Raw genomic sequence first — 55906 nt, forward strand, 5'->3', positions numbered from 1 at the left:
TAGGGCGCGAACGGAAACATTTTCCGGTAGCGTCCTACAATCTCACCTTGCGGGTTTATGACCACCGACTCATTGAAAAGGTGGTCCCCTTCCCGGACAAACATTGATCCTGGAATGATCCAGATATTGTGCTGGCGCGCTTTCTCCTGGAACGCCCAATGCACAGCGTCCAAATTCTCCGGATGGTTCGTCGGGAGTGGTCCGAACGGAGCCAGCTCGCTGAAGAGCAGCATCTGAACCCAGGGGAATCGCACCATTGCGAGGTCGATTTTTTGGGTCATTGCGGACACATTTTCATGTGTCGCGGCAACATGCATCTGGACGCCGGCAATGGCGAACGGGGTCATTTAACGAAGCTCCAATTTTAGTTGAATACGAGCATTTACCAGTGCTGGCGTCATGGCAACGTATTCTCCTCACCATAGCCCATGTCGTTGAGAGGCCTGAGCCGCCGTTATTCCGCGGCGGCACGCCCAGCGGAAAGTTCCGCCAGAGATTTTTCGAGCACGTCCATGCCTTCGTCGATCAGCGTGTCCTCGGCGGTCAGCGGGACGAGGATGCGGATCGTATTGGCATAGACACCACAGGACAAAAGCAGCAGGCCATTCTCAAGCGAGCGGGCGCAAAGCGCTTTCGCGGCATCGGCGTCCGGCTCGTTGCTGCCCCGCGACTTCACCAGCTCGAAGGCGATCATCGCACCTAGCCCCCGAACATCGCCAATCGCGAGAACATCGTTCCGCTCGGCGATGCGCTTGATCCGCGCGGTCATCCGCTTGCCGATCTCGGTACTGCGCTGAAGCAGCTTGCCCTTCTCGATGGCTTCGAGAACGCCGAGGGCGGCCGCGCAGCCGATAGGGCTGCCGCCATAGGTGCCACCAAGACCGCCGGGCTCCGGTGCGTCCATGATGTGGGCTTTGCCGATTACGCCCGCGAGCGGGAACCCGCCGGCGAGGCTTTTCGCGGTGGTGATCAGGTCAGGCTCGACCCCGGAATGCTCAACAGCGAACAGCTTCCCGGTACGGCCGAACCCTGTCTGGATCTCATCGATGATCAGGACAATACCGTGGGTGTCGCAAATTGCGCGTAGCCGCTCGAGAAGTTCCTTCGGCGCGATGTAGAAGCCGCCTTCGCCCTGGATCGGTTCGATGATGATCGCAGCGACGCGTCCCGGGTCGACATCTGCCTTGAAGAGCCGTTCCATGGCCTCGAACGTATCGTCGATGGTGACCCCGTGCATCGGCATCGGGAACGGCAGGTGATAGATTTCGCCCGGGAACGGGCCAAAGCCCTTCTTGTAGGGAATGACCTTGCCGGTCAGGCCCATTGTCATATGCGTGCGGCCGTGGAAACCGCCGCTGAAAGCAATGACGCCCGGACGCCCGGTATGGGCACGGGCGATCTTGACCGCGTTCTCGACCGCTTCGGCGCCAGTCGTCACGAAAAGGGTCTTCTTGGGTGTCTTGCCGGGGGCGAGCTCGTTGAGACGCTCCGCCAGTTCGACATATGCCGCGTAAGGGACAACCTGGTAGGCCGTATGGGTAAAGCGGTCCAGCTGTTCATTGACCCGGTCCATCACGATCGGATTGCGATGCCCGGTGTTCAGGACGGCGATGCCGCCGGCGAAATCGATGAAGCGACGACCTTCAACGTCCCAGAGTTCGGCGTTGTCGGCACGATCGGCATAGACCGCCGTGGCGACGCCCACGCCGCGTGGCGTGGCTGCCTGACGACGATCGTCAAGAGACTTGTTGGTGGTCATGGTCCTTCTCCAATGAACAAAGTCGATAGAGGACACTGCCCGACAACCGGTTTCGACCCGGCTGCCGGACGGCGCCATTAATCAGGCGGCGTTGCTTGCCGTCCCGGAGACTGCGGCGTGGCGTGACATTGCCTGCTCGATCGTCGGGGTCACGCTATCCGCGCGCGGCTCGTGCACGGAAAACCCGGATATAGAGGCGATTGACGGTTCGGCATCATCCGTTTCCGGGATCACGGCACTCGGTGCAATGCGGCGCGAAACGCTCCAGGCATGCCCGAACGGATCCAGGAACTTGCCGTAACGCTCGCCCCACGGTGCGTCCGCCAACGGCACGAGAATGCCGGCGCCCAGAGCTACGGCGCGTTCCCAGACCTCGTCGGTGTTGGGAAGATAGAGATGCATACCGACCGCCGTGCCACCGAAGCCAGCCGGCGAGAGAATGCCGAAAGCTGGCATTTCGTCCATCACGCGAACGATGGAATTCCCGATTTTCAGCTCGGCCTGCAGAACGGTCTGCGAATCCTCAGCATAGAGCCGTGACAGTACCGAAGCACCGAAGAGCTCCTCGTAATAGGAAAGGGCGGCTTCCGCATCCCTCACGACCAGTTGCGGTGTGACGGTCCGGTAGCCTTTCGGAGTGGGGGCGACTTTCCGAGTCATGTGATTACGTCCTGCTTGTTTGAAGGGGGTGGGTGCTGTTCCGGGCGGCGCGATGGTCGCTGCTTTCAGCGCTCGCAGCGAAGGTCCACGGAAATAATCCGTGGCGTCGAGCCGGATCACCATTTATCATGATGTACACCATGATGAATGATGTGCTCAGATTCGATGGAAGTCAACACTATGATGCAAGATGTGGCGCTGGGCGTGACAACGACGATCACGCAGGCAGATATCCCGTTCCTTCGTGCCGCGGGGCGTTTGGGTGAATATGCCGTTGTCTACCGTGCATACCGTCAGCAACAGGGCGGGGGGTTTGGCGACCAGGAAAAGCACCCGTATGCGTGGGGTGTGCTGGCTTACGTCGATACCGAACTTGCGCGCGTATACAGCGCCCGTGGCTTGCCGAGGGAATGGACGGATCTCACACGGCTCGAGAAATGGATGCGTGAGCAAGGATTCTGGTATTGGTGGATGAGGAATGACCTTGAGCCGCTCTCTGCTGACACAACGGAGGAAGAAGCCGAGTTCACCGAAGAGCGGCCGGCAGTCCTGCCGGACGTGCGCGATCCGGCCAGCTATGACGGGGCGCTCGTAGCATCGACCGAAGCGGCCGAGACGATCTCTTCCCCTGCAAGTGAGATTTCTGTACCCGCGGGGCAATACGCTCAGATTCGCGAGTCCTCGGACTGATCCGACACGAAGCATACGTTCCGGTGTTTTCAGGTGAAGTTTTGCTAGGGGGATACTGCCTGGCAGATGACTGTCGTCGTGATGTAGGTAGCTGACATGAAAGTATGGGCGCATCAGACATATCGGGGCCAATGCGTCTCCAATCCTTGAGTTTTGCGAACATGTTCTCAATTTTGTGTGCGCTGACGATAGAGCGTGGTGTCGTACGGGATCGGGAATTTGCGGTTTGTCTTAGGTGGTATGGAGGCGACGATGTCGCGGTCGGCCAACCCCGCGCGGAACCAGTCGGCATCATAGCCCATGTCACCGAGCAAGGTTTTGGCGCTAAGGGTCGATAATCATCTGGCCGCACTTGCCGCCCTCGTCGGAAAAGGCCGCGAAGATCTTGTTGAACACGCCAAGGCGGCTCCCGCGGATGATCCGGTTGTAGATCGCCTTGTGCGGGCCATACATGGCCGGCGCTCTTGGTCCAGCCATTTAACCCAGGCATATTGGCGCGTCGACAAGTGAGGGCTCATACGGAGTCGGCTGATGAAGAGATAGTCGTCAGGACTGGTCTATCCATGCGGCCAATGCGTTCCGGGTTGTCCTGTCATCTCGAACTGGACCGGACGTGAGACCCTCTATTGAACGACTGTCGTGCGCTAGAGAATACGGCCGTCGGAAAAAATATCATGCGCCCCGCATCGACTGTCCGCTTCCCACCCGGCAGGGCCTGACGGCCTATTCGGCCGCCAGCACCTGGAGAGGTCACTCCGGGTTTGACACCGCAGACCAGCTTCTCACGATTTCGGACGGCGGGCGCTGAAGAAGCCGGACGGGAATCAGCCGCGCTTAACGAGATTTTACACTGCATTCCCGACGGATTTCCCGTCGCGGGCCGTTCTTGTTCCAAGACACCGTTTCCGGGATCGGAATTTCCCATGACCACGCACGCCATCTTGCCTCCCCACCTTCTCGGCCCCCGCCTTCTGCTGCTACGCATTGCCGCCGGCCTGATCGGCATGCTGATCGCCTTCGCCGCCGGCGAGGCCCTGTCCGCCTCCTGGAAAAATCCGGACAGGCATGATCGCGGCAATTACCCCGACAGCTATTGCCGGACCTATTACAAGAACAAGAATGTGCACCATCGCGGGTCGGGGCATTACGAGATCGTGCGCGGCAAATGCCACTGGGTCACGTCCCGGAAGCAAACGCGCACCGTCTATAAGGTCGTGCCCGTATACCCGGCAACACCCCCGAAAGTGATCCGGGTGCCGGCCTATGTGCCCGTGCCTGTCCCCACTCCGACACCAGTCACGACAGCCCATTGCCGCGAGTATCAGGACACGATCAGCATCGGCGGTTCTGCGGTTCCGGCCTATGGCACGGCCTGCCTTCAGCCTGACGGCGCATGGCAGCAGCAGGCAGGCAAGACACCCGCGTCGGGCGATTATTGCCGGGAGTTCCGGCGCAGCGTCGCGGTCGGCAATGGCAACCGGCAACAGGTCGGCACAGCCTGCCTGCGGCCCGGCGATGTCTGGGAGATCGTCGCGGTTCACTGATCTGGTCGGGAAGCACCGCCGGAAAGGCACCCGTTCCGGCCGTGCCCTTCCCCAAGCGCGGGAAAAGGGTCTAGGCTTTCTCCCGACAGGCTGCCCCTCGGGGTGGCCTGACACAGGGAGGAACGCTGGTGATCAGTAAAGAAGCAGCCGAACAGGCTGCCTACGAGATCATGTTCAAGGCCGGGATCGATATTCCGGAGGATTATCTCGCAGGCATCAAGGGGATGGCCGCGGCCGAGGACGGGGATCTTTCCTCCTTCGTGCTGGAAGCCATGCTGGAAAATTACCAGGCCGCGTCGGAAGACCGCCGGCCGATGTGCGCCGATACCGGCGTGCCGCGCTATTACGTGAAGGCGGGGAACGAGGCGAAGATCGAGGGCGGTTTTATCGCGCTTGAACAGGCGCTGCGCTCCGCCACCGCCCGGGCCACGCACGACATTCCGCTCCGCCCGAACCGGGTGCATCCGCTCTGGCGGACGGACCACAACAACAATATCGGCATCAACGCGCCCGAAATCGAATACAGCTTCGAGCCGGACGCGGACTGGGTCGACATCACCACCGTGCACAAGGGCGGGCTGTTCGGCACCGATTACCGGATGCTGTTTCCGGGCGACGGGATCGACGGCATCAAGCGCTTCTTCCTCGACGGCATGATCGCTTTCGGCAAACGGGGCCTGGCCTGTCAGCCCGCGATTGTCGGCATCGGGCTTGGCGGCTCGAAGGATACCTGCATGGTGCTCGGCAAACAGGCCGCCTGCCTGCGCATTGTCGGCGACCGCAACCCGGACCCCGAAATCGCCGCGCTGGAGCTGGAGCTGATGGAGCTCGGCAATTCCATCGGCATGGGCGCCATGGGTTTCGTCGGCAAGAGCATGGTGGTCGATTGCCATATCGAGGCCGGCTTCACGCATACAGGCGGCATGCCGATGAGCCTGCACGCCTTCTGCCTCTCCTCGCGCCGCGCCACAATGCGGCTTCATGCCGACGGACGGGCGGAATTCCGCACCGATCCAAACTGGTTCACCCCCTATATGCGACGGGAGACGGTCTCATGGGAAAAGCCCCAGAGCGCAAGACAGTCCGCCTGAAGACACCCGTCACGGACGAGGCACTGGCCGCGCTGGAACTCGGCGACGTGGTCTATCTCGACGGGCTGATCTATACGGCCCGCGAGGGCGTCTACAAAAAGATCCTGGCAGATGGCGCCGCCCCGCCGGCCCCCTTCGCGGAGCTCGGCAACGTCAATTTCCACTGCTCCCCCGCCGCCGTGCAGCAGGAGGACGGCAGCCTGCACGTCAGCGCCGTCACCGCGACGGCCAGCTTCCGGTTCTCGAAATGGATGAAGGACTGGTTCAAGGCCTCCGGCGCCAAGATGGTGATCGGCAAGGGCGGCATGTCGGAAGAGGATTACAAAACCCTCTTCGTCCCCGCCGGCGCGGTCTACCTGACCACAGTCGGCTACGGCACCGGCGCCCTGCTCGGGCGCGGGATCAGACAGGTGAAGGCGGCGCACTGGCTCGACGAGCTCGGCATCGCCCAGGCCATGTGGGTGCTGGAAGTGGAAAAATTCGGCCCGCTGCTGGTCGAAAGCGACCATGCCGGGAACTCGCTGTTCGAACGGAACAACCGCGAGATCAATGCCGGGATCGACAAGCTCTATGAGGGGCTGAAGAAGCCGTCATTGCAAAGGTTCGGAGAGACGGATGATCGAGAGCAGGAGTTGATTTAGAGGGCTGGCACTACCGATTACCGAGGAACAGTCCCTTCATGGAAAACTAAATCCGTTTCCGGCAAACTCCCAAGAGATACCGGACTCAAATGTGCATATTTTCGATTTAGGTTTTGCTGTTTGCGGCTGCAATCGCGACAAGGTTCCTAGGCTTAATCCGGCTGATTCGCAATGCCTTCAATCCTTCTTCCGCCTCTGCACGACGATTTAGTTCTTCTAATACCTCTAAAGCCCACTTCTTTTCTGACTCGAGGTCATTATCCAGCAAATTGGCATCGTATCGACCTTCTAATGAATACTTAATGTATCGCCAGTTCTCATGCGCCGACCCTAGCCAGGCATCAACAAATTCTCGCGGAGGAACTCCATGCAACAAGGGAATCCTAGAATACGGGTTTGGCCCATTATTGGTCGGTGATACAGCTTCAAAAAATGCCTTGCCGTCCTCCTTAATCAACTTAACGAGGCCGCCTAATATTTTGGGAAGCTCCTTCCGAAAAGCTTTCTCTTGAGCTAAAATTAAATGTTTACGGACTCTATTAAAAGCTTCCCTACCTTCGTCTGAAACCCAATAAATAAACCCACCGTACGATTCATAAAATTCCTCTTGCCAACGCCAGTCAACATCACGAGGCGGCATAGAGGATCTTATCAACAAATCATCAATATAAACTTTACAATCCGCTTCAATCTTTTTTGAATTTGACTTGATAACACCGATCTCAGCCATCCTTAAACGCAAACAACACATATGAAGAATTTCACCGGGCACTGTAATTTCTCTATTTTTGAATTGATTCTCAATTTTATTGATAGCATCTTCCACAACATCATCAGCTAATTCATCAAAGTTATAGATAACTTTCCACGCAGGAACTTCACTAAGCTTCATAAAGTAATGGGAGTTATCAATAGAATTTCGAATTTCTTCTTTCTGATAACTACCTTCTATCAACATCGAAATCAGAACCTCATCGCTGAGGATTCCTCCTTCGAGGTCGATAGATGAGTACTTTTCATCGGCTTCAACTATGGGGGGTTTCCGCAACTCATCACCAGACTTGTTGCGGCTGCTCATCATAAAGCTGACGCTAGATCCTTGACGATTGCAGAGATCGTCTTTCGACAAATTTGCAGAGCGGACTTCTGCAGCGAAAGCTGAAAAACTCTGTACGAGCTCATCCATAGCCGCCGAATGCGCCCGCTGGTTCTGCGTCAACGCACCGAACAAACGGACGACATCCTCAACTATATGCCGCAATACGCGAAGAGATTTCACACCAGAAGATAAAAATACATTTCTTATACTACATTTGTGACAGTCAACGAATTTTCTTTCTACTGCATTATCAATTTGACTAATAAATTTTTCTAACGCCATATCTATATTTGGTTGAGCATGAATAGTTTGACCAAATATTTTTTCTTTCATTTCTCCAAATTTTTCAGTTATTTTTCTATCGTGAGCAATTACAATAACTCTAAATCCAAGCTGCTCAACATAATTATTTATTCCACCCAACAAATTTTTTAGCTCAATATCACTTCTTTCCAAATCGTCAAATACAATCGTTTTATTTGGTTTAAGGTTTCTTTTGAATATCGCATTAAATATACTTGGAGTCCCCCCCGCCAATGCCCATGGACCTTGCATACTTGCAATAACATTACTAGTTTCTTGGATAATTTTTCCTATTTTATCTGTCTTTGGTGCGCTGGCCGCAAAAACTTCTGCATGCAATTGGTCAACTGTTTGCACTCCAAATAAACTGACATAAAGCATTTTTTCTTCTGGAATACATTGCTTAACTTGAAAAGTTTTTCCAACCCCCCATTCTCCGGTCACTAAAACAGCATAACCGGGCGCTTTAAGAGTCAAATAGTAACCCAAATACTCCTCAAGGTGCGTAGCCATTACAAATCTTACTCATACCTGTTCCTAACATGGGTATTTATAATCTTCGAATTAAGGGGACACACGACTTAATTGCTCGGCGAAAGCTTAACGTGTCCAAACCCTCCCCGTCATCCCCATGAAAATGGGGATGACGGTGGCGGGGATGCGCCGGGGTGGCGGCGATGGGTTTGCTATTGGCTTCAGAGTGGAGGCGCCGTTTCCCCCCAGGAATTAAGGGGACACACACCCTAATTGCTCACCGCAAGCGTATCGCGTGCAAACCCATCGCCGTTTCCCCCCAGCCGCCTCCCTGCCGCGCCCCCTGCCGCGCCGCTGTGCCACCGCTGCAAAAGCGGCTTCCCGGTCTCCGTTCGCGAGGCTAATCTTCCAACAATCAAATGCACTGCGTCTCACGGCGCACCGCCCCTTCTTCCGGGAGCTATCGGATGAAATCAGCTTCTCTGCCGGCTCTCGTATTCTGCCTGTTCCTGCTCGCCCCGCCCCCGGCAAAAGCGGAGCCGTGCGCCGCCTGTGCCGGTCTCGACGGGTTCGTGCCGCCGGATACGATTGACGCGGATCTCTACCTGATGGTCGGCAAGGCCAAGCGCAGCGACAAGGTCCGCAGCGTCGAGATCCAGGAGGCGCGCGGTGTGGTCAAGACCGGGCTGAAACCGGCCTTCCCCGGTGAGCTCAGCTGTCCCGGGATCGATACCGAGGGGTGGGCGATCAATTATACCGGCAAGCGCCCGTGGCCGGCCCGGCACAAGGGCGTCGATATCCCGCAGCCGCGCGGCACGCCGATCCGTGCCATCGCCGACGGCACGGTGATCGCGGTGTTCGAGAATGACGGCAATCGCAAGGGCATCGAGATCGCCCTGCGCCACACGCCGGAGCAGACCGGGCTGCCGTTCTGGACCTATTCGCAATACACCCACCTGACCGAAATGCCGGCGCTCGCCATCGGCGATGCCGTGCGTATGGGCGCGGAGATCGGGAAAACCGGCAATTCGGGCAAGATGGGCCGGAACATCCGGCGCGACGCACTGCATTTCGCCGTGCTGTTCAGCGAAGCGCCGTCCTGGAGCAATGACGGAAGGGTGTTCGTGCCCGCCGACGGCTTCTTCATGGACCCGGTCGCCTTCTACCGGACCGAGGGGCCGTATGTTTCGGCAGAGCTCGCCCAACTGCCGTCATCGGACAAATCCGTGCCGGTGGCGTATCTGAAGACGGACGGCACCGTGGTGCCGGCCGATGCCAGGCGGATCTGGCCATATCCCTGTAAATAGCGGGGCAAATAGCGGGAGGCCAGGCCCTACAACCCCTTCAGCAGCTCCGCGATATCGACCGTCCGGGCCTCCGCTGCCGCGCGTTTGACGGCGAGGATCACGGCGAGCGTTCTGGCGGCGTCCGCCGCGTCGATGACCGGCGGCTCGCTCCCGGCGATCACCTGCAGGAAATGGGCGAGCTGGTTGTCGTAGGTCTGGGTGCCGTCGAGGGGCAGGGTCTCGCGGGTGAGGTCGGCCTGCCAGTCGCCGCCGTCCGGCCCGTGGTGCCAGTATTCCATTGTCGGCACTTCCAGCGCGCCGTCGCGGCCGCCGATGAAGAGGTAGTTTTCCGGCTGATGCGGGAAGTAGAGCGCCTGCCCGGAGGTGCGCTCCCAGCTATAGGGGGAGGCGACGGCGTCCGTGATGGTGAAGCTGCCGAGCACGCCGCTGTCGAATTCGAAGGACACGCTGGCGGTGTCCTCGACAGCGAGGTCGCGCACGCCGTTCGAGACAAAGGCGCTGACCCGGCGAATCTCGCCGAGGATGAAGCGCAGGCAGTCGACATCGTGGATCAGGTTGATCAGCAGTGTGCCGCCGCCCGGCTCGCGCCGCCAGGCAACGTCGAAATAGCGGTCGGGCTTGTCCATCCAGGCCATGCCGCTCACCGTCACGATCCGGCCGAGCCTGCCGCTTTGGACGACATGGCGGGCTTCCCTTATGTCCGGGCTGTGCCGGCGGTGATGACCGACGAGGATAGGGACGCCCGCAGCCTCGCTCGCCCGGGCTATCTCGAATGCATCGGGCAGGTCGGCCGCGACCGGTTTTTCCACCAGACTCGGGATACCGCGCTCGATACAGGCGAAGGCGGCGGATTTATGCAGGCCGGTCGGCAAGGCTACGATCGCCCCGTCCGGCCGGACCGCATCCAGCATGGTCTCGAGGTCGCCGAAATGCGGCACGCCGAGGCTCTCCGCAAATTCCCGCGCTTCAGGCGCCGGGTCGGCAATGCCCGCGATCTCCGCGCAGGGATGGCCGGCGAGCAGCTTGCAATGCTCCCGGCCGATCAGCCCCGCACCGGCAACCGCGATCCTGAATGTCTGCATCGGCTTCCCTTATCCGTCGTCATCCCCATGCAAATGGGGACCCAGGGATGGCGGACTGCGCTCCACGCTCCCTGGGTCCCCACTTTCGCGGGAATGACGGCCGAGAAAGCGGGAGGAAGAGCGAATCGCGCGGGATGCGAGGGTGTTAGCCCTGCAGGGCCTTGTCCCAGATCGTCTTGCGCCACGGGGTCACGATAACGGCTTCGAACACGCCGTTCAGGGCGAACGGATCGTTTTTCGCGAAATCTTCCGCCACGGCGCGGTCCTCGGTGTCGAGGATCAACAGGCTGCCGTCCATGGCCTCGTCAGGGCCGCCGAGGGTGGCGCCGCCGGCGATGATCAGGTCCATCTTGGACTTCAGATACTCGACATGGGCCGGGCGGTGTTCGACGCGCTTGTCGAGGGCGCCGGGCTTGTCCCGGGCGATGATGGCGTAAGGCATGTGATGCTCCCTTGTGCGTGTGTGTTGGTTGTTTTGTCAGTGTTAGAGGCGGCGGATTATTCCCCGCCGTTGCCGTTCTTTGCCTGCTCCAGACGGAACGGGTGGGCCGGATAGGTGCCGAGGATCTTGACCGCGCCTTTCGGGCAGAAGAATTGCAATTCCTCCAGCGCCAGCTTCAGCGATGTCTCTTCGGGATGGCCCTCGGCATCGACATAGAACTGCGCCGCCGAGAAGCTGCCATCGACCAGATAGGATTCCAGCTTGGTCAGGTTGATGCCGTTGGTGGCGAAGCCGCCGAGCGCCTTGTAGAGCGCGGCGGGCACACTGCGGACCCGGAAGATGGCGGTGGTGACGCACGGGCCGTTCCCGGCCGGCGGCACGACGCCCTCGCGGGCCATGAGCAGGAAGCGGGTGGTGTTGTGCTCCGCGTCCTCCACGCCTTCGCGCAGGATCTCCAGACCATAGATCTCGGCGGCCAGCTTCGGGCCGATGGCGGCGATGGTCTTGTCGCCCAGCTCGGCGATGGAGCGGGCGGCGCCGGCTGTGTCGGAATGCTGCACCGGGCGGGCGCCGAGTTCGGCCATCAGCAGCCTCGACTGGGCCAGCGCGTGGACGTGGGAGCGGATCTCCTTCACGTCCGAAATCTGCGTGCCGGGCACGCCGAGCAGCATGGCGTTGATGCGCTGATAATGCTCGCCGATGATATAGAGGCCGGATTCCGGCAGCAGGTGATGGATGTCGGCGACGCGGCCGGCGACGGAATTCTCAACCGGCACCATGGCGCACAGCGCCTCACCGCTCTTCACCGCGTCCAGCATGTCCTCAAAGCTCGAACAGGGCAGCGGCTCCAGGTCGGGGCGGACGGCCTGACAGGCCATGTGGGAGTTGGCGCCTAGTTCGCCCTGGAAGGCGATTTTCTGCTTTTGCTCGGACACGGGTCGGGAACTTTCGGGTTCAGGATTGTTCAAGAATTTTGCGGGCTTTTTCCAAGTCCGCCGGAGTATCGACACCGAGCGGAACCGTGTCAACGCGGGCCACGTCGATCCGCATGCCAGCTTCCAGCGGCCGGAGCTGCTCCAGCTTCTCGCGCAGCTCCAGCGCCGACGGCGGCAGCTTCACGAAGCGCTCCAGCGCGGCCCGGCGATAGGCATAGAGCCCGATGAAGTGAAACAGCGGGCCCGGCCCGTGCGGCACCGTGGCGCGGCTGAAATAGAGCGCCCGGCCCCGGCTGCCATCCACCTCCCAGGCGACGACAGGCTTGGTCACGCTCGGATTGGTGATGTCATCCTCGTCCACGATAAGCGCCGCCGGCGCGCCGATATCGACCTCGGCCCGGTCCAGCATGGCCAGCGCGGCCCGCGGCACGGCCGGGTCGAGCACCGGCAGATCGCCCTGGATATTGACGATGGCATCGTGTTTGCCATCGGGGTCGAGCGTGCACAGCGCCTCCCAGATCCGGTCGGAGCCGGAGGGATGGTCCGGGTCGGTCAACACCGCCTCGCCGCCATGATCGCGGACGGCATCGGCGATCTCCTGCTCGGCGCAGGCCACGGCAACCCGGCCAAGATCGGCCTCTTCCGCCCGGCGCACCACATGCACGATCATCGGCAGGCCGCCGATATCGGCGAGCGGCTTGTCCGGCAGCCGCTCCGATTTCATACGGGCGGGGATCAGGACGATGGGATTGGAGGGTGTCGCGTTCGCGGGCATGTCGGTCTCACTCTTCTTCTTTCCGTTCCCGGCCAGGCGCCCCATACTGCCATTTATTGCGGCGAAATGTCGCGCGGCCAGGCCGCCCTGTCTGCACGCAGAGTCATGTCCGGACTTGCGTCTTAGAGGGCGGAACCTTATAGGAAACTGTTAAAGGGCTGTCGCCTGCCTAATTTGGCGAAACAGTCCACATGTGAGATAGCTGGGCCGCGCGGAGCCTTTCCGGGCACCAAAGCGGCGGGAAACAAAGGCGGGACGAGGTTCGGCATGTCATCTTCTCTGGAATTCAACAAGCTGGCCGCGGGCGTTTTGTGTGGCGGATTGCTGCTGATGGGCGTCGGCAAGCTTGCCGGTGTGCTGGTGCACCCCGAAACTCTCGAAACGAACGCCTATACGGTCGAAGTTGCCGAAGGCGCCGCTACTGCCGCCGCACCGACCGGGCCCGCCCCGATCGAGCCAATCCTCGGTCTTCTTGCCAGCGCCGATCCGGCTAAAGGGCTCAAGATCGCCAAGAAGTGCGCGGCCTGCCACAGCTTCGACAAGGGCGGCCCGAACAAGGTTGGCCCGAACCTCTTCAATGTCGTGATAGCCGCCAAGGGTCACGTTGACGGCTTCGCCTATTCCGAGGCGCTCCTGACGTCCGGCGAGACCGACAAATGGTCCTACACATCGCTGAACCATTTCCTGCTGAAGCCGAAAGATTATGCCCCGGGCACGAAGATGAACTTCGCTGGGATCAAGAAAACCGAAGACCGGGCGCATCTCGTCGCTTACTTGCGGTCAATGGCCGATACGCCGGCGGCGCTGCCGACGGTTGAAGAAATTCAGGCCGCACAGGACGCTTTCAACGCAGCTTCCGGCGGCTGATCGCCGATCAGATTTCTGGATCAAGCCGGGCCCCGATATGGCCCGGCTTTTTCATTTTGGGAGATAAAACGTGACCCGGCCCTCCACGACAGAGCTTGCCAGCTTCGCCGCCTCGCTCGCCGATGCCGCACGCGGTGTTATCCGCCGCTATCATAATTTCGGCGTCAACATCGAGGCCAAGGCGGATGAAAGCCCTGTGACCGTGGCCGACCGTGGCGCGGAGCGTGTCATGCGCGCCCTGATCGAGGAACGCTTTCCGGAGCACGGCATTGCCGGCGAGGAATACGGCAAGGTTCGCGAGGATGCCGAATTCGTCTGGTCGCTCGACCCGATCGACGGCACCAAGGCGTTTATCACCGGCAGCCCGCGCTTCGGCACCCTGATCGGCCTGGTCGAAAACGGCGCGCCGGTGCTTGGCGTGATCGACATGCCGGTTCTGGACGAGCGCTGGATCGGCGGCCGGGACTACATGGCCCGGATGAACGGCTCCCCGGTCACAGTCCGCCCTTGCGAGCAGCTCTCCGACGCCATCCTCGCCGCCACCTCGCCAGCCATGTTCGAGGGCACCGAAGAGATCTACGCCAAGCTCTGCGCCGAAACGCGCTATCAGGTCTATGGCGGCGACTGCCACAATTTCGCGACGCTTGCAGGCGGCCATGTCGATCTCTGCGTCGAGGCCGGTCTGCAGGATTACGACTTCCTCGCCGTGGTCCCGGTAATCGAGGCCGCAGGCGGCATCGTCACCGACTGGGAAGGCAGGCGCCCCGCTCCGGGCTCGACCAACCGGATCTGCGCGGCGGGCGACAAGCGGGTCCACGAAGCCGCCCTGAAGATCCTGAACGGCTGAGGCCTGATCACTCTCCCTAATTCGTCATCCCGGCCGGAGAGCCGGGACCCAGGCGATGGCGGATTGCGCTCTATGACAACTAGGTCCCGGCTCTCCGGCCGGGATGACGGTCGTGGGTTTTGGTAGGCTGAAACTGCCGGTGCGCCTTTGCTCCGGCCCCGCGCCCGTGCTAGGACCGAATCCCCGCCCTGTTGAACAGATTTCCGGAGACTTCCATGCCCGCCGTTATGTTCCGGTCCACGAGCGATGCCGCGCCTGCCTGGGAAGAAATGCTGAAGCAGCGGATTCCGGATCTCGATTTCCGTGCCTGGCCGGATATCGGCAATCCGGAGGATATCGAGTTCGTGCTCGCCTGGAAGATGCCTCCGGGCACGCTTGATGGCATGCCGAACGTGAAATGCATCTGTTCGCTCGGTCAGGGTGTGGATCATATCTTCGCCGATCCCAACCTGCCGGAAGGCGCCCAGATCATGCGGCTGGTCGATCCCTGGATGTCCCAGGCGATGAGCGAGTGGGTGCTGCTGCATGTGCTGCGCTACCACCGCCAGGCGCCGGAATATGAAGAGCTGCGCAAGAGCAAGACCTGGAAATCCCTGCCGGCGCCGGATACGGCAAGCCGCAAGGTCGGCATTCTCGGCCTCGGGGCGCTCGGCGCGGATGCGGCTTCCAAGATCGCCGCGCTCGGCTTCGACACCGCCGGCTGGAGCCGGACGGAAAAGCAGATCGAGGGTGTGAAGAGCTATTACGGCGAGGACCAGTTGATGGACTTCCTGGCCCGGACCGAAATCCTCTGCTGCCTGCTGCCGCTGACCAAGGCGACCGAGGGCGTGATCAATGCCAAGACCCTGGCCGCGCTGCCGAAAGGCGCCTTCGTGATCAATTCAGGCCGCGGCGGTCATGTGGTCGAGGAGGATCTGCTGGCGGCACTGGACAGCGGCCATATCGCCCATGCGGCCCTCGACGTGTTCCGCACCGAGCCGCTGCCGCAGGACAGCCCGTTCTGGGAGCATCCGAAGGTCGATCTCTGGCCGCATGTCTCGGCCCAGACCAACCCGGTCAGCGCCGGAGACCAGGTCGCCGACGCGATCCGGAAAGTGTTCAGCGGCCAGGCGCCGGACAATCTGGTCGATCCGAAGGTTCAGTACTGAGTGGGATGTAGGAACAGGTGGCCGGCGTCAGTCGGCCGCGTCTGCCTCGAACCGGCTGCCGCGTGACGCGTCGACGACAAGATCGCCGAACTCGGTCAGGAAGACCGAGCCTTTCACAGTCCGCTGCACAAGCACGCTGCGCCGGTCCGTCTCATCCGGGCGGCGGCGCACGAAACCATATTCACCAAGACGATCGAGCGCCCGGGTAATGGCCGGTTTCGAAACGTTCAGGGCGGATGCGAGCCCGCGCACCGTGTGCGGCGGGTTCTCGATATAGACGGTGAGCAGAACCGCCAGTTGCCGGGCGGTCAGGTCCGGCGTATCGCGCCGGACGCTTTCGACCAGGGCTTTGCGCCAAATGCCAAGGGCTTGTATCGAATCGACAGCCATATCCGGTACCAGCATAACCCTGTTTGTTTCGAATTCGATTTGACAATACAGGGAGTAATCGCACTGCGCAACGAAAGATCGTTCGCGAAACGCGTATTTACTGTCAGCGAGCCCTATTTACCGGCCGTTAACCATAACGTTTGCGCAACATTTTATAAAAAGCCCGTATACCCATGACTTCCCCGCCTTCCGGACGCCCGGGCCGGGACTTGAGATTCCATGCCATTACGTCGACATGGGCCCATCGTGTCTCCGACGAAACGAAGTGCTCCAGGAAAAGCGCCGCCGTGATGGCGCCGCCGTAGCCGCCCGATCCGGTACTGGAAAGATCCGCGTTCGGCGACTTCAGCATCTCCCGGTAAGGCTGGTGCAACGGCATCCGCCAGAGCGCGTCCCGCGTCTCCAGCCCGCCTTCGAGCAGATCGGCGGCGAGGGCGTCATCGTTGCAGAAGAGCGCGGGCAGATCGGTGCCGAGCGCCACCCGGGCGGCGCCGGTCAGGGTCGCGAAGTCGAGAATCATGTCCGGCTTCTCGCTGTCGGCTTCGGTCAGCGCATCGGCCAGCACCAGCCGGCCTTCGGCATCGGTATTGCCAACCTCGACGGTCAGCCCCTTGCGCGACGGCAGGATATCCATCGGCCGGAAGGCGTTGCCGGAGATCGCATTCTCCACCGCCGGGACCAGCACCCGGAGCCGGACCGGCAGGCCCGCATCCATGACCAGTTTGGCGAGGCCCAGCGCATGGGCCGATCCGCCCATATCCTTCTTCATCATCAGCATGCCCGCAGCGGGCTTGATGTCCAGACCGCCGCTGTCGAAGATCACGCCCTTGCCGACAATCGTCACCTTCGGATGGCTTTTCTTGCCCCAGCGGATATCGATCAGGCGCGGCGCCCGGTCGGCGGCGCGGCCCACGGCATGGATCATCGGGAAATTCTCGGCCAGAAGCGCCTCGCCCTCGATGATCTCGATCTTCGCCTTGTAGGCTTTGGCGAGATCGGACGCCGCGTCTGCAAGCTCTTCCGGGCCGAGATCGTTGGCCGGCCGGTTGATCAGGTCGCGGGCAAGGCCGGTGGCCTCGGCGAGGCGGTGCACCTCATCCTGGTCGGCACCGGCAGGCCAGACCAGCTCGGCCTTGAACACGGTCTTTTCCTTGAACTTGTCGAACCGGTAATGCGCCAGTGCCCATCCGGTCGCGGCCCGGGTCGCGGCCTCAGGCGTCAGATCGGCATCGAGAAAATAGCGGCCATTCGGCAAGGCGGCCGGCAGCGGCGCCAGATCCCAGAGACCGCCGCCTGGCTCCTCCTGCTCCTCGACACCGAACAGGACGCGCTCCAGCCCGCCGTCGGCCCCCGGCACGAAACAGGTTGCCCCCGGCGCCGCCAGGAACTCCGATTCGCGGATCCATCTGACAATCCGTGCGTCCGATCCTTTCAGCCAGGCTGGAAGGGTCGCTGCGCTGACAGGTGACAGCGGAACGGATTTCGGGGTCGCTTTACCAACGAAACGGAACGGCATCGGGGAGCTCCAGTGAAAGAGACGGTGCTTTTGTTCTAGCCCGCGCGGCAGGCCTGCTCAAGCGAAGCCGCCATGGCTGGGACGTGACGCGCTGTATTCTGCATGTCAGAGGTTGCGTGCCGGGGCCGAGCCGGTTCAAATGGCGGCAACAACGCTCGGAGGGAGCATCGTCATGGCGCCGTACAGCCTCATCATTGGAAACAAGAATTATTCGTCCTGGTCGATGCGGCCCTGGCTGATGATGAAAGCGTGCGACATCCCGTTCGAGGAAACAGTGATCGCGCTCGATACGCCGACCACGCGCCAGGAGATCCTGCGGCACTCGCCGTCCGGCTTTGTTCCGGTCCTGAAGGACGGGGAGCTGACGGTCTGGGACAGCCTGTCCATCGGCGAGTATCTGGCCGAGAAGCATCCCGACGCGAAATTATGGCCGGCGGATCCGATCGCCCGTTCACGGGCGCGCTCGGTCTCTGCCGAAATGCATTCCGGTTTCGGCGCCGTGCGCAAGAACATGCCGATGAATGTCCGCTCCAGCTTTCCCGGTCACGGGCGCGCTCCCGGCGTGCAGGAAGATATCAACCGGATCACGGCAATCTGGCGCAATCACCGGCGCCGGGTGACCGATCCCGCCGACGGCCCATTCCTGTTCGGCCACTTTACGATCGCGGACGCGATGTTCGCCCCGGTGGTATCGCGCTTCCGCACCTATGGTGTCGAACTGGCGGATGAAGCCGCGGCCTATGCCGAGGCGGTCTGGGACTTTCCAGCCATGAAGGCCTGGGTGGAAGACGCCAGGAACGAGCCGATGGTGATCGACCGGCACGAATTGTAGGCCGCTAGCGGGCCGCCAGTCCGCGCTCCAGCCGGGGGTAATACAGCGCCATGGTCCCGGCCCTGACCAGCAGGAACAGACAATAGGCGGCCCATAGCCCGTGATTGCCGTACAGGTCGGTCAGCGGCCAGGCCACCGCGACGAAGACCGTGAGGGCGATCAGCATTCCGTTCCGCATCTCCGCCCCGCGCGTTGCCCCGATGAACATTCCGTCGAGCTGGAATGACCAGACCGCGACAAGCGGGATCGCCGCCGCCCACGGCAGATAGTCACGGGCGACATCCCGCACCGCCTGGATGCTGGTCATCAGGTCGATGAAAAGACTGCCGCCGGCGAAGAACAGCACGGTCATCAGGACAGCCAGCACGGCGGCGCCTTTTGTGGTGGCAATCACCGCCGCGCGAAGTTGCACCCGTGATCGCCGTCCGATCGCCTCGCCGACCAGCGCCTCGGCGGCATGCGCATAACCGTCCAGACCGTATCCCGCGACGCTTTTGAAGATCAGAAACACCGCATTGGCCGCCAGCACCGTGTCCCCGAGCCTCGCGCTCTCGTTCATGAAGAAGGCGGAGGCCGTCAGCACTGCCAGCGTGCGGATGAAGATATCCCGGTTCACCGCCATCATCGCCTTCAGGCGCCGGACCGCGGCAAGTTCCCGGAGACGCGGCAGACGGACATCGCGCGGCGCCAGCCGCCAGACCAGTACGGCGCCAACCAGAAGCCCGACATACTGGGCAATCACCGTCGCCAGCGCGACACCCTCGATGCCCCAGCCGAGCCCGAGCACGAAGATCAGGTTCAGCGCCACATTCACGCTATTGATGACGACCTGCTGGACCAGCCCGCCGCGCATGGCCTGCATGCCGAACAGCCAGCCCAGGACCGAGAAATTGCACAGAGCCGCCGGAGCGGCCCAGACCCGGATCATGAAATAGGACCGCGCCGCCTCTTCAACCTCGTCGCTGCCGTCCAGGATGGAGAAAGCGAAGTCCGCCATCGGCGCTGTCAGAGCGAGGCAGATCCCGCCAAAGAAAAGAGACAGCAGCAAAGCCCGGCCGAGGCTGGCCAGAACCTCCGTCCCGTCACCGGCGCCTTTCGCCTGGGCGACGAAACCGGTCGTTCCCATGCGCAGGAAGCCGAAACCCCAATAGATGTAATTGAACAGCAGGGAGCCGAGCGCCACGCCGCCGATATAGAAGGCCGCATCCAGATGGCCGACCACGGCGGTATCCACCGCACCGACGAGCGGCACCGTGAGGTTGGACAGCACGACGGGCCAGGCAAGCGTCCAGACCCGGCGATTGATGGTTGGCTGAGCAGACACGTCTCTTGCTGCCTTCGAATTCTCGGGGTGGCGGGGTGTAATCCACCCCGGACCATAAAGACAAGCCTGTCCGGCCGGTCCGAATAAATTCGTACGGCTGCCCGTCATATCTGTAGAGGGCCAGATCTGTAGAGCCGGGTTCAAGCGGTCAGCGCCAGGAACCCCGTGAGAAGGATCAGCGCGCCACAGGCCAGGCGAAACAGGGTAAGCGCCCGCCGGATATCGCCCATGCCGGCATCGCCACCGCCCGCGCCCATCCAGGCATCCTCGACAATCTTGCCGCCATAGACGCGCGGCCCGGCAAGGCGCAGCCCGAGCGCGCCCGCCATCGCCGCCTCCGGCCAGCCTGCATTGGGCGAGCGGTGCAGACGGGCATCCCGCAGGGTGGCCCGAACAGACGAGCGGGCATCCGCGCCGGGCACCACGAAAGCGGCAGCCCATATCAGCACAGCCGATAAGCGCGCCGGGATGAGGTTCGCCAGATCGTCCAGCCGGGCGGATGCCCAGCCGAATTCCCGATACCGGTCGTTCTTGTGGCCGATCATGCTGTCGGCCGTGTTCAGCGCCTTGTAGGCAAGCAGGCCCGGCAGGCCGGCAAGCAGGTACCAGAAAGCCGGCGCCACCACGCCGTCGGAAAAATTCTCCGCCGCCGTCTCGATGGCCGCCCGGCTGACGCCGCCCTCGTCCAGTTGTTCGGGATCGCGTCCGACGATCATCGAAACCGCCCGGCGCGCGCCCGGCAAGCCGTCCGTCTCGAAGGCACGTGCCACTGCGGCGACATGATCGTGAAGGCTTTTCTGCGCCAGGAAGACGGACGCAATCGCCGCTTCCAGAAGCCATCCGTAGCTTACGAAAGAAACAAGGCGATGCAGCAGCCAGCCAGCCAGCGCGGCGGCGGCAAGCAGAAGGACGGTCAGAAAGACACCGCCCCGACGGCGGGCCGCATCGCCGGCCCCGGGCCGGTTCCAGCGGGTCTCGCCCCAGCCGATCAGATTGCCGAACAGAACGACCGGGTGCGGCAGCCTGTTCCACAGGGCGGGCGGATCGCCGATCACAGCGTCGAACACCAGCGCCAGGCAAAGGATACCGCCCACGCTCTGCAATGCCGCCTCGATCATAACTACGCGTTCCCGCCGGTTTTCAGGTTCACGCCGACTGACACCATTTCAGGCGCCGTTTCCAGAGAATTCTATCGGTGTAAATGTCGTGGAGCGCGTCCGGGCTGTGCGCTCTGGAGACAAAAAAGTGGCCCGGTCATGACGACCGGGCCATTTCGATTCAAGTGAGTTCTCACAAGGAGAATCGGCTAAGGGACTCACCGCATACTATTATGCGCCTTCCGATTTTAATTTACAATACGTAAACACATATCGTTTAATTAGTTAAATCGTCTCCTCATTTACGTTTGAAAGGTTTGCTGATGGGACGGCGCTATTTCACACGCAGACGGCACGCTATAAAGGCAAGCCGTCTCTGGGTCAGGACCACGACGTGGATCGCCGCGCCGTGCCTCATGTCATGGTTGGCTTTCAAAGCCGTCACGAACGGAACGCTGGATCTTGCAGCGATCGCCGTGATTGCCGTTTTGGCCGCTATTTATCTGGTTTCGGTGCTGCGCGTGCGCGGGCTTTCCGGCGAATGGACGTTTTTCTGAGGCCGCTTTTCAGCTTCCCTTTACCTGAACCGGAAGTCCGGCAACGACCAGGGTCACCCTGTCCGCGATCGCCGCGATGCGCTGATTGAGACGCCCCGCATGATCGCGGAAGGCGCGGGCGAGCCTGTTCTCCGGCACGATGCCGAACCCGACCTCGTTGGCGACCAGCACCAGATCGGCGGATGACGCACTGACGGCCGCACAAAGCCGCTCTATCTCCGCCTCGATATCCGCATCGCCAAGAAGATGGTTCGTCAGCCAAAGCGTCAGACAATCGACGAGCAGAACCCGGCCGGGCTCCGTCTCCCCTTTCAGGATGGCCGCAAGACCACGCGGCTCCTCAATGGTCTGCCAGCCGTCCGCCGCACGGTCCGCACGGTGCTGCGCGATGCGGGCCTTCATCTCGTCATCATGCGCCTCGGCGGTCGCGACATAGATCAATGCGCGCTCCGTTTGCCGGCAGATACTTTCTGCATAACGGCTCTTGCCCGAGCGGGCGCCGCCCAGTACCAAGGTCACCGATCCGCTGCTTTGCGTCATAAGGGCTGTCCTTCATTCGCCTGTCCCGCGCACACGGAGCAGAGTACACTTCGGCAAGGCCCGGTCATACCCGGGCAGGTCGGCAAACAGGAGCAAGACATGCCACAAGACGATCTGACCATGAGCGCCCAGTTGCTTCTGGAATCTGTCGAAGAAGAGAATGCCGATCTGCGTGAGGCATGGGAACAGCTTGAGCGGATTCTCAACACCATGCGTGCCGAAGGCCTGCAGCCGCCGGAAGATCTTCTGAAGCTGGAAGAGCGCATGAAAGCCGATTTCGCGGCGGACAATTCCGGGAACTGACGCGCACCTGACGTGTGTCTGACAGCCCTCGTCCGAACGCCCGCTAGCGCACCATCCCCGCGGCCCTGGCCCGGGGATCGCCGACGGCGGCCATGCTGCCATCTTCATTCACCGCGACCGCCTGCACCGAGGCCAGCATCGGGTCCCGGCCCGGGCTGAGCTTGAGCTGCAGCCCCCGCGCCCCGGCAATGCCGGCGACGGTCTCCTCAAGCTCGGCATCCGCCAGAAGCGTCTCGGTTTCCGCATGCAGCCGGGCACGGCCGACCGCATCCGGCAATGCATCGCCGAGTACCAGGCTGTTGAACAACACCTGCATGATCGACGTCGGAATCCGGGTCGATCCGGAAGCACCGATGGCCATGCGCACCTTGCCGTCCCGGAACATCAGGCTCGGCATCATGCTGGATACCGGACGCTTGCCACCGACAACCTCGTTCGGGTTCCCGGGCCATGGGCTGAACAGCATCATCTGGTTGTTCAGCAGAATGCCCGTCCCCGGCAGCACCACGCCTGAATGGTTGTTGTTGGAATAGGTGATGCAGGCCGCATTCCCGTCCCGGTCGATCACGGCGAGACTTGTGGTCTCGCTCGACTCCCCGGCGGCGACGTTCACGAATGCCGGATCGCCATATCCGGCGGCCCGCTTCCGGAACATCTCCAGCATCGCGCCCGCCAGCAGATCGTAATGCGCGCCGTCCGTGACGCTCTCGCCCTCCAGCGCCGCCAGTCCGCCGAAAACCAACCCGCCCGATGACGGCGGCGGCATGGTCGCGACGTCATGCCCCTTGAACCGTGCGGTCGCAGGCGCCCGCCAGATCGCCGCGTAACTTTCGAGATCGGCGCGGCTGAGAAAGCCGTCATGCGCCTCCATCTCCGCCAGCAACAGATCCGCAAGGGCGCCTTTGTAGAAACAGTCCGGGCCGTCTTTCGCGATCATCCGCAGGGACTGGCCATATTCCGGATTGGCCATCTCTTCCCCTGCCCGGTAGAGACTGCCATCCGGCTTCAGCAAAAGTTTACGCGTCGCTTCCGTCAGGCTCAGCAGTGCTTCCGTGCGGGCCATACGCAGGGCCGCCTTGTGCCCGACCTTGAAGCCGCCTTCCGCCAACCCGATCGCCGGCTCCAGCACGTCGGCCATCGCCAGCTTGCCGAATTTCGTCTGCGCCTCGCCGAGCCCGCGCACCGATCCCGGGACCGCAACCGAGCGATGCCCGCGTTCATTCTCGCGGCCCTTCACCCGGACGACATAAGCGTTGTCGGTATCCACGGATGGATAGAGATCGTAACGCGCGGTCATCGGGGCCACGCCGAGGAAATCGACGGACTCCGTCTTTCCGCTGGCGGCATCATGCAGGATCATGAAGCCGCCGGCGCCGATGCCGGAATCAAGCGGCTCCACCGTGCCCATGACATAAGCTGCCGCAACCGCCGCATCGATGGCGTTACCGCCGGCTTCGAGGATATCCAGTGCCGCGCGGGACGCATCGGCATTGCCGCACGCCGCCGCACCTGCTTTTGGCGTGCCCTGTTGCCATGTCGTGATGCTCGGTTCCCGCTCGGCCATGTCGTCCTCTGGATGCGTAATCTTGGAAGCGCGCGAGTGTGATCTATTCCAGCGCGCCCTGCACTCGAATATTGCGGTATGCAGAATCTACGTTCCGGCATTGATCGCGCTGGTCGCCGACAATCGTGCACGCACCGGCTCTTGCCCGCCATCCGCCGCCGGTCTATGTCGAAGCGTGGCCCCGAGCCGTTCCGTTATCCGCGCCGAGAAAGAGATATCCCGTGTCGAAAACCTATCGCCTGCTCCTGACCCAGCCGAAAGGCAGCCCGCGCTACGAGATGCTGAAGAGCAATCTGGAAACGGACTGGGAGATCAAGACCTGGGCCAAGGATGACGGCGAGGATGCCTTCCGCGAACGGGTCGCGGATGTGGATGTGCTGGTCGGCGGCGGCGTGCCGGATCTGCCCCAGGGCATTCCGCTGAAGCTCTTCCAGATCCCCTTTACCGGCTACGACTGGACCGGGCCGGAGAAGATCCCGGCAGGCACTGTTTTCTGCAACACCTTCGAGCATGAGACCACGATCGCCGAACATGTGTTGGCCGGCATGCTGGAATTCCAGACCGGCCTGCTGCGCGAGACCCATCCGATGATGAAGGAGAAATCCTTCAATGGCCGGGACATCTCGAAAGGCCCGATGCACCGCGAGATGCGCGGCGCCACCGTCGGTATCGTCGGCTACGGCCATATCGGCCGCGAAGTCGCCAAGCGCTGCAAAGCCTTCGACATGCGGGTCATGGCGCTGTCCCGGACCAAGCGGGACGAGCCTGACGTGGTCGACTGGTACGGCACCCTCGACGACATGGACACGCTGCTGGCGGAAAGCGATTTCGTCATCGTCACCGCGCCGCTGAACGACGACACGCGCAGCATGATCGACCGCGAAGCCTTCGGCAAAATGAAGTCCGACGCGGTGATCTGCAATGTCGGGCGCGGCGCCGTAGTCGACGAGGCAGCGCTTTACGAGGCGCTGTCGAGCAAACAGATCCGGGGCGGGATCATCGATGTCTGGTACACCTACCCGTCGAAGAAAGACCCCAATCCCTGGCCGTCCAAATTCCCGTTCCAGAAGCTCGACAATATCATCATGTCGCCGCACAACTCGGCCTGGAGCAACGAGATGGCCAACCGCCGCTGGGCCTTCGTCGCCGCCAATCTCGACCGGTTCGCCCGGGGCGAGGAGCTGGAGAATTTCTGCTTCGAGGGCACCCGCCAGGGCTGATCCAGACAGGACTTAATACCGTTCGGCCGGGCACCGGCGGCAAGCCGCCACGTCCGGAGGACCGGATCCATTGAGCGCTGCTCGCGGATGTTTGCCCCTGCGAAAGGCAGAGAGCGGTCCGGACGACATTATTTATCGCGATTAACCCGCAAGACCATTAGTGCAAGCCGGTCAATGCCTCGACGAGCACGGCGGTCAGGGCGGACCGGGTCGAGGCGTGCCGCTCGACAACGATGACCTTGCGGGTCGCAACAGGGTCCCCGAACGGCAAAACCCGGATAGCGTCCCGCGTCCCCGGATCGAGCGCATAGGCCGGCACGACGGCCACGCCAAGCCCGCAGGACACCATCTCGATGATCGGCTCGATCGCATCCAGCTCCATCGCCTCATCCACAGCGAGGCCGCGACGGCGCAGTGCATGTTCGATGATCCGGCCAACGCCGGTACGCCTGTTGAAGCGGATGAAGGGATGGCGCGTCAGCAATTCCGCGTCACTCGCGCCCGCAAGCGCCGACGGCGCGATCACCGAGAGCGGCTCCTCGAAAATCAAGTGGTCCTTTAGTTCCGGAGGCAGACGATCCGGCGCCGTCAGAATGGCGGCATCCAGCTCCCCATGCGCAACCCGCCCCAGCAGGCCCGCGGAAAGGCCGCTTTCGATCCGCACCCGCAGATCCGGAAATCTCTCATGCAAGCTGGTCAACGCACCCGGTAGAACAGCAGTGCTCGCGGTCTGGATCACGCCGAGCCGGAGCGTGCCCGCGATATGCCCGTCGGGCTGCACCGACTGTTTCAGATCCTCGTATTGAGTCAGGATCGCCCGTGCCTGCGGGATCAGTGCGGTGCCCCGGTCATTCAATACCGGAGGGCGGCGGGACCGGTCGAACAGATCCGCGCCCAGCTCCTGCTCCAAAGTCCGCATCTGCATGCTGACGGCGGACTGGGCAAGCCCGAGCCGATCCGCAGCAGCGGCAAAACTGCCCCGGGCGGCGACTTCGAGAAAGATCTGCAGGCGGCGAAGTGACATCGACTCTTCTTCAATATTTTTGATTTTAAGTATCAGAAATATGCGCTTGCCTGAAGTTATTCCCAACCGCACACTTCACGGACCCGTGAGAGGCGCGTGAATTTCGCGCTCTACCAAAATCAAGAAGACCCGCGTGAGGAAGCAGCCATGTTTTTCGACCTGACCCCGGAGCAGAAAGACCTGCAGGCCCGCGCCCGCGCCCTTGCGGCGGATGTGATCGCCCCGAACGCCGCCGAGGTGGATCGCAGCGAGCAATATCCCTGGGACAATGTGAAAGCGCTGACCGACGCCGGATTCATGGGCATGACCGTGCCGAAAGACTATGGCGGGCCGGGCCGCTCCTATCTCGACACCGTGCTGGTGATCGAGGAGCTGGCGGCGGCCTGCGGCGTTACCGGTCGCATCGTGGTCGAGGGCAATATGGGCGCGATCTCGGCCATCATGACCTACGGCACCGAGGCCCAGAAGAAGCTTGGCGCCGAGCATGTGCTCGGCGGCGACAAGCTGGCGATCTGTATCACCGAGCCGGATGCCGGCAGTGCCGCGACGCTGATGACCACACGGGCCGACAAGCGGGGCGATACCTATGTGCTGAACGGCAAGAAGCACTGGATCACCGGCGGCGGCGTTTCCCGCCTGCACCTGATCTTCGCCCGCGTCTTCGACGAGGACGGCACCGAGCTTGGCATCGGCGGCTTCCTCGCCGACAAGGACAAGGCAGACGGACTTGTCATCGGCACCCGCGAGCCGACGATGGGCCTGCGCGGCATTCCGGAAACCGAAGTGATCTTCAATGATCTGGAAATCCCGGCTTCCATGGCTCTGCTGCCGCCGAGCGGTTTCAAGCGCGGTTTCGCCGATCTGATGAGCGCCTATAACGCCCAGCGCGTCGGCGCCGGAACCGTCGGCATGGGCATCGCGGCCGGTGCCTACCGTCACGCCCTCGCCTTCGCCGGAGAGCGCGAGCAGTTCGGCCGCCCGATTGCCGAATTCCAGGGCCTGCAATGGATGCTCGCGGATATGTCCGTGCAGCTCGAAGCCGCCCGCTCGCTGATCTGGCGGGCGGCGGCCAGCGCCGAAGGTCCGAGCGCCCCGTTCCCGGACGCGACCCTGGCGGCGCAGGCCAAGATCATGGCGTCCGAGATGGCCATCAAGGTGACGACGGATGCCCTGCAGGTGTTCGGCGCGCGCGGTTACTCCCGGAACTATCCGATGGAACGGATGCAGCGGGACGCCCGCATGTTCACGATCGGCGGAGGCACCGCGCAGATCTTGCGCACCGTCGTCGCCTCCCGCATTCTCGAACGGAAATTGCCGCAGACCCGCGACGGGCATCTGCGCCTCGCCGAAAAAGAGGCCGCGGTGCGGTTGGCTGCTGAATAGCCTCGTATAAGGAAGTCCCATGCGTATTGCCGATGTGATTGCCCGCCGCCTGTACGAGGCGGGGGTCCGCTATGCCTTTGGCGTGCCAGGGGGCGAAGTCCTGACTCTGGTGGATGCGCTGGAGAAAGCGGGCATTCGCTTCCTGCTGGCCAAGCATGAGAACGCCGCCGGCTTCATGGCCGAAGGCATCTGGCACATGACCGGTGCGCCGGGCGTGCTGGTCTGTACCGTCGGGCCGGGCGCCGCGAACGCGGTCAACGTCACCGCCAATGCGGAGCAGGATCGGGTGCCCCTGATCGTGCTCACCGGCTGCGTCGATGCGGGCGAGGCCGTGACCTACAACCATCAGGTCTTCGATCACACAAAGGTTTTCGGCCCGGTCACCAAGGCCAGCGTCACCATGCCCGAAAAGAACGCGGACGCGCTGATCGACAAGCTGGTGCGCCTCGCCATGGCGGACCGGCCGGGCCCCGTGCATATCGATCTGCCAATCGCCGTCGCGGCGAAAGAGATCACGGACGCCAAACCGGTCAGACGCCCCGCGCCGCAGCCCTCCACTCCCGCGCCAGGAGACGCTCTGGATGCCGCCCGTGCTGCGCTGGCCAAGGCCGAGCGCCCACTGATCATCGCCGGGCTCGACGTGGTCAATCAGGGTGCTGCCGAAACGCTGGCCGGGTTTGCCAAAAAATTCGGCGCCCCGGTGATCGCCAGCTACAAGGCGAAAGGCGTCCTGGCCGAAGACAATCCGCTGTCCCTCGGCGGCGCCGGCCTGTCGCCGCTCGCCGACACGCACCTGAAACCGGTGATCGAGGCGGCGGATTTCATCCTGCTCGCAGGCTATGACCCGATCGAGATGCGCCCCGGCTGGCAGAACCTCTGGGACCCGGCGGAGAAGACAATCGTCGAGCTGCTGGCCGCGCCCGAATATTCCTACATGCATGACGCCACGATGACCTTCCACGCCCATGTCGGCGAAAGCCTGAAGGCCCTCGGAGATGGCGTCGCGCCGCGCGCCACCTGGCCCGGCACCCTCATCGCCGATACCCGTTCCGCCCTTGCCGGCGCCTTCGGCCAGAATGAGGCCTGGGGCCCCGCCGCCATCACCACCACCGTCCGCGCCAACACCCCGCCCGACACGGTGCTGACCATAGACAGCGGCGCCCACCGCATTCTCGCCAGCCAGGTCTGGGAAGCCCAGGTGCCGCACGCGGTCCTGCAATCCACCGGCCTCTGCACCATGGGCTGCGCCCTGCCGCTTGCCACCGGCGCCAAACTCGCCGCCCCGGACCGGGCGGTCGTGGCCTTCACCGGCGACGGCGGGCTGGAGATGGTGCTGGGTGAGCTGGTAACGCTGCGCGACCTGAAGCTGCCGGTCATCGTCGTGGTCTTCGTCGACGCCTCGCTGGCGCTGATCGAGAAGAAGCAGCGGGAGATGAGCTACGGCAATGCCGGGGTCGACATGCAGGAGACCGATTTCGTCGCCATCGCCGAAGCGCTCGGCGGCATTGGCATCTGGTGCGAGGACCGGAAGACGCTCGCTGCCGCGATCAGAACAGGCCTCGCCACCGACACCTTCACCCTCTGCGCCTGCCGGATCGATAGGCAGAGCTATGACGGGCGGATTTAAGTCCCGCCCGCTCTTAAACGTCATCCCGGCCACCGAGCCGGGATCTGTCAGATCGTAAGGCGGAATCTGCCTGCAAAAGATCCCAGATCAAGTCCGGGATGACGGTGGAGGGGGGAGCCTGTCCGCCCCCTAATACGTCATCCCCACGCAAGTGGGGACCCAGGGGAGCACGGATCTCGCCCTATGATCTCTGGGTCCCCGCTTTCGCGGGAATGACGGCTATTTATCGTTGGGAGAATAGGGGGCGGAGAATGAGGAAGAGTGAGACCTCAGCCTCCCCACCTCGTCATCCCGACGAAGGTCGGGATCCACGGATCATAGAGCTTTACCCGCCATCAATGGATCCCGAATCAAGTTCGGGATGACGGTGTGGAGGTTTGGGAAAAGAAGAGGAGTGAGGCGTCAGTCCCTCAGCCGCACTTCGAATAGCCGCAGCTCGTACACAGGTCGCAGCCTTCCTGCTTCATCAGGGAGACGGAGCCGCAGGTCGGGCATTGGGCCGGGATCGGGCCGCCGGCGACCGGGCCGTCATTGACGACCTTTTTCTTCCCGCCGAAATCCATTTCCAGCGTGTCCGGGTCCTTCAGGAAGCCAATATCCTGCAGATGCTGCTCGATCACGCCGCCGATGGCAGCGAGCAGGGAGGGGACGTATTTGCCGCCCATCCAGCAGCCGCCGCGCGGATCGAACACCGCTTTCAGCTCCTCGACCACGAAGGAAACATCGCCGCCGCGCCGGAATACGGCGCTGACCATCCGGGTCAGGGCCACGGTCCAGGCGTAATGCTCCATGTTCTTGGAATTGATGAAGACCTCGAACGGACGGCGGTGGCCGGACTGCATCACGTCGTTGATGGTGATGTAGATGGCGTGGTCGCTCTCCGGCCACTTGATCTTGTAGGTCTTGCCCGGCAACTCCTCCGGCCGCCCCAAAGGCTCGGTCATGTAGACCACATCAGGGTTCGCCGCCGGATCTGTCGTGGTTGCCGCTTCCTCGTTCGTGTTGGCGGGCGTGTTGGCGGGAGCCGGTGAGGCTTCTTCCTTCTTCTCGTCCGAGACACTCAGCACCGAGCCGGTGATCTCGTTCGGGCGGTAGGTCGTACAGCCCTTGCAGCCCTGCTCGTAGGCCGAGAGATAGACGTCCTTGAAATCCTCGAAGGAAATATCGACCGGCACGTTGATGGTCTTGGAGATCGAGCTGTCGATGTATTTCTGCACCGCCGCCTGCATCGCCACATGGTCTTTCGGCGTCAGGGTCTGGACACTGACAAAGGCGTCCGTCAGCTCCGCATCGTCACCCTTCAGGTGCTTGTACATCCGGTAGGCATAGTCCGAGACCTCTTCGGTCTTGCGGCTGCCGTCCGGCATCAGCACGGTGCGGTTATAGGCATAGCTGAAGACCGGCTCGAGGCCGGAGGACACATTGTCCGCGACCAGCGAGATGGTGCCGGTCGGCGCGATGGAGGTCAGCAGGGCGTTGCGGATGCCATGCTCCCGGATCGCGTCCTGCACGTCCTGATCCAGCTCTTTCACCGATTCGCTGGCCAGATACTTGTCCGCGTCGAACAGCGGGAACGCACCCTTCTCCTTCGCCAGATCGACCGAGGCGAGATAGGAGTGACGGCGCAGCGCGGCCATCCATTTCTCCGTCATCGCCACCGCGTCCGGCGAGCCGTAGCGCAGACCGCAGAAGATCAGGGCGTCGGCCAGGCCCGTAACGCCAAGACCGATGCGGCGCTTGGCCTGGGCTTCATGTTCCTGCTCCGGAAGCGGGAATTTCGAGGCGTCGACCACATTGTCCATCATCCGGACGGCGAGCGGCACCACGCGGGCCAGCTCGTCCATATCCAGCTCCGCATTCTCTTCGAACGGGTTCTTCACGAAGCGGGCGAGGTTGATGGAGCCGAGCAGGCAGGCGCCATAGGGCGGCAACGGCTGCTCGCCGCACGGGTTGGTGGCGGCAATCGTCTCGCAGTAATGCAGGTTGTTCCGCTTGTTGATGCGGTCGATGAAGATCACGCCCGGCTCGGCATAGGCATAGGTCGCGGCCATGATCTTGTCCCACAGATCGCGCGCCTGCACGGTCTTGTAGACGGTGCCGTCGAACACGAGATCCCAGGGATCGTCCTGCTTCACCGCATCCATGAAAGGATCGGTGGCGAGGACGGAGAGATTGAACATGCGCAGCCGGGCCGGGTCCCGTTTCGCCTCGATGAAAGCTTCCACGTCCGGATGATCGCAGCGCAGCGTCGCCATCATGGCGCCACGGCGGGAGCCCGCGCTCATGATGGTGCGGCACATGGCGTCCCAGACATCCATGAAGGAGAGCGGGCCGGATGCGTCCGCCGCCACCCCGTGCACCCGCGCGCCGCGCGGCCGGATGGTGGAGAAATCGTAGCCGATGCCGCCACCCTGCTGCATGGTCAGAGCCGCTTCCTTCAGGCCCTCGAAGATCCCGGCCATATTGTCCGGAACCGTTCCCATGACGAAACAGTTGAAGAGCGTGACCTGACGGCCGGTGCCGGCGCCGGCGAAAATCCGGCCGGCGGGCAGATAACGGAAATCGGCGAGCGCGGTATAAAACTTCTCCGCCCATGCCTCCTGATCGGTCTCGACCTCGGCCAAAGCCCGCGCGACACGATGCCAGCTGTCCTCGATCGTGCGATCGACGGGCTCGCCGTCTGCGGTCTTCAGGCGGTACTTCATGTCCCAAATCTGCTGGGAAACCGGGGCGATTGAAGTCATTCCGGGCTCGTCCGTTCTATCTCGTCAAACACTATATATAGCCGCGCGCTATTGGGAGAACGCTATATATATGCACCATGATCACATGTCTATCGTGTCACGCCGAAACGGCAGCATAACACGATAAGCCTCACTCCGGCATCATCGAAGCCGCTGTCACCCGCAGCCAGGCAGCCTGGTATTTGACGTATTCCGACAGAATCAGGAAGCGCGACTGCGGCGATTTCCACCATTCGGCAAGGCCCGGATCGGCCGGACGCACCGGGTATTCGCTGATCTCGATATCCGGCATCGCCGCGCGGAACTCGATTCGCGAACGGGCCATGTGATAATTCGAGGTGACGAGGATCATCGAGCGATAGCCGCCCGACTTCATCCAGTTGGCCGCCTCCTCGGCATTGCCGATGGTGTCGTGCGCGCCATATCCAAGCGCCACGCAGCAATCCATCATCTCCTGATCGACGGCGACACCGCTCTCCGCCATGACCGCCCGGAATTCGGACGGGCTGACGATATCGTTGACCCCGGAGACCAGCAACGCCTTCGCATGGCCTTCAAGCAGCAGGGAGACAGCGACCGGAATCCGCCGGCTGCCACCGGTCAGCACCACAATGGCATCGGCCTCAGGCGTGGCACGCGGCGCATCCGACGGCATAACGGCCAGGAACCAGAAAAACCCGCCAATCCAGAGACCGCCCGCCACGGTGACAACGCTCAGAAGGCCGACCAGCCATCCCTTGAGCGGTCCTGCCTTCCAGTCCCGGCCATGTTTCCGGCTTTCCTGCCGGCCCTCCGCGCTCACGGGTTCATCCTTCTGAGCGCGCCGAGCACGGAAAGCCTCGCGGCAATCCAGGCGACAAGGGCAACCAGCACCGGCGCAGACGCGATCAGGCTCCATTCGACCACCCCGGCGGGCAACCCTCCGAGCAGGGTCGGGATCAGGTTGGCGCCATCGACCGCCTCCGGCTCCAAGGCCGCGGCGACGCCGGCCAGCGTCGCAACGGCAAGAAACCCGCCGACCAGACCGCCGCGCAGCGCCATCTTCAGGACGTGGGCCTGAAATTCGGAGGCGATATAGCCGTCACGGGCGCCGATCAGATGCAGGATGGCGATCACCTCACGGTGGATCGAGACCGAGGTGCGCACGGCGAAGATCACGGCGACGACCGAGGCCCCCATGACCAGCGCCAGCACCGTCAGGCCAAGCACCTCGACAGCCCGGGTCAGCTTGGCCACATGGCTCATCCACTGGGTATGGGCCTCGACCATGGCGCCCGGGAAAAGTTCACCGAGCCGGGCTTCGAACTGTTTCAGATCGACCTCCGGTGGGGCGGCGAAATGCAGATCGAACAGGCGCGGCAGGGGCAAGTCGGCAGCGAGTTCGGCACCGAGCCACGGCGCCAGCAGCTCGGCGCTGCGGGAGGTATCGACCCGGACCAGCCGCAGGATCCCCGGCAACTGCCGCATCATCCGTTCCGCCTGGCTCAGCCGAGGCGCATCGCTTCCTTCTGTAACCGCCGCCGGAATCTGCACCGTGACCACACTGCCGAGCGCAAAATCCCAGCGCGCGGCGAGCTGATGCGATGTGACCGCCCCGACCGAGGCGAGCACGGCGAAATAGCACATGATGCCAAGTAGCCAGGGCAGGTAGCGGGCGGATGGATCGTGCGACAGGGGAATGTCGCCGCGGGGAATAAGAGCCATGCCTCAGCCCCTGTGACGGTGCTTGCTGGGATTGCTGGTCCCGCCGCTGGTTGCCGCACCGACAGGACGCGGCTCGCTACGCCGGCTACCCGGTCCGCGGACACGGGTCACGCGCCCGCCATCGACATTCAGGCAGGGATAGGTGAAACGCTCCACCAGCGCCCTGTTATGGGTCGCGATCAGCACCGTGGTGCCCATCTTGTGCAATTCCTCGAAGAGATAGAGCAGCCGGATGGCCACGCCGTCGTCGACATTGCCCGTCGGCTCGTCGGCGAGCAAGAGCTGCGGCCTGCCGATCACGGCACGGGCGATGGCCACGCGCTGCTGCTGTCCACCGGACAGCGTGTGCGGCAGGGAGTCGAAATGGCCGGAGAGGCCAACCCATTCAAGCAACTCCGGAACGTATTCGCGGATCGCCGATTCGCGCGCCCCGGCGATGCGCAACGGCAGCGCGACATTGTCCAGCGCGCTCAGATGCGGGATCAGCCGGAAGTCCTGGAACACGATACCGATGCGCCGACGCAACGCCGGAATACCGTCCCGGCCGATGGTCGCCGCGTTCTGACCGAACAGGGACAGTCGTCCGCGCGACGGCTTCAGCCCGAGATACATCAGCTTCAGCAGGCTCGATTTTCCGGCCCCGCTCGCCCCGGTGATGAACTGGAACGAGCTTTCCTCGACCGCGAAATTAACATCGCTGAGGATTGCCGGACTCCCGGGATAGCGGAGCTCCACCTTGTCAAACTGGATCACGGCGCGGCGCGCCTCCCTCTCCCAGTTACCGGGGCCCAGATATCGGGCCCAGACTCCGGACCGACCCGCAAATATGGTTTCGCGAGATTTTCCGGTTGCTCAAGTCCCCATGATTTCAGATCGTCAGCACCATTGAAAGCCCGGCTATTGAAAGTGCCGGTGTTGAAGCGTGGCGGACAGTAGGCGCGACCGTCGGCTTTGCCTATAGTGGCCGGACCGTCAGTGGACAACAGGATCACATGAAACTCACCTGTCCCGAATGTAGTCAGTCTTTCAGCGTACCGGACAACGCTATCGGCCCCAAGGGCCGCAAGCTCCGGTGCAGCAAGTGCAGCCACGAGTGGCATCAGACACTGGAAATGCTGGAAGAAAAGAAGGCGCCGAAGCCTGCCGCTCAACCTGCCGCGGCCAAGCCTGCCGACGAACCCGACACGCCCGACGGCGAAGAAGAAGAGGTCGTCCCGTTCGGACGCTTCGGCAGCGGCGAGGCCGATCCCGACGTGGAACCCGCCTTCGTAAACGACGAACAGCAAGAAGATCAGGAAGGCGTGTTCGGCGCGCCGCCGATCCCGCGCGGCCGCATGCCGCTGTCCCGGCCACCGAAGCGCCGGCGCAAGGGACTGGTCGCCGCGATCGCCGGTATCGCCGTGCTGGTCGTGCTCGCAGTTCTGTTTGGCGCACGGGGCTCTCTGGTCGCCGCCTGGCCGCCGATCGACCGGCTCTATGCCTCGATCGGGCTGGGTGTTCCGGTGATCGGCGAGGAGCTGGTGATCCAGAATGTCGCCGCCTGGCGCAAGGCGGACGGCTCTATCGAGCTGCTGGTCATCAAGGGAGAGATCCGCAACCCGACGGAACAGATGCAAACCGTTCCGACATTGGCCGGCAAGCTCACCGGCAGCCAGGGCGACGTCATGCAGGAATGGCTGTTCCGGGCGGAAAACCAGGTCATGCTGCCGGGCGAGAAGACCAACTTCGAGTACGAGCTGCCGCAACCCGGCGCCGATGCGGCGGAGGTGACCATCACCTTTTCAGAACAAGCTCTCGGCGGCGGCCTCGGATATTAACCCATTCCGGCAGTACGAACCGCCCGTCCGAACACCAGCCGAGTTCCATTTGCGGCAACGGTATAAGCCTGTATTAGGTGTGGGTAATGCCGGCATAGGACACCCCCCCTCATTCTGATCAGGAATCGCGACGATGGATGCCAATAAAGCCAGCTCGACAGCTTACACAGTCATGCAAGGGCTTTTGTGGGCATCGAATCAGCCGCTATACGCACCACTTGTAGACGCCGATATCAGACAGTCGATACGGACATTCTTATCCGCCTCACCGGAAGGACGGCGCCGCATTGAACAAGTGGAAGGCGTGATCTCGACACGCCTGCTGCGCATCTTCGAGAAACTTCTGGCACCGAACATCAGCGTTCACTACGCGCTGCGGAAAAAATTCTTCCTGAGTAACGTCGAAAAGCTGATTGCATCAGGCACCCGGCAAGTCGTGAATATCGGCGCTGGCTTTGATCTTCTCGCCTGGAATTTGCACAAAAAATACCCGGACGTGAAATTTGTCGAGATTGATCACCCGTCAACCAGCCAGGAAAAAGTCGCGATCATCAATGCGGTCTCAGCACCGGGAGACAATCTGTCTTTTCTGGCTTTCGACCTGTCCGATGAAGGCCTGTATGCGGCACTGTCCTCGCAAAACATAATCGAGCCAAACGCCTCCACGGTTTTCATTTGTGAGGGCGTTTTCATGTATCTGGATGAAGGCTCCGTCATCAATACATTCAAAGATATCCAGAAGTTCGACCCCAAAGCCGCTTTCCTTTTCACCGCATTGGCGCCGTTCGGGTCCTCTGAGAATAATTCCACCTGGCTGCTGCGAGCTTACCTTCAGGTGAAGAAAGAACCTCTTGAATGGTGCATCGAACCCTCGACAATCGGGGCGTTTCTGGCAGGCGTCTCCTTCAAGTGCGATGCCATTCTGGATGATGACAAAGCGTATTTGGAATATCTGTCCCGGCCCCCGGAAACTGCCCTCCATAAGGGGGAGTTCATGGTTGCCGCGACGTCAAACATCTAATCACTCTTCGGAAAAAGTGTCTTAATGCCAATTCAGATAAAGATCGCTGATACACCTGCCTTGCTGGATGAGCTTTATAAAGTCCGGCACGAGGTTTTCTGCATCGAGGAAGGCTTGTTCCCAGCAAAACCCGACGGTCGGGTATTTGACCGGTTTGACGCCTATCCCACATCCACGAATATCGTCGCGGTCATCGATGACGTGGTGATCGGCGGAATGCGCATTATCCTTGATTCGGACGTCGGCTTGCATGCGGATGATTTTTACGATTACGGATCGTTGATTCCCCCAGATGCCGTTCGGGCGAGCTCTGGGCATTTCTGCATACTCAAACAATACAGATCGTCACAGGTGGCAAATGCGCTGATTTTGATGGCTTGCTATTACGGGTGCTCGCAAAATACAGACTGGGTTTTGGCGCCAGTCAATCCATTGATCGGGCGGATGCTGGGACGGATCGGCTTCAAGAAGGTCGGCGACAGTTTCGAGGTGCCTGGAATCACGGTCAAAGTGCTGCCCATGCTTCTGGATGTGCGTGATCTGCAGGACATCTTTATCGATTTCCTGCACCAGAATAATCTCTACAACTTCCTTCAATCCTACGAATGTCACATCTTCAATCCTGAAGAGACGATCATCCGTGCAGGCGATGTGGGCGATATGGCCTACGTCATTATTGAGGGTGAGGTGAGAGTATTACACCCAGCCGATAACCGTGTTCTCGCCGTTCTTGGCGAGGGCGATATTGTCGGTGAACTTGCAATCTTCATGGATGATGTGCGGACCGCGAATGTAGTCGCCACCTCGCCCGTCAGAGCGATGACGCTGCATAAAGACGTCTTCCTGGATTTCCTCCGCTCCAACCCGGATGAAGCTCTCAATCAGTTGAAGCTGCTGGGCCGGCGGATGAAGGCAATGAACGCAAGTTACGGATAACACCTGTCTGAACGGGCACGCCCGATCAGAACCGCTTTAGCAGACGCTCGATATAATCCAGCTCAAGGCTCGGCCGGGACCGGTCACCCGAGCGCTCCCGCAGCTCGTCGAAGATCCGGCGGGCCCGCTGGATATCGCTTTCCGTCGGGATCTGGACATCGTTGTTGTCGTTGAAACCGTATCCGGTGCGTCGGCGGTTCAGAGGATCGCCGTCCTCCGATTCGAAATCGTCCTCATCGGCGCTCTGTGCGTTCGGATTTTCCTGACCCTGGCCGTTCGCCATCTCACGCAGGGCCTCGTTCAGGGATTCCGCACCCTGCTGCATCTGACCGAGCGCATCGCCCTGCGGCCCGACAGCCTGACCCGGCGCGTTCTCGCCAAGCGCCTCGGTGGCATCGCGCATCGATTGCTCCGCGTCGCCGAAACCCTGCGGGATCTGCCCGAGGCCCTCGCCGACCTTGCGCATGAATTCACCGAGCTGCTTGCGCAGCTGTTCCTGCATTTCCGCAAGCTCCGCCGCCAGTTCCTCGGCCGTCATCTGACCGTCGCCCTGGCCGGGTGACTGCCCCGGTTGCTGACCGTTTTGCCCTGGCTGCTGGCCGGGACGTTGCCCCGGCTGCTGACCGCGCTGCCCCTGCTGCTGCCCCTGTTGGCCTTGCTGGCCCGGTTGCTGACCGCGCTGGCGCTGATGCTGCTGGAAGGTTCTGTCCATCAGGTCACGCTGCTGCTGTGACAGATCCTTCAACTGGCGCATCATTTCCTGCAAAGCCTGCTGCTGCGGCGACATCTGCTGCTGCTGCATGCCCATCCGCAGGTTTTCCATCATCTGCTGGAGCTGCGACAGCATCTGCCGGGCCGCGTCGCGGGCACCGGTCTTCGCCATGTCCCGCATCTGGTCCAGCATCTTCATCAGATCTTCGCGGCGCATCATCTGGTTCGGGTCGATCTGCTGGCGCTGCATCTGATCGCCACGCTGGGCCTGCTTCATCATCTGTTCGGCCATGGCCCGCAGATACTCGTCGATCGCCTGCTGCATCTCCTGCATCAGCCGCTCGATCTCCTCATCGCTGGCATCCCCGGCCAGCGCCTCCTGCAGCCTGCGCTCGACATCGCGCAGCTTGCGCATGGCGGTGGAAACCTCGCCATCCTCGATCCGCAAGGCGACGTCCCAGAGCAAGCTCTGCAGCGCTTCGACGCCTTCCGCGTCCGGCGCTTTGAAATAGAGCCTGTTCGCCGCCGTTTTCAGGCCGAGAAAGACAACAGTATCGTGGAAATAGCGACCCGGCCGGGCAGCGAGGGTCAGCAGGATTTCGGAAATATCGATGCGCTCTTCCGGCTCGGTCACCAGACGCTTGCGCTGCGCGATGACCGCGATCGCCACCGGATGATTGAAGACCCGCTCCGGCAACACCATCTCGACCGGCGCGCTTGTTCCGGTCTGATCCAGATCGTCCGACGCCTCAAGCGTGATCCGCACCTTGTGTCCCGCCCAGGGATGCGGGGTCAGATCGCTGAAACTGCGACCGGTGATTTCCTTCCGCTCGCCAGCAACCACCGGCATGGCAATCTCGATCGGCTTCTCGTCGGTGATGCCGTCATCCCCGAGGCGATGAATCAGCGCCCGTACCCGGGCCACACCATAGTCGTCTTCCGCTTCATAGCGCAGGATCAGGGCCTGCCGTTCAGAGGCGGCCGGCGGCTCCGTGAAATCGACCGACGGCACCAGATCCGGCAGCACATTGATGCGCCATTCAGCGAGAGCCTCATCGTCCTGCATCACGGCAAGCCGGGTACCACGGGAAATCGGTGTCTGTATCTGATGGCTTTCGGGCGCAATGGTCTCGAAGCTGACCCGCTCCGAGGTGCCTTGTGACGTGCCTTCGGCTGTCCTGTCGGCAGTGCCCGCAAGAACGCCGTCCTCAATGATCAGCTCAGGTGTCTCCTCGCCGCCATTGACGGTTGCCAGGAAACGGCTGCCAACCGGGATCGCAACGGTTCCCGGGTCTGGCGGAACGTCCTCTGACGTATCTCCCGCCCGGGTCAAGGCCGAGCGGGAGAGCAGGATCGGTGCCATGCCGGTGTAATCCGGCGGGCTGACCCATACATCCGCGAGCGAGGATGGCGCAGCGCCCGCGCCCCGCAGTTCAGGCGTGACCGCAGCGCGCAATCGCTCGCCCGGATTCTGCCAGCCCGCGACCAGCCCCATGAAGAGAATGAGGCCGACAAGGGCGCGCAGGCCAAACGGATCGAGCCGCGCCGCAACTGGCTCGGGACTGCCGACATGCACCTTCCGGCGGACATCACCAAGCCGCTTCAGATGCGCCTGCCAGAGAGCCGCTTCCGTCCGTCCGCCGCCCGCGACCGCGTCGCTCAGGGCAGAGAGCGGCCGGTGCCGCAAACCCGACCAGCTTTCCAGCCGGCGCAGGATCTGGCTTTCGTCCGGCCAGGAGAACGCGATGATTGCGCGCCGGAATGTCCAGAGGAAGAGTGCGAGCACGATGGCGAGAAAACCCGCCTGCAGCCAGCCGCCACTGATCTGTCCCAGCGCCTGGGGCAATTCGATCAGGGAAAATCCAAGAAACAGTCCAAGCAGAGCGAGCGGCCAGCGGAAGGCCGGGAAAAATCTTTCCCACGCCAGCACAAGGCTGGTCGTCCATACCTTCAACCGGTAGGAGAATGAAGCCGTCTGGGCATCGTCACGCATGCAAAGACCCATCCCCGGCATAGCGCCGTGTCATCAGGGACGGATCCCGACCGCCTCCCCCGCTGGCAAAACCACCCGCGGCGGCACGGGAACCTGTCGATAGCTCATACTCTCCCGGAGACGAACGCCCCGGTCAAGCCTGCGACAGGTCAGCTAGCCCGGCCGGACTACTCTTCAAGAGCCAGCATTTCATCGAGCGTCTGACGCCGGCGGACAACTTTGTAGCTATCGCCATCGACCAGAACTTCCGGCACGAGCGGCCGCGAGTTGTAGTTCGAGCTCATGACGGCACCGTAGGCACCCGCCGATTTCAACACGATAAGGTCCCCGTCGCTGATCTTGCCGAGACGACGGCCCCGGGCCAGATAATCCCCACTTTCGCAGATCGGACCGACGATATCGGCCAGACTGTCCTCCTCACCGGCGACCGTTTCGGAGACGGTGACAATGTCGTGATGTGCCTCATAAAGGGTCGGGCGGATGAGATCGTTCATGGCGCCGTCGACGATGACGAAGCGCCGGGCACCGCCCTGCTTCACGAACATCACCCGGGTCATGAAATAGCCCTCGTTACCGACCAGATAACGGCCCGGCTCGACCGAGAGCCGGCAATCGAGATCGCCGACCGTGTCCTTTACGATTTCCGCATATTCCGCGAGATCCGGCGGCGTGGTGCCGTCATAGGAAATGCCGATACCGCCGCCGAGATCGAGGTGATCGACCTTGTAGCCCTGCTGGCGAAGATTGAGCGTCATGCCCCGCAGCCGGTCATAGGCCGCCCGGTAAGGCGTGACGTCCATCAGCTGGGAGCCGATATGGACCGACATGCTGTTGAGGCTGATATTCTCCAGCGCGGCCGCGAGCGCAAACATGTCTGGCGCCCGTTCGATATCGATACCGAACTTGTTTTCCTTACGGCCGGTCGTGATCTTCGCGTGGGTCTTGGCGTCGACATCCGGATTGACCCGGATCGCCGCCGGCGCAATCACGCCCTTGGAGGCCGCGACCTGATTGAGCAGCCGCAGTTCCGGCTCGGATTCCACGTTGAACTGATGAATGCCGGCATCCAGCGCCGCCGCCATCTCGTCCGCCGTCTTGCCGACGCCGGCGAAAACGATCTTGTCCGCCGTGACACCGGCCCGCAGGCTGCGCTGCATCTCGCCGCCGGACACCACATCCATGCCCGCGCCCAATTCCCCGAACAGGCGGATCACGGCCAGGTTCGAATTGGCTTTCAGAGCATAGTAGATCGAGACCGGAAGACCGGCGAGCGCCTTCTCCAGCGCGCGATACCGTCCGATCATTCCGGCCTTGGAATAAACGTAGACGGGGCTGCCCACTTCGTCGGCGATACGCGCGAACGGAACCTGCTCAACAGTCAGGGCGCCGTCCACATAGGAGACTTGCTCACTCATTTCATCAAACTTTCGGTCGGGTAACGTCTTCTGGCTAACGCGTTATTGCGTCGGATAGGTGCGCGGGAAATCGGAGGATTGTCCGGAGGGCGGTTTGAGAGAGCCCTTCTTGCCGCACGCGGCCTGGCTGAGGGCCAGACCGGCGAACAGGACTGCAAGCAGTCCAAGCCGGGTCATCCGTTTCAACATCGCACCTCTCCCCTGTTCGCGCGTCAGCCGAGGAACCGGTCGCGGGCACGGGCGACCTGTTCACGCACATTGTCCGGAGCGGTTCCGCCGTAGCTGGTCCGGCTCGACACCGAGGCATCGACCGTCAGCACGTCGAACACACCGTTGGTGATCCCCGGCTCGACCGCCTGCATCTCCGCCAGGCTGAGCTCTTCTATACCGCAGCCCTTGTCCTCGGCCAGCTTCACAATGGTGCCAGTGACATGGTGAGCCCGGCGGAACGGCATTCCCGCCGCCCGGACCAGCCAGTCGGCCAGATCGGTCGCGGTCGGGAAGCCAGCCTTCAGGGAGGCCCGCATCGGCTCAGGATTGGCCTTCATGTCGCGGATCATGCCCGCGGTCGCAGCAATGCATAGACCGAGAGAATCGACGGCGTCGAACACCGGCTCCTTGTCTTCCTGCATGTCCTTGCCATAAGCGAGTGGCAGGCCCTTCATGACGATCAGCAGCGCATTCAGATCTCCGATGATCCGGCCGGACTTTGCCCTTACCAGCTCGGCCGCATCCGGATTGCGCTTCTGCGGCATGATCGAGCTGCCGGTGGTGAAGGCGTCGGACAGCGTGATGTAATTGAACTGCGCGCTGGTCCAGATCACGATCTCTTCCGCCAGGCGCGAGAAGTGGGTGGCGCAGATCGACATGGCGGACAGGAACTCAAGCGCGAAATCCCGGTCGGAAACCGCATCGAGCGAGTTCGCCGACGGACGCGCGAAGCCGAGCGCTTCCGCCGTCTTGTGCCGGTCGATCGGGAAGGACGTTCCAGCCAGTGCCGCGGCACCGAGCGGGCATTCGTTCATCCGCTCCCGGCAATCCCTGAAGCGACCGAGGTCGCGGCCGAACATCTCGACATAGGCCAGCAAATGGTGCCCGAAGGTGACCGGCTGCGCCGTCTGCAGATGCGTGAAGCCCGGCATCACCACATCGGCATTGCGCTCGGCCTGGTCGACCAGCGCCTCGATCAGCGCCGTCAGGCTCTCATCGACGGAGTCGAGCGCGCCACGAACCCAGAGCTTGAAATCAGTCGCCACCTGATCGTTTCGGGAGCGTGCCGTATGCAGCCTGCCCGCCGCGTCGCCGATCAGTTCAGCCAGCCGGTTCTCCACATTCATGTGGATATCTTCCAGCGCGCGCGAGAATTTAAAGCTGCCGTCGCGGATCTCCGCGTCGATTTGCTCTAGACCCAGACGGATTGCCTTACCATCTTCTGCGGTGAGCACCCCTTGGGCCACGAGCATTTCCGCATGGGCGATAGAGCCCTGGATGTCCTGGGCCGAGAAGCGCTTGTCGAAGCCGATCGACGCGTTGATCTCTTCCATGATCGCCGCAGGTCCGGATGCGAAGCGTCCGCCCCAGATCGTGCTGGCGCCTTCGTTCTTGGGGTCGTTGTGCCGTTTGTTCATTAGGGAGATGCCCCGGTGTCTTGGATTTCATCAGTAGCGGTCAAGAAGACGGTATTCGCCGGACTCGTCGCAGCATTCCTGGCCGCGATTGCCGGTTCCGCCGAAGCCGAGCCCCCGCTGGTGGGCGATATGGTCAAGTTCGTGCCCAGCGCCGAGGACCGGACCGCGCCGGACACCCCCTTCATAAGCGCCACGGGCGAACCCATCAAGCTGGACTCGTATCGCGGGAAGACCGTTTTGCTGAATTTCTGGGCCACCTGGTGCGCGCCCTGCGTGAAGGAGCTGCCGTCCCTTGATCGATTGAACGCCGAACTCGGGGCTGAACTCGGGAGCGACAGGTTCGAAGTCCTGCTGGTTTCGATCGATCGTGGCGGCCCGCGCGTCTTCGAGCCTTTCCTAGAAAAACTCGGGATCAAAAGCCTCGCATCCGCTGCCGACACGAAAACCGCGCTGTTGCGGGCCTTCAAGGCACCCGGACTGCCAACAACCTTCCTGATTGGACCCGACGGCGCGATCAGGGGTCGTTTGGTTGGGGATGCGGAATGGGATTCCGCGGCTGCGAAAGATCTGATTAACTATTATGTGTCAAACTGATAGTGGGTATAGATAGTTCCATTACTCACCGCCTGACCGAGACCGGACGACGATGACGCAGATCCCCCGCCCGTACTTCATCCTGATTGTCATGATTCAGGCTGCGGTACTCGCGGGAAGCGGGGTCATCGGCAGCCGGCACGCCTCCGCCCAGAATCAGATGATTTTCTTCCAGATCGCCACCGGCGGTGTGGACGGAACCTATTATCCGCTCGGCACCGCAATCGCGAATGCCATCTCCCGGCCGCCAGGCTCACCGGCCTGCAAGGAAGACGAGGCGTGCGGCGTAAAGGACCTCGTGGCCGCCGCCCAGAGTTCCAGCGGCTCGGTCGATAATGTGAATGCAGTGGAGAGTGGGCGCATTAACTCCGCTTTCGCCCAGGCCGATATCGTCTATGCGGCTTATTCCGGTACCGGACCGTTCGCCGGGCAGCAACCGATGACCCAGTTGCGCGGGCTGGCGCACCTCTATCCCGAGGTTCTGCATGTGCTCGCGCGCAAGGCGGCGAAAATCACCGGCGTAAAGGATCTGGTCGGCAAAAGGGTTTCAATCGACGAGCCCGGGTCGGGACTTCTCGTCATGGCGCGGAATATTTTCACGGCATACGGCATCGACGAGAGCCAGATGATCGCGTCCTACCTGAAGCCCGGGCCGGCGGTGGACATGCTTGCCCGGGACGAATTGGACGCCTTGTTCCAGATATCCGGCATACCAAGCCGGCTGGTTGCCACCACCGCGGAAGACCACGGTGTCGATCTCCTGACCCTGAACGGTCCGCCGGTCGGCAAACTGCTTGATGCACACCGGTTCCTGACCCGCTACACCATTCCGGCAGGCACCTATGAGGGCGTCGGGGAAGTGGAAACACTCTCCGTCGGCAGTCAGTGGATCGTCTCGGAGAAACTGCCCGAGCAGCTGGTGTACGATATCTGCCGCGCGCTCTGGAATACGAACACACGGAAAATTCTGGACGAGGGCCATCCCCAAGGCCGCAACGTCAAACTCGAGTCTGCACTCGCAGGTATCGCCATCCCGCTGCACAGCGGGGCAGAGCGCTGTTATCGCGATCTCGGTGTCTTGCAGTAGCAGGAGCGGCACGGAGAAACCGGTGACATGACAGAGTCACGTCACACCGGTTGCCAGTCCCCGAAAACAGCGCGTCTAGCCTGCTCTGTCAGTGCACCGAGAACGTGTGGGCTTCGTTGATTGCGCGCCCTTTTATGCGTTTGCGAGTATAGGGGTCGAGACTGTCAAAGCGCTGTTGCGCAAAGATAAGGTCGATCGCTCTTCCCGAATTGAGGGCAGCACTAAGCGCGTCCGCGACATGACTTTCGCGTCCGGTAACATCTGCCACAGATATCTGGAGAAGCCGCAATGCCTTTTCGGCAACCGATACGGTCATAGTCCAATCCTTCCTTCTAAAGGATATTTATTCCCCACCGTTTTGGTAGGTCCGGGAGTTATAGATAAAATTTTATCGAATTACAAGGAAATTTCTGCCTATCCGGCAATATGTGCCGGGCTGAGCCGCGCGGCTCAGCGAGTCGGCACCGGCTCATCGCCGGAATAATCATAGAAACCGCGGCCTGTCTTGCGACCGAGCCACCCTGCTTCGACATATTTCACCAGCAGCGGGCACGGCCGATACTTGCTGTCCGCCAGCCCGTCATAGAGCACATGCATGACGGCAAGGCAGGTATCGAGACCGATGAAATCGGCGAGCTGCAACGGGCCCATCGGATGATTGGCACCGAGCTTGAGCGCCGTGTCGATGGAATGAACCGAGCCCACGCCTTCGTAGAGCGTGTAGATCGCTTCGTTGATCATCGGCATCAGAATGCGGTTCACGATGAAGGCCGGGAAGTCTTCCGCGACCGACACTGTCTTGCCGAGCGCCAGGGCCAATGCCTGAACGGCCTCGAACGTGTCCTGCTCTGTGGCGATGCCGCGGATCAGCTCGACAAGCTGCATCACCGGCACCGGATTCATGAAATGCATGCCGATGAACCGGCCCGGCCGGTCCGTGACGGCGGCAAGCCGGGTAATCGAGATCGAGGACGTGTTGGTGGCGATAATCGCATCGGCCGAGAGATGCGGCACCAGCGTCTTCAGGATCTCGCGCTTGATCGACTCATCCTCGGTCGCCGCTTCGACGACGAGATCGCAATCACTGAAAATCGCGTAATCCGTACTTGTGGAAATCCTGGCAAGGGCCGCGCCCACGTCGGTATCCCCGACCTTGCCGCGCGCCGCCTGGCGGTGCATGTCCCGCTCGATCTTTTCCATGGCTTCGACAAGCTGGGATTCTTCAAGATCAAGCAAACGGACTTCGAAGCCCGAAAGCGCACAGACATGGGCGATACCGCCGCCCATCTGTCCAGCTCCGATCACACCGATCGTGCGCAGGTCCATATTCCTTCTCCCCGGTCTTTCCGGGCGGCCCCTGCAGGGCCGTCCAGTGACGGGCAGCATGGGACGCCCGTCACCGGTTGGCTGTCAAGTTTTAGTGGCTATCAGGCGTTAGCCGTCCAGTTCCTTGCTGAGAGCCGGAACGGCCTCGAACAGGTCAGCGACGAGGCCGTAATCGGCGACCTGGAAGATCGGCGCTTCCTCGTCCTTGTTGATAGCGACGATGACCTTGCTGTCTTTCATACCGGCAAGATGCTGGATCGCGCCGGAAATGCCGACGGCGATATAGAGATCCGGCGCCACGACCTTACCGGTCTGGCCGACCTGGTAATCGTTCGGCACGAAGCCCGCATCGACGGCGGCGCGCGAAGCACCTACGGCGGCACCCAGCTTGTCCGCAACCTCTTCCAGCATGGCGAAGTTCTCGCCGTTCTGCATGCCGCGACCGCCGGAGATGACGATCTTGGCGGAGGTCAGCTCTGGACGCTCCGAGCTGCTGAGCTCGGCGCCGACATAACTGGTCAGACCGGAATCGCCCTTCGCATCGGCCGCTTCGACTGCGGCCGAGCCGCCTTCGGAGGCAGCGGCATCGAACGCCGTGGTCCGCACGGTGATGACTTTCACCGCGTCGGAGGACTTCACCGTGGCCATCGCGTTACCGGCATAGATCGGACGCACGAAGGTGTCCGCATCGACAACGCCGGAGATCTCGGAGATCTGCTGCACGTCGAGCAGGGCCGCAGCGCGCGGCAGCACGTTCTTGCCGAAGCTGGTGGCCGGGGCCAGGACGTGGCTGTAACCGGTGGCGAGAGCCACCACCAGCGGCGCAACGTTTTCCGCCAGACCGTTGGCATATTCCGTTGAGTCTGCATGCAGAACCTTGGAGACACCGGCGATCTTGGCAGCGGCATCTGCGGCAGCGGCTGAACCGCTTCCGGCCACGAGCACGGTGATGTCGCCACCGATTTCGGCAGCGGCGGTCACGGTGTTCAGGGTGGCGGGAGCGATATCCGAATTATCGTGTTCGGCAACGACGAGAACGCTCATCAGATCACCTTTGCTTCAGTACGCAGTTTCGAAACCAGCTCGGCGACGTCGGCGACCTTGACGCCTGCTTCGCGCTTGGCCGGCTCCTCCACCTTGAGGGTTTCGAGGCGCGGCGCCGGATCGACACCGAGATCGGCCGGTGACATCTGGTCGATCGGCTTCTTCTTCGCCTTCATGATGTTCGGCAGCGAAGCGTAACGCGGCTCGTTCAAGCGCAGATCCGTCGTCACGATGGCCGGCAGCTTGAGCGAGATGGTCTCGAGACCGCCGTCGATCTCACGGGTAACCTTGGCTTCGCCATCGCCCATTTCGATCTTCGAGGCGAAGGTCGCCTGGCCCCAACCGAGCAGCGCGGCCAGCATCTGGCCGGTCTGGTTGGCGTCGTCATCGATGGCCTGCTTGCCCAGGATGACGAGTTCCGGCTGTTCCTTGTCGACCACAGCCTTCAGCATCTTGGCGACGGCCAGCGGTTCCAGATCGCCGTCATGCAGCACATGGATACCCCGGTCCGCGCCCATGGCGAGCGCGGTGCGGATGGTTTCCTGGCACTGCTGGGCGCCCAGCGATACGGCGATAACCTCGGTCGCAGTGCCAGCTTCCTTGAGGCGGATCGCCTCTTCGACGGAAATCTCGTCGAACGGATTCATGGACATCTTGACGTTGGCGAGCTCGACCCCGGTCTGGTCCGCTTTGACACGAACCTTGACGTTGTAGTCGATGACCCGTTTGACGGGTACGAGAACCTTCATGGCGACCCCGGTATAGATTTCAGTTTCAATAGCGGCACTCGGTCATAGGCGAAGCGTTTTTCGCCTGTCAAGCTGACGCCGCCGCCTTATGCCCTTTATCCGACATCCGGCAACATGGCGGCTTTTCAGCGATTTTTACCCGGAACCCATAGCACATCGCCTGCTCCGTCATCATTGATATGCCGAGCAAGCACGAACAAATGGTCCGATAGACGATTGATAAACTTGATAGCATCCGCACTGACAGCCTCTTCTTCGGCCAATGCGGTCATGGATCGCTCCGCCCGTCGCGCCACCGTGCGCGCCAGGTGCAGATAGGCCGCGGCAGGCTTGCCGCCCGGTAAAATAAAAGAATCCAGCGGCTTCAGCTTCTCATTCATCGCGTCGATCTCGCGCTCGAGGCGCTCGACCTGTGCAACATCGATGCGAAGCGGCGTCCATTTCGGGTTTTCCTGCTCCGGTGTTGCCAGATCGGCACCGAGATCGAAGAGATCGTTCTGAATCCGGGCCAACATGGCATCGACCTCCGGATGCCCCTCCGTATGCAGCCGGGCGAGGCCGATAATACTGTTCGTCTCGTCGACCGTACCGTAGGCCTCAGGCCGGAGCGCATGCTTCTTGACCCGGGTTCCGTCCCCCAGGGACGTCTCACCGGCATCCCCGCCGCGAGTATATATTTTGGTCAGCCGAACCATCTGAACGCCCCCGAAACTATTTTGTGCAGAGCTGTCGCGTCAGCGGCTCAGAGCCAGAGCGATCATGAAGATAACAACCGCAACGAATTGAAATAACACACGATATCGCATCAGCTTGTTCGAGCGACGAGGCGCGTCCACACCGCCACGGGCCATGGACACGAGGCCGCCGAAGAGCGTGCCGAGCACGAGCAGCAGCGAGCAGGCCATCAGGATGATTACAAAAACATTCATGCGCCCCATATAGAACGCAGCGCTGGCATTGACCAGTGCCGAAGGTTCACGGCGGCAATCCGCCACAGCACAGACGCGAAACGATTTGATGCAAATGCCGTTTAATTCCGACCCAAAATTTACCTGTTGTTAAACAATCGGACCGAGATCGAAACAGATTTAACATTTCGTAACTCCGTTATGAGTTGATTCACCCTCTTTTTCCGAAATATACTTCCTGAGTGGCCCCAAGATTTGCTATTCGAAGCCCGTGAACCCCAATTTGTAGTAGGATACCCGACTCCAGATGCCTGACGATTCAGCCCTGAATTATGCAACCGCACACTACAAAAACGATGCAATTTCAATTAATTACAAGAAGAGTCAATCCTATATCGTCCCCTGTTCGAGCAGTTTTCGCGACCGTGTAACAGCATTTGCAGATTCACAGGGCGCCAGCGTTGCCGATCTGGCGCGCGGTGTATTCCTGCTGGTGCCAAACGAAACCGTGATGGCGACAGACGACCCGGGAGAGCCCGCACCCGACGACCGGGAAGTGGTTAAACTCCAGTCCGGACCGTCGAAAGGCCGCACTCTGCGCCGGAAACCGCGTTTGCAGCTTCGCCTGCCGATCGGCTACGACATTGCCCGCCTGCGCCGTGCCCTGTCTCTTGCCTTGAAAATGGCCGAAGGCGAGAAGACCCTCAGCGTCGAGTCAGCCGACGACCGCAAAAAACGCAGCGATGACCAGGCCGTTCGCGTACGCCTTCAGGAAGATATCGAACAATTACAGCGTATTATCGGCGATCTCGCCTTCGAGCCGTTGCATGAGGGGATCACGAGCCGGAGCGAGGCACTGCACGTCATGGGCTTTGCCCCGACCGCCGTGCCAGACCAGAAAGCCATTCGCGGCCGGTATCGCCGACTGGCACTGGTATTCCATCCGGATTCGCCCTTCGGCGACCATCAGCGGATGAGCCAGCTCAATGAAGCCCTGGAGAAACTGACACGCGCTTGAGGCCGGGGCTCTTGACGGTTCTCCTGGGGCACAATAGGTTCGGTTTCATGATGAATTATGCATTCCGGCATCTGGCCGGTCGAATTATCGGGCGAATTAGCACCCCGGTCCTCTGATAGGGCCGGGCACGTTGCTATTTTCCCTTATTCGACCCCCAAAGCCGGAGTGGTTTTGTCATGCAAGACGTTGTTGCGTCTCAGTCTTTTCTCCCCAATTCTTCCGAAACCCGCGTCGAAACCGACGTGACAGCCTGCTTTTCGGTTCAGGCCGTCGCGGATCCTTCAGTGATGCCGCGCGTCCTCGAGCTGTTTGCCAAGCGCGGCCTGATTCCTGCTCGCTGGCACAGCGATCTCGGCGGCCGGCGCCGGGACGAGCTGGCCATCGACCTTCAGGTCCAGGGCCTGACCCGTTCCCAGCGCGACCATACGGCGGCCATCCTGCGCGGCATGGTGTACGTCACGTCGGTTCTGGTATCGGAAAAGCGTTACTCCTGATCCACCCCGCCGGCGGAAAGGTCTGCCGGTGAGCGGATATCTGCACTATCTGAAGGTCTGCAACGCCTACAATCCGGCCGATTATCGTCCCTGGTCGATTTCCGGAGCGATGATCGGGCAGGTTCGTCATCCGGTGGCCGAGCAGCTGACCGGGTTCGGCTTCGCGGATCAGGGGGGCACGCTTGCGCTGCCGCCGGCCTCCTTCGAGGGGCTGAGCGAAACCCTGGCGAAAGCGACAGACGGTTTGCGTACGGCCGGTCTCGCGGCAAAGCCCCGGGGCGAGCTTTACCCGCTGCTCGCCCATCCGGACAGCGCGCCCCTGGCAGCGCTTGATCGGGGCGCCGCCACCGAATTCGGCATCCTGAACAGGGGCTTTCACCTGAACGGCATTGTCCGGCGCGTGGACGGGACCTTCATGTGGGTCGCCCGGCGCGCCCGTAACAAGGCGACCTATCCCGGCAAGCTGGACAACATGGTCGCAGGCGGCCACCCGATCGGCATCTCCCCCTTCGACAATCTGCTGAAGGAATGTCACGAGGAAGCCGGCATCCCGCCGGAAATCGCCGCGACGGCGCGGCCGACCGGGACCATCAGCTATCAGATGGCCATTCCGGCCGGCCTGCGGCGGCACATGTTCTATACCTACGATCTGGAACTCGATCCGTCCTTCATCCCACAGCCGATAGACGGCGAGGTCGAAAGCTTCGAGCTGCTGCCGATCGGTCAGGTCATGGAGATCGTCGAGAACGACCCGGATGCCTTCAAATACAACTGCAACCTCGCGATCATCGACTTCCTGGTCCGGCATGGATTCATCGCGCCGGACCACCCGGATTATTTCGAGATCGCATCGGGTTTGCGTCAGCCGCTCTTCTGATCAGCCAGCGGCTCTTCTGCTCAGATTGCCGTTTCCGGCCGGACGCCCGGATGGTTCGCCGGGTGGGCGGGCGGCCCTTCCGGCGCGGGCGGCATTGCCAGATCACCCGCCAGCATTGCATCGACCGTCTTCAACAGAGTGCCGAGCCTCCGGTCCGGCATGCCGAGATCGACCAGATGGGCCACCGTGTTGACCAGATAGTCCCGGCATGGCCCCGCGGTCCCGACACCCTGGATGACGAGGGCCGCCCGTTGTTCCACCGTCAGGTCCACTGCATATTGCGCATGGGCGCGGTCCACGACATAAGACTGGGCCACGACGCGACGCCCGGACACACCTTCGATGACCGGCAGATGGCGGGGATCGTAAATACCGGTGATCATTTCCCGTTCGTGCAGATAGGCCAGCACCGCATCCCGGTTTTCCGGCGCGATCCGGTAGGCAATGCCGCGGCAGGACCCGCCCCGGTCAAGGCCAAGCACGAGGCCCGGCCGCTCCGGCGTGCCGCGATAGCGATGCGACCAGACACAGAAATCGCGATGATATCCATTGAGGCGGACCGGTAGCCGCTCCACATAGTCGAAGCCCGGCCGCCACATCAGCGAGCCGTAGCCGAAAACCCATAGATCGTCGCTCTCGGTGGTCATATCTTTCGGGACACTCGGGAAGTAAATTGCATCAGATGACGAACCAGATAACCACACCACCGGCACGGCACAAGAGCCCGCGGCGCATCGGTACCGTTCTTTCCTTCGTGCTGGCGCTCGCGGTGTTGACCTATGTCGGCAACTGGTTCGCCGCAGCTTTCTGGCTGGAAGGCCGGATCGAGGACTGGGCCACGGCAGAGCGCGCCAAGGGGAACGAGGTCACTTTCGGCACATTGCGCTTCGAGGGCTTTCCCTTCGAAATGAGCATCCTTGCGCCGGACGTCCTGTACCGGCGGAACCGGGAAGCCGTGATCGAAACAGTGGCGACCGACCGGCTGCGGCTGTCCGCCAAGCCATGGGCGCCGCTCGATCTGACGCTGACGGCGGAGAAAGGCGTGACCGCGATACAGAAAGCTCCCGCGCAGGGCACGACGGTGACCCTGACCTCGGCGCCAGACACCACAATCAATGCCAAGTTCTACAGTTCGGGTGTGCTGGAGCATGCCCGGCTGAGTGCCGCCAGTGGCAGGCTGGTCTCAGAGCGCGATGGCGATCCCGCAGGCCCGCGCGAAGCCGCCCGGCTCGGTGCGACAACGGCGACCCTGGATCAGGCAGACAACGTTGTCAGCCACACGGATGCGGCGGCCGTCATCAGCCTCACCACCGCCCGTCTGGAAACGCCGGCCCTGAAGCAGCTCGGCACGGCGGCAGACCATGCAAGGCTCTCTCTTGAGGCCACTCTGCGTGGCGTCCTTTCCGGCACAGATGCGGCGGATCTTGCGCTCTGGCGGGATGCAGGCGGGACGGTCGATATCGACCGCTTCATGCTGTCGCTCGACCCGGTGGCGCTGAGACTGAACGCAACGCTGGCGCTGGATCAGCTGCTCCGACCGGAAGGTGCGGGTACTCTTGAGATCAAGGGATTCGACGAGGCCCTCGAAGACCTGATCAGCGCCGGACACCTGAAACGGGACGCCGCGGAAGTCGCCCGGCTCGTGCTCGGTGCCTTCAGCCGCAACAGCGATCCGGACGGACGCCGGGTTGTCAGCGTTCCGGTTGCGGCACAGAACGGACGCGTCAGCGCCGGTCCCTTCACCTTATTCCGGTTTCCCGCCTTCTGAGTCCGCATCCTCTTTATTGGCGTCCGGCCCCCAGGGGTTGGAGCCTTCCTGATGCGCCTCGACAACACTCCGCCGGACTTCCCGTGTGCGCTCGAAAAACTCATAGAGCTTGTCGCCCTCGCCCCACCGGATCTGCCGCTGCAGTGCGGTCAGATCCTCGGTGAAACGCTGCAGCATCTCCAACACCGCTTCCTTGTTGTTCAGAAAGATGTCGCGCCACATGGTCGGGTCCGAGCCGGCAATCCGGGTGAAGTCCCGGAAGCCACCGGCGGAGAACCGGATCACATCCTGCCGCTCCTGCTCCTCCACATCGAAGGCCGTGCCGACGATGGTGTAGGCGATCAGGTGAGGCAGGTGAGAGGTCAGCGCCAGCACCTTGTCGTGGTAGGCCGCATCCATCACCTCGACGATGGCGCCGACCCGGGACCACAGAGCCTCGACCTTCGCTGTTGCCGTGGGGTCGACACCTTCTTCCGGCGTCAACAGCCAGAAACGGCCCCGGAACAGCTCGGCAAAACCGGCATCGGGGCCGGACTTCTCCGTTCCTGCGACCGGGTGACCGGGAACGAAGTGAACACCTTCGGGAACCAGCGGCGCCACGTCACGCACCACAGCCAGTTTCACCGAGCCGATATCGGTCAGGACCGCGCCTTGCTCCAGATGAGGCGCGATCTCGGACATGATCGCGGCATAAGCGCCAACCGGCGCGCACAGGACGACACCGTCGGCGCCGGTCACGGCCTCTGCGGCGGTTTCATGCACACTGTCGACGATGCCAAGCTCCAGCAGCCGCGCCCGGACCGCCGGATCACGGTCGAAGGCCGCAAGATGGGCAGCACCGTTGCCAGCCTGACGCACGGCACGGGCGATGGAAGAGCCGATATTGCCGACGCCTATCAGCGCCAGCCGTTTAAAGACAGGCTCGTCCTGGGGAAGATCTGTCATGCTCATGATGCCGGCCTTTCCTTGCCGAGAAAGTCCGCCAGCGCATCGACCACGTCGCGCATTTCCTCGCCGGTGCCGATGGACAGCCGCACGGTGTCGGGCACGCCGTATCCGGCCATCTCCCGCACCAGAATGTTCCGGTCCGCGAGAAAAGCGCGGGCCGCTGCGGCATTGCGCCCCTCTTCTTCCGGGAAACGCAGCAACAGGAAATTGGTCACGGTCGGCAGCGCCTCAAGACCGAGCTCGGTGAACTTCTCCACGCTCCAGGGCAGCCAGCGGTTGTTGCTCTCAACCACCGCTTCCTGGAAGGCCAGATCCTCAACTGCGGCAATCCCGGCCGCGATGGCCAGCGAGTTCACGCCGAACGGCTGCTTGATGCTTTCCAGCGTCGCGGCGATGTCCTTCGGCGCGTAGGCCCAGCCGAGCCGGAGGCCTGCCATACCGTACAGTTTGGAGAAGGTCCGCAGCATCACGACGTTGTCGTGCGCCTCGACCAGCTCAATGCCGCTGTCGAAATCGTTCTTCGTTACGTACTCGCAATAGGCGGCGTCCATAACCAGCAGGATATCGTCCCGCAACCCGGCCCGCAGGCGCTTCACCTCGTCCTGCGGGATATAGGTGCCCGTCGGATTGTTCGGGTTGGCGAGGAAAACCATGCGGGTACGGTCGCTGACGGCGGCAAGGATCGCATCGACGCTGACGGTATATTCGTCGTCCGGCGCCATCACCGGCACACCACCCGCAATCCGGGTCGCCATCGGGTAGACCAGAAAGCCGTATTGGGTGTGGATCGCCTCGTCGCCCGGCTCGAGATAAGCGAGGCAGAGCGTCTGGATCAGCTCGTCGGAGCCGCAGCCGAAGACAATGCCCGCCGGATCGATACCGTTACGCTTTGCCACCGCCTCGGCCAGCCGGCTGGCGGCAACGGCAGGGTAGCGGTGCAAGTCCGGGTCGGCGCTGTGCATCGCCGCCAGCGCTTTCGGGCTCATGCCGAGGGCACCTTCGTTGGCGGAGAGACGGATGACCCGTCCCGGCTTGCTCGCACCACCGTGGTTCGGCGTGTAGCTGACCATGGTCGCGATGGAGGATTTCGGTTTGATAGACGGCGTCTTATTGCTGGAAGACATGATTTTATCAGTTCAAAAAGCGGACGGAAGATCGGATCTGGGTCCGGCGGCGGGCCGAAAAATCAGCCGGCGTGAACCGGGACCGCGTAAGCGCCGATGCGGTAATAGGGCACCTCGCCTTCGCGGCCGCCCAGATGTCGCTCCAGCCCTTCCGGGATCTCCAGGAACCCGTCCTGTTCGATCAGCCGATAGCCGTCGCCTTCATCAATCACCGCTCCCGCAAGCTCGACACCGTCGCGCACCGCGAACAGCGTCTTGTCCTCGCCCGAAGATTCCGGCTCCTGTCCCGCGACGATGAAGGCATCGCCCGCGAAGCCGTTGACCCCAACAGCGGCGCCGGTCTCGCAAAAAGGAAGCCGCGCAATGATGCGCGGCGTCGCCAGACCGGTTCTGTCGGAAACCAGCTGCGGCCACCATCGTGCGGACGTCATCGGGAAGCCGGGCAGCACACCGAGCGTCGCCGAGCCGTCGGCAACCGCGGCCAGCACAGCCTCGGCACTATCCATACGCTCGATCGTCGCCGAGATACCGCAATGGTCGCGCGCCAGGTCATAGACCTTCTCGGCGCCTTCCGGCAGGTAGACCGCGGCATGGACATGGGTCTGCATGTTCAGGTTGGCGCTCAGGATTTCGCGCCAGAACCGGATCAGCGTCGGGATGTTCAAGTAAGATTCGTTACGCCCAACGAGACGGCGGATGATCTGCGCCTCGCGGCCCGGACGGAAATAGGGGCCGCGGTCGCCGCCCTTGGCATCGGCGACCTGCTTGCCGATCTCGACGCGACGCATCAACAGATCGTGCAAAGCCACGTCGATCCCGTCGATCTCCCGCCTCAGATCATCAAGCGTGCTCACCGGACTAGCCTTCCAATCGAACCCCGAACGGGTCCTCGCGGACCCGAAAATAAAAAGATTGCCGGAAAACCCCATTCCCGGCGCGGCGGCTAGCAATAAACGTGG

General features: G+C 62.0%; 57 protein-coding genes (1 of these 57 running past the window's edge). 23 read left to right on the plus strand and 34 right to left on the minus strand.

Annotated features, from left to right (window positions below; all coding sequences use genetic code 11):
• The 3 genes from VOI22_RS16905 to VOI22_RS16915 all read right to left on the minus strand — a co-directional run.
• Positions 1-347, minus strand: partial view of a carbon-nitrogen hydrolase family protein gene (locus tag VOI22_RS16905; RefSeq protein WP_323797627.1) — the 5' end (the start) only. Its footprint begins 598 nt before the window's first position; the window shows 347 of its 945 coding nt (coding positions 1-347); it begins with the start codon at positions 345-347; its stop codon lies beyond the left edge, outside the window.
• Between the two features lie 107 nt (positions 348-454).
• A complete protein-coding gene (gene gabT, locus VOI22_RS16910; RefSeq protein WP_323797628.1) occupies positions 455-1759 on the minus strand; it encodes a 4-aminobutyrate--2-oxoglutarate transaminase in 1305 nt (434 codons plus the stop codon).
• A gap of 81 nt (positions 1760-1840) precedes the next feature.
• Complete coding sequence (locus tag VOI22_RS16915; protein ID WP_323797629.1) at positions 1841-2419, minus strand: VOC family protein; 579 nt, start codon at positions 2417-2419, stop codon at positions 1841-1843.
• Between the two features lie 180 nt (positions 2420-2599).
• On the opposite strand from VOI22_RS16915, the gene VOI22_RS16920 reads away from it, so the two are divergent.
• Complete coding sequence (locus VOI22_RS16920; RefSeq protein WP_323797630.1) at positions 2600-3109, plus strand: hypothetical protein; 510 nt, start codon at positions 2600-2602, stop codon at positions 3107-3109.
• Between the two features lie 324 nt (positions 3110-3433).
• Here the strand turns inward: VOI22_RS16920 and VOI22_RS16925 are convergent, their stop codons facing one another.
• Entirely contained in the window at positions 3434-3586 is a 153-nt protein-coding gene (locus tag VOI22_RS16925; RefSeq protein WP_323797631.1) for a hypothetical protein, read from the minus strand.
• Positions 3587-4032: 446 nt separating this feature from the next.
• Here VOI22_RS16925 and VOI22_RS16930 point away from each other — a divergent pair, with 446 nt between their 5' ends.
• The 3 genes from VOI22_RS16930 (at position 4033) to VOI22_RS16940 (ending at position 6385) form a co-directional block, all read left to right on the plus strand.
• Positions 4033-4653: a hypothetical protein gene (locus VOI22_RS16930; protein ID WP_323797632.1), complete on the plus strand. Its 621-nt coding sequence runs from the start codon at positions 4033-4035 to the stop codon at positions 4651-4653.
• A gap of 128 nt (positions 4654-4781) precedes the next feature.
• On the plus strand, positions 4782-5744 hold the full coding sequence (locus tag VOI22_RS16935; protein WP_323797633.1) for a fumarate hydratase: 963 nt from the start codon (positions 4782-4784) through the stop codon (positions 5742-5744).
• The gene (locus tag VOI22_RS16940; protein ID WP_323797634.1) at positions 5708-6385 is read left to right on the plus strand and encodes a fumarate hydratase C-terminal domain-containing protein; all 678 of its coding nucleotides are present in this window, start codon (positions 5708-5710) and stop codon (positions 6383-6385) included. The genes VOI22_RS16935 and VOI22_RS16940 overlap by 37 nt, the downstream gene beginning before the upstream one ends.
• Positions 6386-6491: 106 nt before the next feature.
• Here the strand turns inward: VOI22_RS16940 and VOI22_RS16945 are convergent, their stop codons facing one another.
• On the minus strand, positions 6492-8300 hold the full coding sequence (locus VOI22_RS16945) for a P-loop NTPase fold protein (protein ID WP_323797635.1): 1809 nt from the start codon (positions 8298-8300) through the stop codon (positions 6492-6494).
• 428 nt (positions 8301-8728) lie between these two features.
• On the opposite strand from VOI22_RS16945, the gene VOI22_RS16950 reads away from it, so the two are divergent.
• On the plus strand, positions 8729-9568 hold the full coding sequence (locus VOI22_RS16950; protein WP_323797636.1) for a M23 family metallopeptidase: 840 nt from the start codon (positions 8729-8731) through the stop codon (positions 9566-9568).
• A 26-nt stretch (positions 9569-9594) separates the two neighbouring features.
• Here the strand turns inward: VOI22_RS16950 and VOI22_RS16955 are convergent, their stop codons facing one another.
• The 4 genes from VOI22_RS16955 to VOI22_RS16970 form a co-directional block, all read right to left on the minus strand.
• Positions 9595-10650: a Gfo/Idh/MocA family oxidoreductase gene (locus tag VOI22_RS16955; RefSeq protein ID WP_323797637.1), complete on the minus strand. Its 1056-nt coding sequence runs from the start codon at positions 10648-10650 to the stop codon at positions 9595-9597.
• A gap of 145 nt (positions 10651-10795) precedes the next feature.
• Positions 10796-11092: a YciI family protein gene (locus VOI22_RS16960; protein WP_323797638.1), complete on the minus strand. Its 297-nt coding sequence runs from the start codon at positions 11090-11092 to the stop codon at positions 10796-10798.
• 56 nt (positions 11093-11148) lie between these two features.
• On the minus strand, positions 11149-12027 hold the full coding sequence (locus VOI22_RS16965) for a prephenate dehydratase (RefSeq protein WP_323797639.1): 879 nt from the start codon (positions 12025-12027) through the stop codon (positions 11149-11151).
• Between the two features lie 19 nt (positions 12028-12046).
• Complete coding sequence (locus VOI22_RS16970) at positions 12047-12802, minus strand: 3-deoxy-manno-octulosonate cytidylyltransferase (protein ID WP_323797640.1); 756 nt, start codon at positions 12800-12802, stop codon at positions 12047-12049.
• A gap of 267 nt (positions 12803-13069) precedes the next feature.
• Here VOI22_RS16970 and VOI22_RS16975 point away from each other — a divergent pair, with 267 nt between their 5' ends.
• From VOI22_RS16975 to VOI22_RS16985, 3 genes are all read left to right on the plus strand, one after another.
• Positions 13070-13669 carry a cytochrome c family protein gene (locus tag VOI22_RS16975; RefSeq protein WP_323797641.1) on the plus strand — a complete coding sequence of 200 codons (600 nt, stop codon included), beginning with the start codon at positions 13070-13072 and terminating at the stop codon, positions 13667-13669.
• Positions 13670-13739: 70 nt separating this feature from the next.
• A complete protein-coding gene (locus VOI22_RS16980; protein WP_323797642.1) occupies positions 13740-14516 on the plus strand; it encodes an inositol monophosphatase family protein in 777 nt (258 codons plus the stop codon).
• Between the two features lie 215 nt (positions 14517-14731).
• Positions 14732-15664, plus strand: coding sequence for a glyoxylate/hydroxypyruvate reductase A (locus VOI22_RS16985; RefSeq protein WP_323797643.1), 933 nt, complete (start codon positions 14732-14734; stop codon positions 15662-15664).
• A gap of 27 nt (positions 15665-15691) precedes the next feature.
• Here the strand turns inward: VOI22_RS16985 and VOI22_RS16990 are convergent, their stop codons facing one another.
• The gene (locus VOI22_RS16990) at positions 15692-16054 is read right to left on the minus strand and encodes a MarR family transcriptional regulator (protein ID WP_323797644.1); all 363 of its coding nucleotides are present in this window, start codon (positions 16052-16054) and stop codon (positions 15692-15694) included.
• A gap of 127 nt (positions 16055-16181) precedes the next feature.
• Positions 16182-17570 carry a leucyl aminopeptidase family protein gene (locus VOI22_RS16995; RefSeq protein ID WP_323797645.1) on the minus strand — a complete coding sequence of 463 codons (1389 nt, stop codon included), beginning with the start codon at positions 17568-17570 and terminating at the stop codon, positions 16182-16184.
• A gap of 172 nt (positions 17571-17742) precedes the next feature.
• Between VOI22_RS16995 and VOI22_RS17000 the strand changes: the two genes are divergently transcribed.
• On the plus strand, positions 17743-18402 hold the full coding sequence (locus tag VOI22_RS17000; protein WP_323797646.1) for a glutathione S-transferase family protein: 660 nt from the start codon (positions 17743-17745) through the stop codon (positions 18400-18402).
• A gap of 4 nt (positions 18403-18406) precedes the next feature.
• Here the strand turns inward: VOI22_RS17000 and VOI22_RS17005 are convergent, their stop codons facing one another.
• A complete protein-coding gene (locus VOI22_RS17005; protein WP_323797647.1) occupies positions 18407-19726 on the minus strand; it encodes an MATE family efflux transporter in 1320 nt (439 codons plus the stop codon).
• Between the two features lie 140 nt (positions 19727-19866).
• Entirely contained in the window at positions 19867-20844 is a 978-nt protein-coding gene (cbiB, locus tag VOI22_RS17010) for an adenosylcobinamide-phosphate synthase CbiB (RefSeq protein WP_323797648.1), read from the minus strand.
• A 302-nt stretch (positions 20845-21146) separates the two neighbouring features.
• Between cbiB and VOI22_RS17015 the strand changes: the two genes are divergently transcribed.
• Complete coding sequence (locus tag VOI22_RS17015) at positions 21147-21380, plus strand: hypothetical protein (RefSeq protein ID WP_323797649.1); 234 nt, start codon at positions 21147-21149, stop codon at positions 21378-21380.
• 9 nt (positions 21381-21389) lie between these two features.
• On the opposite strand, the gene cobU is transcribed toward VOI22_RS17015, so the two are convergent.
• Complete coding sequence (cobU, locus tag VOI22_RS17020; RefSeq protein WP_323797650.1) at positions 21390-21920, minus strand: bifunctional adenosylcobinamide kinase/adenosylcobinamide-phosphate guanylyltransferase; 531 nt, start codon at positions 21918-21920, stop codon at positions 21390-21392.
• Positions 21921-22019: 99 nt separating this feature from the next.
• On the opposite strand from cobU, the gene VOI22_RS17025 reads away from it, so the two are divergent.
• The gene (locus VOI22_RS17025; protein ID WP_323797651.1) at positions 22020-22223 is read left to right on the plus strand and encodes a hypothetical protein; all 204 of its coding nucleotides are present in this window, start codon (positions 22020-22022) and stop codon (positions 22221-22223) included.
• 43 nt (positions 22224-22266) lie between these two features.
• Here the strand turns inward: VOI22_RS17025 and VOI22_RS17030 are convergent, their stop codons facing one another.
• Positions 22267-23787, minus strand: a complete 1521-nt coding sequence (locus tag VOI22_RS17030; RefSeq protein ID WP_323797652.1) for a gamma-glutamyltransferase family protein — start codon at positions 23785-23787, stop codon at positions 22267-22269.
• 221 nt (positions 23788-24008) lie between these two features.
• Here VOI22_RS17030 and VOI22_RS17035 point away from each other — a divergent pair, with 221 nt between their 5' ends.
• On the plus strand, positions 24009-25007 hold the full coding sequence (locus VOI22_RS17035) for a 2-hydroxyacid dehydrogenase (RefSeq protein ID WP_323797653.1): 999 nt from the start codon (positions 24009-24011) through the stop codon (positions 25005-25007).
• 157 nt (positions 25008-25164) lie between these two features.
• On the opposite strand, the gene VOI22_RS17040 is transcribed toward VOI22_RS17035, so the two are convergent.
• Positions 25165-26031: a LysR substrate-binding domain-containing protein gene (locus VOI22_RS17040; RefSeq protein WP_323797654.1), complete on the minus strand. Its 867-nt coding sequence runs from the start codon at positions 26029-26031 to the stop codon at positions 25165-25167.
• Between the two features lie 96 nt (positions 26032-26127).
• Between VOI22_RS17040 and acdA the strand changes: the two genes are divergently transcribed.
• Both acdA and VOI22_RS17050 read left to right on the plus strand, forming a co-directional pair.
• The gene (acdA, locus tag VOI22_RS17045) at positions 26128-27414 is read left to right on the plus strand and encodes a 3-sulfinopropanoyl-CoA desulfinase (RefSeq protein WP_323797655.1); all 1287 of its coding nucleotides are present in this window, start codon (positions 26128-26130) and stop codon (positions 27412-27414) included.
• A gap of 19 nt (positions 27415-27433) precedes the next feature.
• Positions 27434-29041, plus strand: coding sequence for a thiamine pyrophosphate-binding protein (locus VOI22_RS17050; protein ID WP_323797656.1), 1608 nt, complete (start codon positions 27434-27436; stop codon positions 29039-29041).
• 410 nt (positions 29042-29451) lie between these two features.
• Here the strand turns inward: VOI22_RS17050 and VOI22_RS17055 are convergent, their stop codons facing one another.
• The 4 genes from VOI22_RS17055 to ftsE all read right to left on the minus strand — a co-directional run bounded on the left by VOI22_RS17055 (position 29452) and on the right by ftsE (position 34242).
• The gene (locus VOI22_RS17055) at positions 29452-31785 is read right to left on the minus strand and encodes an adenosylcobalamin-dependent ribonucleoside-diphosphate reductase (RefSeq protein ID WP_323797657.1); all 2334 of its coding nucleotides are present in this window, start codon (positions 31783-31785) and stop codon (positions 29452-29454) included.
• Between the two features lie 130 nt (positions 31786-31915).
• Positions 31916-32587 (minus strand): YdcF family protein, encoded by a 672-nt coding sequence (locus VOI22_RS17060; protein WP_323797658.1) that lies wholly within the window; start codon positions 32585-32587, stop codon positions 31916-31918.
• The gene (locus VOI22_RS17065; protein ID WP_323797659.1) at positions 32584-33489 is read right to left on the minus strand and encodes a hypothetical protein; all 906 of its coding nucleotides are present in this window, start codon (positions 33487-33489) and stop codon (positions 32584-32586) included. Before VOI22_RS17065 ends, VOI22_RS17060 begins: the two co-directional genes overlap by 4 nt.
• A 3-nt stretch (positions 33490-33492) precedes the next feature.
• Complete coding sequence (gene ftsE / locus VOI22_RS17070; protein ID WP_323797660.1) at positions 33493-34242, minus strand: cell division ATP-binding protein FtsE; 750 nt, start codon at positions 34240-34242, stop codon at positions 33493-33495.
• Between the two features lie 239 nt (positions 34243-34481).
• On the opposite strand from ftsE, the gene VOI22_RS17075 reads away from it, so the two are divergent.
• From VOI22_RS17075 to VOI22_RS17085, 3 genes are all read left to right on the plus strand, one after another.
• Positions 34482-35306: a DUF3426 domain-containing protein gene (locus VOI22_RS17075; protein WP_323797661.1), complete on the plus strand. Its 825-nt coding sequence runs from the start codon at positions 34482-34484 to the stop codon at positions 35304-35306.
• A gap of 133 nt (positions 35307-35439) precedes the next feature.
• Positions 35440-36327 carry a class I SAM-dependent methyltransferase gene (locus VOI22_RS17080; protein WP_323797662.1) on the plus strand — a complete coding sequence of 296 codons (888 nt, stop codon included), beginning with the start codon at positions 35440-35442 and terminating at the stop codon, positions 36325-36327.
• 24 nt (positions 36328-36351) lie between these two features.
• Positions 36352-37263 carry an N-acyl amino acid synthase FeeM domain-containing protein gene (locus tag VOI22_RS17085; RefSeq protein WP_323797663.1) on the plus strand — a complete coding sequence of 304 codons (912 nt, stop codon included), beginning with the start codon at positions 36352-36354 and terminating at the stop codon, positions 37261-37263.
• A 25-nt stretch (positions 37264-37288) separates the two neighbouring features.
• Here VOI22_RS17085 and VOI22_RS17090 read toward each other — a convergent pair whose 3' ends face one another.
• The 4 genes from VOI22_RS17090 to argH all read right to left on the minus strand — a co-directional run bounded on the left by VOI22_RS17090 (position 37289) and on the right by argH (position 43010).
• On the minus strand, positions 37289-39967 hold the full coding sequence (locus VOI22_RS17090) for a TIGR02302 family protein (protein WP_323797664.1): 2679 nt from the start codon (positions 39965-39967) through the stop codon (positions 37289-37291).
• A 167-nt stretch (positions 39968-40134) separates the two neighbouring features.
• The gene (gene lysA, locus VOI22_RS17095) at positions 40135-41382 is read right to left on the minus strand and encodes a diaminopimelate decarboxylase (RefSeq protein WP_323797665.1); all 1248 of its coding nucleotides are present in this window, start codon (positions 41380-41382) and stop codon (positions 40135-40137) included.
• 42 nt (positions 41383-41424) lie between these two features.
• Positions 41425-41571, minus strand: a complete 147-nt coding sequence (locus tag VOI22_RS17100) for a hypothetical protein (protein WP_169721200.1) — start codon at positions 41569-41571, stop codon at positions 41425-41427.
• A 23-nt stretch (positions 41572-41594) separates the two neighbouring features.
• Positions 41595-43010 (minus strand): argininosuccinate lyase, encoded by a 1416-nt coding sequence (argH, locus tag VOI22_RS17105; RefSeq protein ID WP_323797666.1) that lies wholly within the window; start codon positions 43008-43010, stop codon positions 41595-41597.
• Positions 43011-43025: 15 nt separating this feature from the next.
• Here argH and VOI22_RS17110 point away from each other — a divergent pair, with 15 nt between their 5' ends.
• Both VOI22_RS17110 and VOI22_RS17115 read left to right on the plus strand, forming a co-directional pair.
• Positions 43026-43604: a TlpA disulfide reductase family protein gene (locus VOI22_RS17110; protein ID WP_323797667.1), complete on the plus strand. Its 579-nt coding sequence runs from the start codon at positions 43026-43028 to the stop codon at positions 43602-43604.
• Between the two features lie 52 nt (positions 43605-43656).
• Entirely contained in the window at positions 43657-44691 is a 1035-nt protein-coding gene (locus VOI22_RS17115; RefSeq protein WP_323797668.1) for a TAXI family TRAP transporter solute-binding subunit, read from the plus strand.
• An 88-nt stretch (positions 44692-44779) separates the two neighbouring features.
• Here the strand turns inward: VOI22_RS17115 and VOI22_RS17120 are convergent, their stop codons facing one another.
• From VOI22_RS17120 to VOI22_RS17145, 6 genes are all read right to left on the minus strand, one after another.
• Entirely contained in the window at positions 44780-45007 is a 228-nt protein-coding gene (locus tag VOI22_RS17120) for a hypothetical protein (protein WP_193172153.1), read from the minus strand.
• A 134-nt stretch (positions 45008-45141) separates the two neighbouring features.
• Positions 45142-46017 carry a 3-hydroxybutyryl-CoA dehydrogenase gene (locus tag VOI22_RS17125; protein ID WP_323797669.1) on the minus strand — a complete coding sequence of 292 codons (876 nt, stop codon included), beginning with the start codon at positions 46015-46017 and terminating at the stop codon, positions 45142-45144.
• A gap of 108 nt (positions 46018-46125) precedes the next feature.
• Positions 46126-47061 (minus strand): FAD-binding protein, encoded by a 936-nt coding sequence (locus VOI22_RS17130; protein WP_323797670.1) that lies wholly within the window; start codon positions 47059-47061, stop codon positions 46126-46128.
• Entirely contained in the window at positions 47061-47810 is a 750-nt protein-coding gene (locus VOI22_RS17135) for an electron transfer flavoprotein subunit beta/FixA family protein (protein ID WP_323797671.1), read from the minus strand. The genes VOI22_RS17130 and VOI22_RS17135 overlap by 1 nt, the downstream gene beginning before the upstream one ends.
• A 125-nt stretch (positions 47811-47935) precedes the next feature.
• Positions 47936-48505, minus strand: coding sequence for a cob(I)yrinic acid a,c-diamide adenosyltransferase (locus VOI22_RS17140; protein ID WP_323797672.1), 570 nt, complete (start codon positions 48503-48505; stop codon positions 47936-47938).
• 39 nt (positions 48506-48544) lie between these two features.
• Entirely contained in the window at positions 48545-48739 is a 195-nt protein-coding gene (locus tag VOI22_RS17145; protein WP_323797673.1) for a twin transmembrane helix small protein, read from the minus strand.
• 286 nt (positions 48740-49025) lie between these two features.
• On the opposite strand from VOI22_RS17145, the gene VOI22_RS17150 reads away from it, so the two are divergent.
• The 3 genes from VOI22_RS17150 to VOI22_RS17160 all read left to right on the plus strand — a co-directional run bounded on the left by VOI22_RS17150 (position 49026) and on the right by VOI22_RS17160 (position 51107).
• Positions 49026-49736, plus strand: coding sequence for a J domain-containing protein (locus tag VOI22_RS17150; RefSeq protein ID WP_323797674.1), 711 nt, complete (start codon positions 49026-49028; stop codon positions 49734-49736).
• A 176-nt stretch (positions 49737-49912) separates the two neighbouring features.
• Entirely contained in the window at positions 49913-50230 is a 318-nt protein-coding gene (locus tag VOI22_RS17155; protein ID WP_323797675.1) for a hypothetical protein, read from the plus strand.
• 28 nt (positions 50231-50258) lie between these two features.
• The gene (locus VOI22_RS17160; RefSeq protein ID WP_323797676.1) at positions 50259-51107 is read left to right on the plus strand and encodes an NUDIX hydrolase; all 849 of its coding nucleotides are present in this window, start codon (positions 50259-50261) and stop codon (positions 51105-51107) included.
• A 20-nt stretch (positions 51108-51127) separates the two neighbouring features.
• On the opposite strand, the gene VOI22_RS17165 is transcribed toward VOI22_RS17160, so the two are convergent.
• Positions 51128-51754, minus strand: a complete 627-nt coding sequence (locus VOI22_RS17165; protein WP_323797677.1) for a gamma-glutamylcyclotransferase — start codon at positions 51752-51754, stop codon at positions 51128-51130.
• Between the two features lie 35 nt (positions 51755-51789).
• Between VOI22_RS17165 and VOI22_RS17170 the strand changes: the two genes are divergently transcribed.
• A complete protein-coding gene (locus VOI22_RS17170) occupies positions 51790-52875 on the plus strand; it encodes a DUF2125 domain-containing protein (protein WP_323797678.1) in 1086 nt (361 codons plus the stop codon).
• Here the strand turns inward: VOI22_RS17170 and VOI22_RS17175 are convergent.
• The 3 genes from VOI22_RS17175 to VOI22_RS17185 all read right to left on the minus strand — a co-directional run bounded on the left by VOI22_RS17175 (position 52852) and on the right by VOI22_RS17185 (position 55801).
• Positions 52852-53820, minus strand: coding sequence for a prephenate/arogenate dehydrogenase family protein (locus VOI22_RS17175; protein WP_416366264.1), 969 nt, complete (start codon positions 53818-53820; stop codon positions 52852-52854). The two genes, VOI22_RS17170 and VOI22_RS17175, sit on opposite strands and share 24 nt — an antisense overlap.
• A 2-nt stretch (positions 53821-53822) precedes the next feature.
• A complete protein-coding gene (locus VOI22_RS17180; protein ID WP_323797680.1) occupies positions 53823-54947 on the minus strand; it encodes a histidinol-phosphate transaminase in 1125 nt (374 codons plus the stop codon).
• A 62-nt stretch (positions 54948-55009) separates the two neighbouring features.
• Positions 55010-55801 carry a chorismate mutase gene (locus tag VOI22_RS17185; protein WP_323797681.1) on the minus strand — a complete coding sequence of 264 codons (792 nt, stop codon included), beginning with the start codon at positions 55799-55801 and terminating at the stop codon, positions 55010-55012.
• Between the last annotated feature and the right edge of the window lie 105 nt (positions 55802-55906).

This window comes from Nisaea sp. (assembly GCF_034670185.1).
Lineage (GTDB): Bacteria > Pseudomonadota > Alphaproteobacteria > Thalassobaculales > Thalassobaculaceae > Nisaea.

Bases quoted from the DNA above. Each gene is read 5' to 3' on its own strand.
- gabT (WP_323797628.1), bottom strand. From the start codon at position 1,759: ATGACCACCAACAAGTCTCTTGACGATCGTCGTCAGGCAGCCACGCCA.
- VOI22_RS16915 (WP_323797629.1), bottom strand. From the start codon at position 2,419: ATGACTCGGAAAGTCGCCCCCACTCCGAAAGGCTACCGGACCGTCACA.
- VOI22_RS16920 (WP_323797630.1), top strand. From the start codon at position 2,600: ATGATGCAAGATGTGGCGCTGGGCGTGACAACGACGATCACGCAGGCA.
- VOI22_RS16925 (WP_323797631.1), bottom strand. From the start codon at position 3,586: ATGGCTGGACCAAGAGCGCCGGCCATGTATGGCCCGCACAAGGCGATC.
- VOI22_RS16930 (WP_323797632.1), top strand. From the start codon at position 4,033: ATGACCACGCACGCCATCTTGCCTCCCCACCTTCTCGGCCCCCGCCTT.
- VOI22_RS16940 (WP_323797634.1), top strand. From the start codon at position 5,708: ATGGGAAAAGCCCCAGAGCGCAAGACAGTCCGCCTGAAGACACCCGTC.
- VOI22_RS16945 (WP_323797635.1), bottom strand. From the start codon at position 8,300: ATGGCTACGCACCTTGAGGAGTATTTGGGTTACTATTTGACTCTTAAA.
- VOI22_RS16950 (WP_323797636.1), top strand. From the start codon at position 8,729: ATGAAATCAGCTTCTCTGCCGGCTCTCGTATTCTGCCTGTTCCTGCTC.
- VOI22_RS16955 (WP_323797637.1), bottom strand. From the start codon at position 10,650: ATGCAGACATTCAGGATCGCGGTTGCCGGTGCGGGGCTGATCGGCCGG.
- VOI22_RS16960 (WP_323797638.1), bottom strand. From the start codon at position 11,092: ATGCCTTACGCCATCATCGCCCGGGACAAGCCCGGCGCCCTCGACAAG.
- VOI22_RS16970 (WP_323797640.1), bottom strand. From the start codon at position 12,802: ATGCCCGCGAACGCGACACCCTCCAATCCCATCGTCCTGATCCCCGCC.
- VOI22_RS16975 (WP_323797641.1), top strand. From the start codon at position 13,070: ATGTCATCTTCTCTGGAATTCAACAAGCTGGCCGCGGGCGTTTTGTGT.
- VOI22_RS16985 (WP_323797643.1), top strand. From the start codon at position 14,732: ATGCCCGCCGTTATGTTCCGGTCCACGAGCGATGCCGCGCCTGCCTGG.
- VOI22_RS16990 (WP_323797644.1), bottom strand. From the start codon at position 16,054: ATGGCTGTCGATTCGATACAAGCCCTTGGCATTTGGCGCAAAGCCCTG.
- VOI22_RS16995 (WP_323797645.1), bottom strand. From the start codon at position 17,570: ATGCCGTTCCGTTTCGTTGGTAAAGCGACCCCGAAATCCGTTCCGCTG.
- VOI22_RS17000 (WP_323797646.1), top strand. From the start codon at position 17,743: ATGGCGCCGTACAGCCTCATCATTGGAAACAAGAATTATTCGTCCTGG.
- cbiB (WP_323797648.1), bottom strand. From the start codon at position 20,844: ATGATCGAGGCGGCATTGCAGAGCGTGGGCGGTATCCTTTGCCTGGCG.
- VOI22_RS17015 (WP_323797649.1), top strand. From the start codon at position 21,147: ATGGGACGGCGCTATTTCACACGCAGACGGCACGCTATAAAGGCAAGC.
- cobU (WP_323797650.1), bottom strand. From the start codon at position 21,920: ATGACGCAAAGCAGCGGATCGGTGACCTTGGTACTGGGCGGCGCCCGC.
- VOI22_RS17025 (WP_323797651.1), top strand. From the start codon at position 22,020: ATGCCACAAGACGATCTGACCATGAGCGCCCAGTTGCTTCTGGAATCT.
- VOI22_RS17030 (WP_323797652.1), bottom strand. From the start codon at position 23,787: ATGGCCGAGCGGGAACCGAGCATCACGACATGGCAACAGGGCACGCCA.
- VOI22_RS17040 (WP_323797654.1), bottom strand. From the start codon at position 26,031: ATGTCACTTCGCCGCCTGCAGATCTTTCTCGAAGTCGCCGCCCGGGGC.
- VOI22_RS17050 (WP_323797656.1), top strand. From the start codon at position 27,434: ATGCGTATTGCCGATGTGATTGCCCGCCGCCTGTACGAGGCGGGGGTC.
- VOI22_RS17055 (WP_323797657.1), bottom strand. From the start codon at position 31,785: ATGACTTCAATCGCCCCGGTTTCCCAGCAGATTTGGGACATGAAGTAC.
- VOI22_RS17065 (WP_323797659.1), bottom strand. From the start codon at position 33,489: ATGGCTCTTATTCCCCGCGGCGACATTCCCCTGTCGCACGATCCATCC.
- VOI22_RS17075 (WP_323797661.1), top strand. From the start codon at position 34,482: ATGAAACTCACCTGTCCCGAATGTAGTCAGTCTTTCAGCGTACCGGAC.
- VOI22_RS17080 (WP_323797662.1), top strand. From the start codon at position 35,440: ATGGATGCCAATAAAGCCAGCTCGACAGCTTACACAGTCATGCAAGGG.
- VOI22_RS17085 (WP_323797663.1), top strand. From the start codon at position 36,352: ATGCCAATTCAGATAAAGATCGCTGATACACCTGCCTTGCTGGATGAG.
- VOI22_RS17090 (WP_323797664.1), bottom strand. From the start codon at position 39,967: ATGCGTGACGATGCCCAGACGGCTTCATTCTCCTACCGGTTGAAGGTA.
- lysA (WP_323797665.1), bottom strand. From the start codon at position 41,382: ATGAGTGAGCAAGTCTCCTATGTGGACGGCGCCCTGACTGTTGAGCAG.
- VOI22_RS17100 (WP_169721200.1), bottom strand. From the start codon at position 41,571: ATGTTGAAACGGATGACCCGGCTTGGACTGCTTGCAGTCCTGTTCGCC.
- argH (WP_323797666.1), bottom strand. From the start codon at position 43,010: ATGAACAAACGGCACAACGACCCCAAGAACGAAGGCGCCAGCACGATC.
- VOI22_RS17115 (WP_323797668.1), top strand. From the start codon at position 43,657: ATGACGCAGATCCCCCGCCCGTACTTCATCCTGATTGTCATGATTCAG.
- VOI22_RS17120 (WP_193172153.1), bottom strand. From the start codon at position 45,007: ATGACCGTATCGGTTGCCGAAAAGGCATTGCGGCTTCTCCAGATATCT.
- VOI22_RS17125 (WP_323797669.1), bottom strand. From the start codon at position 46,017: ATGGACCTGCGCACGATCGGTGTGATCGGAGCTGGACAGATGGGCGGC.
- VOI22_RS17130 (WP_323797670.1), bottom strand. From the start codon at position 47,061: ATGAGCGTTCTCGTCGTTGCCGAACACGATAATTCGGATATCGCTCCC.
- VOI22_RS17135 (WP_323797671.1), bottom strand. From the start codon at position 47,810: ATGAAGGTTCTCGTACCCGTCAAACGGGTCATCGACTACAACGTCAAG.
- VOI22_RS17140 (WP_323797672.1), bottom strand. From the start codon at position 48,505: ATGGTTCGGCTGACCAAAATATATACTCGCGGCGGGGATGCCGGTGAG.
- VOI22_RS17145 (WP_323797673.1), bottom strand. From the start codon at position 48,739: ATGAATGTTTTTGTAATCATCCTGATGGCCTGCTCGCTGCTGCTCGTG.
- VOI22_RS17150 (WP_323797674.1), top strand. From the start codon at position 49,026: ATGCCTGACGATTCAGCCCTGAATTATGCAACCGCACACTACAAAAAC.
- VOI22_RS17155 (WP_323797675.1), top strand. From the start codon at position 49,913: ATGCAAGACGTTGTTGCGTCTCAGTCTTTTCTCCCCAATTCTTCCGAA.
- VOI22_RS17165 (WP_323797677.1), bottom strand. From the start codon at position 51,754: ATGACCACCGAGAGCGACGATCTATGGGTTTTCGGCTACGGCTCGCTG.
- VOI22_RS17170 (WP_323797678.1), top strand. From the start codon at position 51,790: ATGACGAACCAGATAACCACACCACCGGCACGGCACAAGAGCCCGCGG.
- VOI22_RS17175 (WP_416366264.1), bottom strand. From the start codon at position 53,820: ATGACAGATCTTCCCCAGGACGAGCCTGTCTTTAAACGGCTGGCGCTG.
- VOI22_RS17180 (WP_323797680.1), bottom strand. From the start codon at position 54,947: ATGTCTTCCAGCAATAAGACGCCGTCTATCAAACCGAAATCCTCCATC.